Origin of the sequence: Burkholderia sp. Ax-1724, assembly GCF_011752995.1 — a bacterium.
Taxonomy (GTDB): domain Bacteria; phylum Pseudomonadota; class Gammaproteobacteria; order Burkholderiales; family Burkholderiaceae; genus Paraburkholderia.
The window spans coordinates 1-57671 of sequence record NZ_VWWL01000031.1 but is presented as its reverse complement, the minus strand read 5'-3'; the positions used below and the strand labels follow the sequence as shown (position 1 = coordinate 57671).

Here is a 57671-nt window from a genome sequence, read left to right as displayed (position 1 = left end):
CCTTGGACTGTCCGCTGAGCAGACTGGTCACGCATTAGGCATTGCCAGCCAGCAGTCCTGTGGAACGATGGAAGTCATCTTCGCAACTGGCAGTGATCTGCGTGGGATGTATGCTGGTTTTACCGCGAAGGGAGCTGTGATCGCAGCCCTTCTCGCACAAAAGGGCATAACCGGGATCAAGACGCTATTCGAAGGAAAAGCAGGGATTTTCAACGTCTACTTTGGCGGAAAGTATGACCGTGAAAAGATGCTCGATGGGTTGGGCGAGCGGTTCCTCGGGGGAACCACACTCTACAAGGCATGGCCTGCGGTTGGAAACTCGCACACGTATATCCACGCGACCATCGAATTGATGAAGGAAAAGGGAATTGCCGCGAAGGATATCGAAACGATCCGGACCTTTGTCGGTGATTTCACAAACACCATGTGTACGCCCCTGGAAGTGCGGCGTGCCCCGAACACGCTCGTGGACGCAAAGATGAGCCTGCCTTTCATTGTTGGTGTCGCAGCGAGTAAAGGAAGGATGAACATCGCCGATTTCAGTGAAGCAGCAATAAAGGATCCCGAAGTACTGGCGATGGCAGCGAAGGTCGTGCCGGTACAGGATCCCAACCAGAATTGGACGTTCAAGCTGCCCGATGGACGAATTGAGATTGTGACGCGAGATGGCCGGGTTTTCGAGCGACTTGGGGACAATATCCCCGGTAGTGCAGAAGCACCTCTTAGCTGGGAGCAGCTTACGGAAAAATTCGTGAGTTGCGCTTCAGTCGCCGCAGTCCCGCCTTCGAAGACTGGCATCGATAAGGCTCGAGAACTGGTGTGTACGCTGGAAAGTGCCAGTGACGCCACCGATGTGATTCGTGTGCTTGGTTGAAAAGGTTTTCGACTGTTCGGTGAAAGGGGAACCTTCGTGAAAGCGACTGCGTTCCATACGGGATGGCGTTATGACTGATCGCCGTCAAGAGAGCGGGATTGAGCTGTAGGCGAGCATGGATCACTTAAAAAATCAGTAATAAATTTTGGCGCAAATCGTAGGACGACGAAGTGATTGAAACTTCGGAAGCATTCAAAATGCGTCGCGGGGATTAGCCGCATGAATGCGGCCAGATTTAGACCATAAGGAGGGTCATATGCGAGTTTCAGAGGCCTCGACAACAGATTACGGCCGGATTGGTAGCAACATGCGGGAAGGTGTTCTCGAGCAAAAGTTTTTGCTGCAGGGAAAGCCCGGTTCTCCAAACAATTACCTCATTAACGTGGGGCGTACGGGCGCCGGTGGCTGGACTGCACCAAGTCACCGCCACAATTTTGACCAGGTCCGGTACGTGATCAAGGGCAATTTTCCCTATGGGAAGGGAAAGAGCTTGCCAGAAGGTTGGGTCGGGTACTTCCCTGAGAGCGTGTACTACGGGCCCCAAGACCGCCCAGAAGGTCTTGAAATGATGGTTTGCCAGTTCGGAGGGGCGGCGGGCTACGGCTTCGTAAGCGTGGAAGAGCGCGAAGCGGCTAACCAGGCATTGAGGAGCAAGGGCGAGTTCAAGGACGGCATTTTCACGTGGTACGACGAGTCGGGCAAGAAGCACAATCAGGATAGCTTTGAGGCCTGTTTTGAAGAAGTGAAGCGCCGAAAGCTTGAGTACGCGAAGCCACGCTATGAGGACCTCGTACTCATGAATCCGGCGAATTACCAGTGGGTTCCAGAAGAAACGAAGGGCGTATTTTTGAAATGGCTTGGTTCGTTCACGGAACGAAACACGCGGATTGGATTCGTAAAAATCGAAGCCGGTGCGACATTCGCGGCCGGTATGCAGTCGTCGACCGAACTTCTATTCCTGAGCAAGGGTAAGGTCGGGTTGGAGGGTAAGGAATATGGCCTCCACACGGCGTTCGAATTCGAGGCCAACGAGGGCCCCGTGGCGCTTAAGGCAGTCGAGGAGACGGAGCTGTTCCGCTTGGTGCTCCCAACGTTTTGACTCGGGCTAGTGGTGCGGCTAGACCGTGCCGCCTGCAGAGCTAGTCCTGTTCCCATACTCACTATATTGCGAAGTCAGATCAAGTTATGACTACCATCGTCGTGGTTCACACTGGACCTGTTACGGTCCAGCCGATTAAGGAGCAAATCAGCGAGCAAATCCCTGAGGCGCGTGTTATCAACATCATGGACGACAGCCTGCTCAATGACGTTCGTGCAGCCGGTCATCTGACGCAGGAGGTCGCTAGCCGAATCCACTCCTACATGGCCAATGCGCAAGCGATGCATGTGGACATCATCCTGAACGCCTGTTCGTCCGTGGGCGAAGCCGTTGATTCGGTGCGTAACTTCGTCAGCACACCCATCGTGAAGATTGATGAAGCGATGGCAGAAGAGGCGAGCTCCATCGGTCGTCGGATCGGGGTGGTCGCGACAGTGTCAACTACGCTTGAACCCACCGTTCGCCTGATCAAGAAGAAGGCGGCGGAACTTTCCCGGACTATTGACGTCACCGAGCGAATTGCTGAAGGTGCCTTTGAGGCTTTGCTCAGCGGTAACGCCGCGTTGCACGACGAGATCGTGAAGAACACTATTGTGGCCTTGGCGGAGCAAGTCGATGTGGTGGTGTTGGCGCAAGTTTCGATGGCGCGACTCGTGCCGCAGTTGGAAGGAGTTCGTGTTCCGGTGCTGTCCAGTCCTCGTAGCGGGGTTGCTGCTATGAAACGTGCTCTCGGCAACGTTCGTTAGAAGAAGGTATCGGAAGTTTTTAGTAGGCAGTCGATTGGCATCGGGTTGGACACGCGTCCATGCTCGTGAGGGTCTGAGGCTCCCGGAATGTATTAGATGTCCCGAGCGCAGTGTAAATGCGACAGAGCGACGGGCCATTGATGCAAGTTCAAGTACTGTTCAGTCCGCGCCGGTCGGCTGGTAGCCGAATTGTTTTGCGTTTGAAATTGAGGGGACAAAATGAAAGTAGCCGCGCGGGACTTGGTTCGGAACGTCGTCAAGGAAAAGCTCGCACGCGATGAGGTTGCGCTTTCCATGACCGTTCGCCTGGTAAGGACAGCGGAGATCGTGACGATCGCGAAAACAGCTGGCTTTGATACGTTCTATATTGACTTGGAACACAGCACGCTGTCGATTGAGTCCGCCGCTCAAATCTGCATGACGGCCATGAACGCTGGCATTGCTCCGTTCGTTCGATTGCCGAATCTATCTCCAGACGTCATCGCACGGATTCTGGATGGTGGTGCGCTCGGCGTGATTGCGCCGCATGTGGAGTCGGCTGAGCAGGCCAGGCAGGTCGTCCGCGCGGCAAAGTTCCCGCCGCTGGGTGAACGCTCACATGGCGGAGTGCTGCCGCATATGGGCTTTCGTTCGCTTCCAAGCTCTGAGGTCGGCGAAGCCGTGAATGACGCAACAATGGTCGTCATCATGATCGAGACCAAAGAGGCGCTTGCCGCAATCGATGAAATTGCCGCGATTGACGGTGTTGATTTGCTGTTCATCGGTACGAATGACCTTTGCGCGTCGCTGGGCATCCCAGGTCAGTTCGAGCACGAGATGATTCGCGATGCCTACTCGAAGGGCATGACTGCTTGCCGGAAGCACGGGAAGCACCTAGGGGTTGGTGGGCTCAATTCGCATCCGAAACTTGTTGCTCAATTCGTTGAAATGGGCGCGCGCTACGTCTCTGCAGGAACGGACATTTCGTTCCTGCTCAGCGCTGCGAGTGCTAAGGCAGCGGTGATGCGAGACCTCTGAGCAAGGTTCCCTTGCGAGCGTGGTGAGACTGGAACTGGCGATCGGCGGGCTTGCCACTAGTTCCAGCTGCGCTTTCAGCTGAGGCGATCACGAGTCGGCCAACGAGGACTGGCATTTCTGTCTGTTAGCTGACCGACTTGGAACGCCGCCACATACCTTAAGGATTTTCTGAATGAAAAAGATTGTAGTCTACAAGCCATTGCCCGAAGAAACGATTCAATACCTGCGTTCTCACGCAGAGGTGACGATTGTCGATCCGAAGCAACCTGGCGCGCTGATTGAAGCGCTTAAAGATGCTGACGGGGCAATTGGAACCGGCGTGAAAATGAATGCTGAAACGCTGGATGGCGCAGCCCGTCTTAAGGTGCTTTCCACTGTTTCGGTCGGCTTTGATGCTTTCGACGTCGACTATCTGAATCAGCGTGGAATTCTGCTAACGAATACACCGGACGTTCTCACCGAGTCCACTGCCGATACTGCGTTCTCGCTGGTCTTGCTTACGGGACGACGTATGGCCGAACTAGTGTCGTATGTGAAGGCCGGTAACTGGACGAAGAAAATCGCTGAAGATCGGTTCGGGGTAGATGTTCACCACAAGACACTGGGCATCATTGGACTGGGTCGTATCGGAACCTCGGTTGCCCGACGTGCCGCATTGGGTTTTGAGATGAACGTTTTGTACGTCGATCAAGCCACCAACGCGCTCGCCGAACGCGAGTATGGTGCGAAGAAGGTCGACTTGGACGAACTCCTGAAATCTTCGGATTTCGTTCTGGTGCAAGCGCCGTTGACTCCGGAAACACGCAATTTAATCAGCACGCCACAACTGAAAGCGATGAAACGGACCGCGTTTCTCATCAATGCTTCACGCGGTCCGATCGTCGATGAGCCAGCACTCATTGAGGCGTTGAAAGATGGCACCATCGCGGGCGCTGGTCTCGACGTATATTGGGAGGAGCCACTCTCGGCAGAGTCGCCGTTGCTGAAGCTGGACAACGTCGTGACGCTACCCCACATTGGATCCGCAACCCACGAGACTCGCCAGGCAATGAACAAGAATGCGGCAGAGAACCTCATCAGCGCGTTGGATGGTGGCTTGACCGCGAACATGGTGAACCCGGGAGTGTTAAAGCACTAACTCGTCTTGGCGTCTCGGCTAAATCCTGCGGCCTCCTGGCGTCGAGCGACGGCAGGAGGCCGCGCGCCGTACTACTTCGACAGATTTTTCACGATCTCAATCATCTTGTCGAGGACTGGGTCATTCTGCCGGTGAACCCATCCGAATATAAATCTTGTCGAATAATTGAGGTTCATCAGCGGAATGACCGTCACGTCGCTAGGATAGTGGAAATTCTTTCCCATGACCGCTAGTCCGATACCCATGCCAACGGAGATCAGGTTAAGCTGAGACGCAATCGTGCTGACCTCCTGCACAATATTCGGCTCAAATCCAGCGGCCTGACAGAAAGCATAAAGCTGCCCATAACTGAGACTGCTACTCGACTTCGGATCTACCACAAGCGGTTCGTCGGCAAGATCCTCGAGCGTGAGTGACTTTCGGCGCGCAAATCGGTGGTCGTTTGGAACCGCTACGCCAATACTGCCCGTTTGAATGCATATGGAATCCAGAACGATGCCTTCACGCTCCATGTTGATCTCGGTACGCCGCTTTCCAGGATGCGGATTTGGTCCCAGATGCATGAAGCCGGCGTCAATTTTTCCTTCCGCAAGAGCCTTCGGTTGTTGAGAGGTCGACACTTCCACCAAGGATAGATTGATTTCTGGATAGGTCGCGCGAAAGAGTTTCACTGCCGCCTTGAATAGCGAGTGCATCAAGGTAAGAGACCCATACCCTATTCTTAGCGTCCCTGTCATACCGTGTCCTACACGCTTTGTGATGGCTATAGCCTCATTCAGATCGTCCATCATCCGCACGAGCTGAGGCAATAGCGTGCGCCCAGCTGCGGTCAGCTTAACGGTATGTGCGAGCCGTTCGAACAGCGGCGTCCCTAGTTCCCCTTCGAGATCCGCGATTATTTGCGAAACGGCAGGTCGGGTAATGTGCAGGCGTACGGCTGCGCGCCCGAAATGCTCTTCCTCCGCCGCAGCTATGAAGTAACGAAGGTGTCGAAGCTCCATCTTTCTTGTGTCTCCTTTCCAATAGCTGCTAGAACCAAGTCTTAACCTGTGCGGTTTATCGCTTGTTGCAGCGCATTTTCGCTGAATCGTCGCGCCGGTTAGCGCCGCTTACCAATGCACCATAATAGCTGACTTGACCCTACGCTGGTGCGATTTCAAACTTCTATCATCGTCGCTGCCATCGCATGTGGCCTTCATCGTCTCGATGACCGCATGGCCGGGATTGATGGACCAGCCCAGGTTTGCCCGCTGGAGAAAGCTCGCGGCGAGGATTCCGGATTGTCGATGGAATTGCGGGTGCTTAGGCGGTCCTAACTCATGGAAGCGGGGGTAGATCGGTGAGCGTTTCGGGAAGATCGTTGCGAGCCCTTGTCGAGAGGTGGATCGGGGCGACCGACGGCGTACGAGTTACCCACTTTAACCACAGTCGCGATGACCAATTTAGATTCGTGCGTGTGGAAGGTGTTTCGAATCCTGAGGTAGCGTTTATTTTCTTTCGCCACCGCGATGGAAGTTGGTGTGTTTTCCCCCCAGAGGGCAAGCGACCGGCGATGAGTCTGCAGGGCTAGGCACGCGATATGACGATCCCGATGCTACGGGACGGCACAGTGTGCGCTCCGTGGTGAAATCGCTATTGCTTCTCCGGCCCCGCGTGCTACCAACATACCTGTTGGGATGGTCGATAACGAATACTTACCTACCCGGCGGGTAAGCAAGAACGCGCTGCGGAGGTAACCGTTTCAGCAGATTGTGGACCTTGTGGCAATGAAGGACGGACATTAAAGGCGACGTCTAACCAGATACGCCTCATAGAGCAGGCTTTCTTCCGGTCCAATATGTACGTAGGGAGGAACATTGGCCGATTGAATTAACAGGAGACTTATATGCGGTCGTACGAAAAGTGCTACATCAACGGAGAGTGGGTCTCTCCACTCATCAGTAAGGTATGGACGCTGGTCAACCCGGCTACCGAGGAGCCGTTGGCAACTGTCGCGCTGGCAGGGGCTGAGGACGTTGACGTGGCCGTCAAGGCTGCGCGGGATGCATTCCCGTCGTATAGCAATACATCGAGGGCTGAGCGGGTTGACTTGCTTGAAGCAATTATCGACTGCTTCATTCGCCGCGAACAAGATCTGGCAGAAGTAGTGACGCTCGAGCTCGGTACGCCGGTCTCGCAAAAGATTCATGCGCCCGCAGCGCTCGCGTCGTTCAAGCAGGCATTGGTTAGCCTCAAAGATTACGAGTTCGAATATCATCTCGGCCCCAACACGGTTCGTCGCGAGCCGATTGGCGTTTGCGGCCTGATCACCGCCTGGAACTGGCCACTTCAGCTGCTCGTCACGAAGCTCGCGTATGCACTCGCTGTCGGATGCACGGTGGTCCTGAAGCCGAGCGAGTTCACCCCACTCAGCGCAATCCACCTCACCGAGGTGCTCCACGAAGCGGGCGTACCGAGGGGCGTCTTCAATCTGGTGCTCGGTGATGGACCGGTCGTCGGTAACGCCATCAGCAAGCACATGGACATCGATATGGTGTCGTTTACGGGTTCGACTAGGGCCGGCGTCTTGATTGCAGAGGCGGCTGCTCCGTCGGTAAAGCGCGTCGCTCAGGAACTTGGCGGCAAGTCAGCGAACGTCATTCTTGACGATGCAGACCTGCGGGCAGCCGCGAAGTGGAACGTGACTCGTGCCTTATCGAACACTGGGCAATCGTGCCACGCGCCTTCCCGAATTTTGGTTCATGAAAGTCAGATGGATGAACTGCTGGACTTGCTTGAAAGTGAAGCGAAAGCGGTCAAGGTCGGCAATCCGCTGGACCCACAAGTGAGTATGGGGCCTGTTGTGAATAAATTGCAATTCGACCGGGTGCAGGAATACATCAAAATCGGCATCGAGGAAGGTGCAGCCGTCCGCTTAGGTGGCGTTGGTCGCCCGGAAGGACTTGAACGTGGCTACTTCGTGAAGCCGACGATTTTTGCGAATGTGAAGCCGGAGATGCGTATCTCACAAGAAGAGATATTCGGCCCCGTGCTCGCGGTGATTCCTTACTCCACGGAAGAAGAGGCCATTCAGATCGCAAACGGGACGCCATACGGTTTGGGTGGCTACGTCTTCACGACGAATCGTGAGAGAGGCGTGTCAGTGGGCCGTCAATTGCGTGCGGGCCGCGTCTTCCTCAACGGTGCGGTAAGCAATACTGAGGCGCCGATGGGTGGATATAAGCGTTCTGGGAATGGTCGCGAGATGGGTGTTTTCGGCCTCGAAGAGTACCTTGAAGTTAAAGCGATGATTGGCTTTGAGTGACGCGTAGTCAGCTCTGTATTTGCGTTAATAATCGGCTCACGACACGTGAACACTCTGCGCACCCGAACATCGGGCATGGCATTTGTCACAACGTGAGTCGGCTAGGGCGAAAGGGGCGAAACTTCCCGGATATTTTCTTTCGAGCGTCCAGTGCCACATGACCACACCGGCTTCTCTGATGCCTGCTCCGAGCGGTTGATTTTAGGGCTTGGTGTGATGTCGAGCGGAAAGGAATGCGGTAAGTCGAAGCGGGCTTTGCTATGACTTTACTGCTCTCAAAGGTACGATTTGAGCCAGTTAAGACCTTCAGACGTACCGTTTTTGGGCCGATATTCGCACCCAATCCATCCATTGTACTCAAGCGAGTCAATCAGTTCGAACAAGTGTGGATAGTTCAGTTCACCGAGATTTGGTTCGTGTCGTTCCGGCACACCTGCAATCTGAATATGGCCAATGCCTGCATTCGGACGCACCATGTCACGCTTGAGCTTCACCGAGATATCGCCTTCGACGATCTGGCAGTGGTAAATATCGAACTGCACCTGTAGATTCGGTGCGCCGATGTCGCGGCATATGGCTTGAGCATCGTCTTGGCGATTCAGGAAGAATCCGGGGATGTCGCGGGTATTAATGGGCTCTATCACAATTGTGATGCCGTGCGACAGTGCCTCTTGCGCCGCGTACTCGAGGTTCTTCAGGTATACCGCGCGGTGTCTGTCGCGCGGCTCGCCGGCGGCAATGAGACCGGCCATTACGTGAAGTTTCGTATTGCCTAGAACGGCCGCATATTGGAGCGCCTGCTGAATGCTTCGCTTGAACTCGTCCTCGCGACCTGGCAATGACGCGATGCCGCGTTCGCCCCTCTCCCAGTTGCCAGGTGGCGCGTTGAAGAGCGCTTGCGTCAGTCCATTCCCCGTCAGGCGTGCCTTGATCTCGGCAGCAGGGAACTCATACGGGAACAGAAATTCGACCGCCTTGAAGCCGTCTTTGGCTGCGGCCGCGAACCGGTCCAGGAATGTGTATTCGTTGTACATCATCGTCAGGTTGGCTGCGAATCTTGGCATATGCCTCGTCTCCTGATTGAAATCTTGGTCCGGTGCTTACCAACGCGCGCTAAACGTCGTCCGCAATTCTTCGATGGCCGATTCTGGTAGTGGTTCAGGACGCGGCATCGTCGAAAGATAAAGGTCTGCTGTCTCTTCCAGTTCCTCCAGCGCGTAGCTCGCCTGTGACACGGACTTTCCCCAAACCACTGGCCCGAGTCGCTCGAGCAAGACCGCACGCACTTTCGAGGCGATTTTAGCGACTTCCTCTGCAACGGCAGGGTCGCCGGGACGGCGGTAGCGGACTAGTGGCACGTGGCCGACCTTCATCACGTAGTAAGGGGTGATCGGCGGAAGAATATCGTCGTTCCTCCACACACCCGCGAGCGTCAGCGCGACAAGATGCGTCGAATGTGTATGCACTATCCCGCGTGCTTCCTTGTTGTTCTCGTAGATCCGGCGATGGAGAGCCAACGTCTTTGAAGGTCGTCCGCCTGAAACATGATTGCCTTGTAGGTCGACCTTGGCGATGTCGTGGGGATCGAGGCGTCCGAGACACGCATCGGTCGGCGTGATGAGCCAACCGTCCTCGAGGCGCGCGCTAATATTGCCCGCACTCCCCACCGTATATCGGCGCTCGTAGAGGCTTTGACCGATGGTGCAGATTTCATCACGGATGCTGCTCTCATTAGCTGAAATTGATGCCATTACAGTGCCTTCAGTGCCTTCGTGAAGAAATCGTTTGTTCCAAAATTGCCGGACTTGAGTGCGAGCGCGAGCGGTGCCTTATCATGTGCGCTGACGGATTGTGTCGCAGGTACACCAGGGTCGATCTGGGGCCCGATACGGAGCGTGCGAACGTTGAGGGCTTGCACCACAGCGCCGGATGTTTCACCTCCGGCAACGACGAACTTGCGCACGCCGATATCGCGCAACCGCCGCGCGATTGTCGCTAGCGCCTCCTCGACAAGGAGCCCAGCCTTTTCGACGCCCAGTTCCTTCTGTACGGCCTTGACATCCTCTGGCGATGAAGTAGCGTAAATCAGCACTGGCTCGCTCTTTACTAGATGGCTCTGCGCAAACGCCACGGCACTGTTAACCACGTCATCGCCACGCGAAATCGCTATCGGATCGATGCGGAAGCTCGGCTTTGAGGTGCGCCATGCTGCGACTTGTGCGTTGGTGGCCTTAGATGCACTGCCGGCCAGAACAACTGCCTCCCCTTCGATTTTTGGCAGATCGGCGGCGTCCCCGGAATAGACGAGCAAATCGGCTGAGTGGAAATTTTGAGGCAGGCCGAGCGCAATGCCCGAGCCTCCGGTGACCAGAGCGAGATCTCGGCACGCTTTGCCGAGGGTATAGAGGTCGGCGTCGCACACGGCGTCGGCGATGGCAAGCCGAACGCCATCTTCTTTCAACTCGTCGATGTATGCGCGGATCGATTCCACCCCTTTCGCGATTATGTCGTAGCGTATCAGTCCAACCTTCGACTTAGTCTGGCGTTGCAAAACGCGTACGAGATTGGGGTCGGTCATTGGCGTGAGCGGATGATTTTCCATCCCAGACTCACTCAACAATACTTCTCCGACGAACAGGTTGCCGCGATATATGGTTCGACCATTTTCCGGAAATGCGGGACAGGCGATTGTGAAGTTCTCGCCAAGTGCGTCCAGCAGGGCATCCGCGACAGGACCGATATTGCCCCTGTCAGTGGAATCAAACGTGGAGCAATACTTGAAGTAATACTGGCGACAGCCTTGCGTGCGGAGCCAGTCGAGAGCCTCAAGCGATTGATGAACCGCTTCCACGGCAGAAATCGTGCGAGACTTCAGCGCGACGACGATCGCGTCGGCTTCAATACGCGTTCCGGCGGCTGGAACCCCTATGGTCTGTACTGTGCGCATGCCGCCCCGCACGAGCATATTGGCGAGGTCGGTCGCGCCGGTGAAATCGTCGGCAATGCAGCCAAGCAGTGCGTTCGCCATTACTTCACTCCCCTGAGGTTTCGAATGCTTGGGTAAATATCGTGCTCACGCGGCCACCCTCGCCAACCTGAGCGGGGCTGAACGCAATCTTCGCTTATAGACGCTTGTCTCTTACACCGTTTGGACGAGTCGGCGCTTACCCAAGCGCCTTGAGCTTGAATCCCGTCGTTCACAAAAAGAGCTGTGTTCCCGTGAAGGCAGACTGCGCGAAAGCGCCTTCGGCATGTGATACAGAAATTGCCACAACTGCGTTCGTTCATCTCCAGCGTCACATGAACGGTAATAGTTCTAACTCATGTATCGCTGGTTTTATCAGGACTCGCCCTCAGTAGCACTCCGCCGCGCGTCGGTAGGGCAAGTGAGTTCACATGTCCATTGACAAACTCACGCTACGTTCGACGCGATTGCATGAGTCGTTAGTCCCACGCGCGGCCGTGCCTCACGAAAATCAGGCGATCGGAACCACCCGCTCAGCCTGCACCCGGGGCAGGAAGACCTGAATCGACTTCCCAAATCTCAGCTAGTCTGTCGATACTGCTCGACTCCCCGAGTCGATTCGAAGCGGCGTCCAGCGTTGAGCGAGCCATAGTAGCAATGAGCATCGGTGCGCCGTAACGCATTCCAAGAGCTGATGCTTTTCTCAGGTCGTTCGCCCACATACCAAGCGTCACATCGGCTGTTCGTTCATTAACTGCCAAGGCAGGAAGCACGCGCGCGGACGCGCTGTTGTAACCGGAACTCTTGTTTAGCACCGTCGCCATATCACCCATCGCAAGCCCGTTTCTTGCACCCATCGAGGCGCATTCATAGGTGATGAGACGATTGCAGGCAGCAATTGCGGAGACGACCAACCGCATGGCGTGACCAGTGCCGACATCGCCGGAGTGAATGATTTTCGGGCAGATGGTCGACAGAACCTCGCGTACTGATTCGAGAGCGGCTTCTGCACCTCCGAAGAAGATGGCCGATGCCTCCTCGATTGCTTCGGTATTCTCGGTGTGAAGGGGGGCGTCGACAAACGTGATTCCGAATTCGCTCAAATCTCTGGCGAACAATCGCGTTTCGTCCGGATCGCCTTGGCTCATGTCTACAACGATTTGATTTTTCGCGGAATTTGTACTTAGCCAATTCGTGCGTTGAAGCAGTGCATGCCGGGCCGTATCCGAATCAGTGCACAGCACGACGATATCCACGCCCTTGGTGAGACTGGACACATCCGCCACCTTCTCGGATCGTTCGCAATGAAGTAATCCATCACCTAACCTGAGAACGCGAACGGTGTATTTGCTCGCCAGTTGGCGAAGCACGAACCCGGCGATTTCCCCGCTTCCTGCCAGTCCAATCGTAGTCACTTTGCCTCTCCAGTCTCTGCGGCCACCGATACGTCGACAAACCTGGTGTCGGCCATCGATTCGATGACGCCGATCATCTGCTCAAGCTGAGCCTCCTTGCCCAGCGCATTCAGCCCTATCTGCAAGATGGAACGGGCTGCGCCTCCAATCGGCATCGGAACTTTCTGTTCGGCTGCGAGAGTGATTGCCTGATGGATGTCTTTTACCTGTAGCGCCAACCAGAATTTGGTCGATTGACGCCCCTCGGCGATGGCGGGCAGCATCCCTTGGGAGGTGTAGTTTTTCGCGGTCGTGGCGTTAATCGCCTCTGTCATGGCCTGAAGAGAAAGACCGAACTTGCGGCCCATCGCCACGACCTCTAGAGTTGCGAGCCGGCAACTGACATTCATCATGTTGTTGACGGTCTTCATCGTCTGGCCGTTGCCCACACGCTCCCCGCAGTGGAAGACGTTTGGGCTAATGGACTGCAAAACAGGCAAAACCTTTCGGAACGCGGCCTGCGGGCCAGAAGCAATGATTGAGATGGTGCCGGCGATGGCTGTGGCCATTGCACCCGAGACAGGGGCGTCGAACAACGAGACGCCAGTCTCCTCGAGTTGACGGGCAAATTCTCTCGTTTCGGCAGGGACCCCACTGGTCTGGTCGACGACAATTTTGCCGGTGGTAAGTCCCTCTGCAAGACCGTTCGGACCGAAGAGGACGGCTTTGACGTCCGAGCTTCTCGGCAAACAAAGTAACACCACGTCGCTGTTGCGAGCGAGTTCTGCAGGCGTTGCCACTGCAGTCGCACCGAGTTCGACAAAGGCATCTACAGCCTTTTGATTTAGGTCGAACACGCTAAGCGGAAACTTGCCGATCAGATGACGGGCAAGCGCGCCACCCATGGCGCCTAGCCCGATATACCCGATACGCATGTATCTCCTCCTGACTATTGCTTTACTGCCGATCTTGTCCTCGGCGGACAGCCGCTCAAAATGCGGCATTCCCGTATCGTGCCGCCTGCAGCGAGCGGGGTCGAGTGGTTTTTTCTCTGCCGTGAGGTAAGCGCGACTTACCGGCTTGGGGATGAAGGCAAAGTGACCGTCGTCACGCTCCCCGCATCCTCGTTGAGGCGTTGCTAGGTGGACTGAGGAAGCCTCGGCAAAATACGCCGCTAACCTAGACGCAAGCGCGGATACCCTCACGTAGTTATCTCAAGTTCACAGGAGCACGGCGCGCCGCCGTGCTCTTGGAGAAACTTGAGGGCGTCATGCTTTTCTACCGCTGAACAAACGGATTCGCCGGCGGATCTGCCGAGGTGGACAGGAATACGCTTTTTGTCTCGAGAAATTCATGAACTGCCTCGATCCCATTCTCGCGGCCGAGGCCTGACATCTTCATCCCACCAAATGGCATCATGAAGCTGTATGCTCGGTACGTATTGACCCAGACTGTTCCTGCTTTGAGCGCCTTCGTCATGCGCATCGCTCGGCCGATATTTTCCGTCCATACGCCGGCCACCAGGCCGTATATGACGCTGTTGCCCAACTGGACAGCGTGTTGCTCGTCTTCAAAGCTGATAATCGAGAGCACTGGCCCAAAGACTTCCTCTTGGGCAATGCGCATGTCGTTGGTTACGTCGGTAAAAATAGTCGGCTCAACGAACTGGCCACCGGTCAGTCCCGGGCCAACGGCCGGCTTTCCGCCGAGGATGCAACGAGCACCGTCTCCTCGAGCGATTTCGATATAGTCTAGTACCTTCGCATACTGTGGCGGCGTAGCGATCGGACCAACGTTGGTCGTTGGCTGCATCGGATCCCCGAGCTTCACGCCACGGGCAAGCTCGATTAGTCGCTCGGTGAAGCGTTCCTTAATCGACTGCTGGACGAGAAGTCTCGACCCAGCAATGCACATCTGACCAGCGGCACCGAAGATACCTGAGACGACGCCAATGGCTGCAGCGTCGAGATCCGCGTCTTCGAAAACGATGTTCGGTGACTTGCCACCCAACTCCATCGCGACGCGCTTCATTCCGCGCGCGGCAGTTTCATAAATCCGTGCGCCCGTAACGTCCGACCCGGTGAAGCTAATCTTGGCGACGTCCTCGTCCTCGACGAGTGCAGCGCCGGCCTCACTGCCGAAGCCAGTGACGACGTTCAACACACCGTCGGGCAGGCCGGCCTCCTTGGTGAGAGCCGCGAACTCGAGTGAACTCGCGGATGCAAACTCAGACGGTTTGACGACCACCGCACATCCGGCTGCCAGTGCAGGGGCGCACTTCAACGCCAGGAATTGAAGGGGCGAATTCCACGCAGTCAATGCTGCTACGACCCCCACGGGCTCATGGGTGGTGAATGCGAAGACGTCTGCCTTCTCGACCGGCATGACCGAACCTTCAATCTTGTCTGCGAGTCCGCCGTAGTAGTACCAGTACTCAGGGATGGTTCTCAACTGCCCCTGCATTTCCGAGAGAATCTTGCCGTTGTCGCGGGTTTCAATTTCCGACAGGTTCTTGGCGTTCTGCGCGACGAGGTCGCCAATGCGACGCATGATCTTGCCGCGCTCCGTGGCGGTCATCTTGCTCCATGGGCCAACGGTCATTGCCCGCTTTGCAGCTGCTACGGCGCGCGCAGAATCTTCAGCGGTGCCGCGTGGAATTCTCGCCCACGTCTCACCGGTATATGGGTTAGCCGTGTCAATCCACTCGCCGTTCGCAGGGTCTTTGAACTCCCCGTTGATCCAGAGCTGATACTCCTTCATCCGTTTACCTCCATTGGCCAGCTATTTCTTGGAACACACTGGCGCTCGTTTAATAGCGCCGTTCTCCCGGCATAACTACCACTATTCGTTCCGACCCGGACCTTCGACAGAATCGGGAACACACCACGTCAATGTGTCGGCGGCCAGCAGATCAGTGAGCCAGTTCGGGCAAACCCGCGGCCTTCTCAGCTAGTCCATACACCGATTTGATCTCAAGGTATTCCTCGAGTCCGAAAACGCCCATCGAACGGCCGATGCCTGACTGCTTATAGCCGCCCATCGGAGTCACCGAATTGGTTGCGGCTCCATTAACGCAGATTCTTCCAGCGCGCAAGCCATTGGCGAACTCGTAGCCTCGCTGAAGGTCACCCGCGAATACGTAGCCGCCCAGCCCGTAGATCGAGTCGTTGGCGATCTTCAGCGCCTCATCCTCAGTTCGATAAGGGATGACCGCGAGGACCGGGCCGAAAATTTCTTCTCTTGCGATGGTCATGTCGGCCGTAACGTCACTGAACACGGTCGGCTGAACGAAGAAACCCCGGTCCAAGCCGGTGGGAGGTTCAAGGCCACCGCAGACCAGCCTCGCTCCCTCGTCGATGGCGGACTGGATGTGGCGTCTGATGCTTTCGTACTGTGCACGATTGATCACCGGTCCCATCGTCGTTGCGGGGTCACGGGGATCGCCTATGCGAAACTTGCTGCATTCGTCTACCAGGTACGGCAGCACGCTCTCAACCTGGTCCTCGTGGACCAACATTCGGCTGGGCGCGTGGCAGCTCTGGCCAGTGTTGAAGAAACAGCGCGCGATATTCCAGCGCGCGGCAGCCTCCAGATCGGCATCTTTGAGTACGATGTTGGCAGACTTGCCACCGAGCTCCAACGAAACACGCTTAATTGTGCGGGCCGCTGCTTCGCCGACCTTGATGCCGGCGCCTGTCGACCCGGTAAAGGACACCAAGTCCACATCGGGGTGTCGCGACAGCGCTTCGCCCACCACGCTGCCGCGCCCAAGAATCAGGTTGAAGACTCCGGGGGGCAGTTCCGCCTTATCAATGACTTCTGCCAGCAGAATGCTGCTGAGTGGAGATGCATCCGAGCCTTTCATGACCGACGTACAGCCAGCCGCAAGCGCGTAGATGAACTTGATCACCGGCGTCTGGATCGGCCAGTTCCAGGGAGAGATTAGGGCGCAAACGCCGATGGGCTCGCGGCGAACGATGGTGTCATCGACGCGCGTTTCAAATCGGTACGACTGCAGCAGATCACGCGCAACCTTCATGTGTGCGATAGGGCCAGTGACCTGCGCGCGCGCCGAGCGCGGCACGCCCACTTCGCGGGCAAGAACATCGGAGAACTCGTCCATGTGCTGCTCGTAGGCGGCAATGATGCGGTCGATCATGGCAACCCGGGCGGCGATGCTGGTCTGTGAAAAGGTCTCAAACGCGCGGCGCGCGGCGGCCACGGCACGATCTACGTCCTCAGCCGTCCCGCCGTTGGCGGCGGTAGCGAACACGACTCCGGTGTTAGGGTCCACCATTTCGCGCTTGTCGGATCCGGATGGAGCCACCCAAGCGCCGTCAATGTAATGGTATGGATAGTTCGTCATGGTTCGCCTTAAGAAATCAATTTGAGGGTAGCGCGCAGGTGGTCGCCACGGGCGGCGCTGGCTAAAAGAATGTTCAATTTCTATGGTAAGTCCCACCGTCCCTCGCGATGGTCTGCACAGTCAGCAACGACAAGGGGACAAGAAAGTAGTGAGGCCGTCCAGATCGGTAGAGCGTGTTGGGCGCTTTCGGTTGGACCTGGTATCCGGCAGGATGAGCCAACGGAAGCCATAGCCAACGGATGTATCGGGTGACGAATGGCAGTTTGGCGCTCCATGCCTGACGTTGACGAACAAAGAAGCTTCGCAGCGCCGATACAAATTGCGAGAAATGTTCAACGCGCTGGGATGGATCGTGCGCGCTCGTGCAAACCGGCGTTTGTTGCCCAATGAATTCCACCTTGGGAACTGGTCTACCAGCAAACGCAACGCTCGATTCAAGCGGGTTGTTTCGAGGCCACGGTGGACGACCTGCGTTCGATCAACCCGGGCGGCCAGGAACGCCGTGGCCAACCGAGCACCGTCATTTTCGATGGGCACACGCTGCAGTCGATCGGCGAGAGTGGCTCTCGCGCGGGTTACGACAGTTATAAGGGCAAACACGACAGCAAAGTTCACATGGCAGTTGATGGCGTGGGACAGTTGTTTGCTGTGCATGTGACGCCGGCCGATGATCGGCAGCGCGCGTAAGTTGAGGAACTGCCGCGTTAGGTCTAGCTGGCCACGGGCCAAACGGCTAAGGTGGCATCTGTCGACCGGAGATAGACCGGCTAGCAGCGGGCGCAGGCAGCGCTTGATGAGAGAATCTCGCTTCAGGCAATCAGGTTGGCGAAGGCAACGAAATGTTTCGTACTGTTGCCACGTCGCTGGGTATTGGAGCGCAGCTTCGGCTGGCTGAGCCGCTTTAGGCTGCTTGCTCGAGACTACGAGCGCTTGTCTGAGACCCTTGCCGGACTGCACTTTATGGTCGACTCCATACTGATGCTGGTTCATTTCGCAAACTTTACGAATAGTGCCTAACACGCTCCAGGACCCAGCTAGATCGCGGCTTTGGGACTGTTCGGAAGACGCACGCGTGAGGCGTGCTTTATGAGGGGCGCTGCATTCTCATAATTCTGTACAGGCGCGAGCGATGCGTCGAGTCGGATTTACTTCTCGTAAAGAAAGCATTGCTTACCACGGTGCGATCCATGTGGATGATGCGGCCCTCTGAAAATGGGACGGAAATCGCAGAAGTCAGCGGCGGTTACGCTGCGGTAAGTTAAATCGTCTGGACACCCTCCAATCTCGCGATGCAAAGTAAGCGCTCCCTCGAGAAGATGCTCGCTGCATAGTTTCAGTGAGTTCATCGTTTCTCGATTGAGCCAATAACTACATAGCGGCGACACCCATCTGTGTCGGTGCAAATTAAAGGAGGCGCATGTCCAACATCAATTCTCGCCGTCTTATCGGCGGTGGCTTCGGCGCGCTTGTTGAATGGTACGACTTTCTCGTGTACGGGCTGTCTGCTCCTGCGATCGCTGCAAACTTCTTTCCAAGTTCAAATCGGACAGCGGCGATGCTCAGTACCTTCGCCGTATTCGGCGTCGCATTTCTTGCGAGACCGATTGGCGGTGCGCTTTTCGGATATTTGGGCGATCGCTATGGACGGATCAGGATATTGAGTTGGACGGTGCTCGCAATGGGCGCTTCCACTTTGCTGACAGGATTGTTGCCTACTACTCAGGCGATTGGGATAGCAGCACCGGCTCTGTTGGTTGTTCTGCGCCTCGTGCAAGGAAGCTGCGCCGGCGGTGAAACTAGCGGCTGCCTTAGTTACATACTTGAATGCGCGCCTCGGGATCGCCGCGCGGTTTGGACAGCTGTGATTGGAGCTTTTGGTTTTGTGCCCAGCGCCATCGCCGCCCTCATCATTTTCGGGCTGCAAGCTAAGATGGGGGGAGAGGATTACATCGCCTACGGATGGCGCATCCCCTTTTTAGTCGGTGGCTTGTTGGGGGGGATTGGCATATGGCTGCGTCGCAATTTGAGCGATCCTGAAGAGTACTCGCAGGCGCATGCGGGTAAACAGGAAAACCCTATTCTATCTGTGGCGAGCAAGAAGTCGCTTGTAAATGTTATTTTGCTTGTAGCACTCCAAGCAACTGGTGCTTACATGATGCAAGGGTACATGTACAGCTATTTGCTGCAAGTTGTAAAGATCAGCGTTGGTGCAGCGCTATTGACCAATGCCGCCACGCTGACTCTGTTAGCAGTTCTACTTCCCGTCTGCGGGCACTTCGCAGATAGATACGGGCGCAAGCCAGTTCTCTTCGCCGGTGCCATCTGGTTTTTAATCACCACTTACCCGGCGTTCTTAGTTGCCTCAACGGGTACCGTCGCCGGCGCATTTTTGGGCCAGACTCTGCTGGCAATCGGAGTCGCTGTTTATGCGGGCGCCAATTTCGCCGTGACGGTAGAGCTGTTTCCAACTTCGATGCGGCAAACGGGGCATGCGATTGCATACAACCTTAGCTTCGCCTTATTTGGAGGGTTTGCTCCCTTTGTTTCCACGTTGCTTGTGGCAGAAACCGGCTCTTCACTGTCTCCGACGCTTTTGCTAATGGCGGTATCGTTGCTTGCATTTATAACCCTGTTTTTTACTCCTGAAACCAAGGGCATCCGTTTGCGTGATTCAGTAGATTCAATTGAAAGCACGTCTGTTTCATCATTGGGAAAAGCAGCTAATAAATTCACGCGGTGAGCTTTGCATAAGGTCGACGTGGTGTGCGCGCGATCAATGTAAAACGATTGGGCGCTCTAGATTTTCAACTTAAAAAGCGCAAAAATACGTAAAAAATCATGAATATGAAAAGAGCTGGAATTGCTTTTCTGTTAACGGGACTGGGTGTGGGGACCGCACAGGCTCAAACGAGTGTCACGTTATACGGAGTTATAGATACTGCTGTTCGGTTCGCAACCAATGCAAATGCTGCTGGTAACCATGTGGTGGAGATGACGGACGGAGCGATCTATGGCAACCGATGGGGACTTCAAGGGAAGGAGGATCTCGGCGGCGGCAATAAAGCAATTTTTGTCCTCGAATCGGGATTTGCGCCGAGCAGTGGCGCGTCTGAGCAAGGTGGGCGCTTGTTCGGAAGACAGGCGTATGTTGGTTTGAGCGGGAACTACGGCACGTTGATGCTTGGCCGCCAGTACACGATCGCTCATGACGTGATGTACCACTTCGAAGCATTGGGCTTCACGGGGCAGGAAATACTCGGCTTCGAAAGCCCGCCTTATGATGGACTTCGGTTCGACAACACCCTGAAATACGTCAAGAGCTTCGATGGCGTAACCGTATCCGCCGCGCATTCGTTTGGCAACTCGCCTGCGGGCTTTACGGTCGGATCGGCGGATGGCTTGGGCCTGCTATACGCGACTGGCGGGTTGATGATAGGTGCCACTTATCAGGTGACCCATGATGTGACGTCCTCCTATTTCAACGTAGTACCAGCCGCAGAGGCAAGCAAGCAATCTGTCCTCGGGTTAGGCGCATCGTATCAACTGAGCCGAGCGAACCTCTACTTGGGCTATTTTCATAGCCGGATGGACGTGGCTGACTACACGAACGACACCGTCTTTGCTGGCGCGAACTACCAATTGAGTCCCAGCCTTAGTCTAATCGGCTCTGTTCACTATGATTGGCTTGAACATACGGATGTTTCTGGGCGGCGCGTGACTGCTTACGCTATGGTCGATTACTTCCTAAGCAAACGGACAGATGTGTACATCGAAGCCGATTACACGCATCTGACGGGGGCTTGGGTGGCTTTAAATTCGAACCCAGGATATTCGGGTAGTTCGTTCGGAAACGATAGTGTCACTGGAGCCATGGTAGGTATTCGACATCAATTTTAAGAAGCGTTGTTTGGCAAGTCAATTTCAGGAACTAAGCTCTGACTAACGCGCTGCGGTGTCGGCTGCATGCATCTGACGCGTCGATTGATGGTTCTGATGGGAGACGCCATCGGAGACTAAAGCAATCATAGCGATCGTGTCGGAATTTACACGAGGAGAATACGTTTGAAGATTACATCGATAGAAGTGGTGCCTTTCACCATCGCATATCACCATCCTATTGCCGCTGCTTCGGGAACACTGAATAGTGCGGAGCACGTTTTAGTACGAGTAAAAACAGACGAGGGAGTTTGCGGTGTCTCGGAGGCGGTCGTTCGCTCGTTTGTGTACGGGGAATCGCAAGCGTCAATTGTTGAGGCGATTCGTCTCTGGTTTGAACCTGCGCTCATCGGCGCTGATCCGTTTGCAGTCGAAGAAAATTACGCGAAAATCTCTTGGGTCCCTGCAAATAACACCGCTCGCGGGGCAATTGACATTGCCTTGCATGATCTAAGGGGAAAAATTGCGGGACAGCCTTCTTGGCGACTACTTGGCGGAAGCGGTGCTCCAATGCGGGTCACGCGCATACTTACCATGGGAGGGCCTGAAGAAGCCGGGGAGGAAGCCGCACAAGCGGCAAGTCAGCACGGCATTAGTTCCTTCAAGATAAAGGTCGGTGGCGAAGTGCGCGATGACGTGGCTCGCGTGGCAGCCGTTCGTAGAGCGGTTGGCGATGACGCAAGCATTTATCTTGATGCCAATCATGGTTGGAGCGCCGAAGTTGCGATTCGAGCACTGATGGCGATGGGAGATTATAACGTAGATCTGGTCGAAGAGCCGAGCCCTGCGGAGGACTGGATGGGTCGGCAGCGACTTGCTCAACATGTTCCAATTTCAATTATGGCCGATGAAAGCGCGCCGACCTTGAACACCGCTGCCCGCGAACTGACGTCGGGGTCAGCGAGAGCGCTAAGCATTAAGACGACGCGTACAGGTTTTACAGAGTCTGCCAAGCTGGTGGCACTTGCTAGTGCTTTAGGCGCGCGTACGCTTATCGGATCCCAGGCGGACAGCATGATCGGAGCGGCGGCGTCCGTAGCGTTTGGTTCTGCGTATCCTCAACTAGCTAAAGAGCCGGGAGAATTGGATTATTTTAATGTCATCACCGATCACATTCTCACTGATCCGTTGGTCGTTCGCAATGGTCATCTTGGGCCCTCGTCACGAGCCGGCATTGGTGTCGAAATCGACGAAGACAAGTTGAATCACTATCGGGTCGATAAGACTTAGTGCTGGAATCGGGCGGCTGACGATCGACGAAAAGACCATTCTGAAGACGGCAATCTTACTCTGTTGATCATCGGCTGCACGTCGGGTCGAACAGTCAACAGTGAAACGCACTGTTCAGGTTGTATGCCACCGGGTACTAATCTTGGATATATGAACCGCGCGGCGTAGGCCGGCGTGGCACTCGTCGCTCTGCTCGGAAGCTGAAGCTAGCATCTGCCGACGGATCCACATCAGTAACGTTGAGGCAACGCCGTTCAACCTCAGGCAACGCCTTTCAACTCGAGGGAATGTGGATCGATAAGTTCGTCGTGGTGATGAAGCGACTCTGTTCGTCTAATCCGTGGTTCGGGGGTGCAAAGTAGCGTACCTTTATGTCTTCACGCGTCGGACTGGACTCGTTTGCCGCCACCGATAACGATTGCGGAAAGGATCAGGAGAGCGGCGCCGCCAAGGAATGCCGCACCAACGGAGAAGCGGTCGAGTAGCGTGCCACCGAGCTCAGCACCGAGCATAATCGACAGCTGGATCGAGGCGACCATCAGTCCGCCGCCGCTTTCCGGCTTGTCCTTTACGGCCTTTGACAGCCACGTTGACCAGGCGACCGGTATTGCCGCGTTTATCGCGCCCCACGCAATCACTAATACTGCGACTGCCTCCAGGTTGTGGCCAACGGGAAGCAGTGCGAGCGTCACGCCAGCCAGCGCCACCGGCAGCCACATCATAAGCTCGTAGAGACGCTTATTCATGACTGCGCTGGCACCATACGTGCCTGCGAAGCCAGCTAAACCCATCCCAAGTAGGAGGAGAGACAGTGCCGATACGCCCACATGAGTGTAAGTTTCAAAAAACGGCCGGAAATATGTGAAGACAGCAAAAGCACCGCCAAATGTCAGCATTACAGCCAGCATCGCGAAGGCTACGTGTGACCGCCGGAGCAGAGACAAAACGTTGCCGCTAGGTTGCTGCGTTCGATCCGGCATCGATGGAACCGTGATCAACAACAGCACAAAATTTACGACAACGATCGGAACCAGCGCCCAGAAAACGCCTCGCCAGCCGATAATGCTTCCCAGATAGCTACCAATCGGCGCGGCAAACGCCGTCGCAACAGCATTGCCGGTGTACAGGCCCCCCAAGGCCTTGGGCACAGATTCTTCTGAAACGAGCTGCATGATGGTGGCGGTCGCTAGAGACCAAAAGCCGCCCACGGCTACCCCGAGAAGGGCTCTGGCAACCATCAGGGTCGCAAAGCTGCCAGCTTCGGCGATAAGGATAAGCGACACCAACATGAGTGCCGCGAGAGAGGCCAGAACGTAGCGGCGGTTAAAGCGACCGGTTACCGATGGAATTAGAAGGCTCGTTACCACGGCGAAGAGGCCGGAGATCGAGATAGCTTGACCGGCCATACCGACGGACGCACGCAGGTCTGAAGCGATGGGCGTTAGCAGACTCACGGGCATAAACTCAGAAGCGATCAGCATCGCAGCGCACATCGCCGTCGATGCTACCGCACCCCATACCTGGCGTCTTGAGGCAGCGGCCTGATTTATCAAGGTAGACATTGAACTTCCTTCTCTAGTTTGTCCCCCTTGCTCTCGCCTACCGAGGGCGCGCCGGACAACAGGAATGCACGACCGGCCAATCGGATTGGCAGTCGATGTAGCGCCGGGAATGGAAAACGAACGCATACGCAGTTGCCTACGCGCGCTTACACGGATTGCGAGAATCGGGTATCGAGGTCGAATTTGACCTCGAAAAGAGGGGTGATGTTTTCGTTACAACCGGCAGCAACCTACTGCTGAACCGAATGCGAGCAGTTTAGCTACTTCATCTGGTGAGATAAACCCGCGTTGGGTCATTGGACTCATGAGTCTTCGTAATCAATTGGTACAAGCCCTAGTCGACCCCGCTGGTCTCCCGTTTGCCGGGTCCGCACTCAGCGTCTTACGGGGTGCAACTTTGCTGGGGAGGTGCTGTCCAGTACGGCTCTTGCCCCTGTGGTGATGGTGCGCGCCTTCGAGGGTTCCCGGTCAACTGATGAGCCAGAGTAATAGGCCCTATCAGCATTCACCACCTAGTTCTGCGTCACCTTCGGAAGTTAGATTACGTCATGCAGGCGCACCAAATTGACGGGCAAGATATTCGGCGTCCCTCTTGCCGAGGAGATCAAGACAGCTGGTGCGGCAGGAGGGCGCCCCGGTCACTGTTTGCTCGGACGCGCTTCGTCTATTGCCCGCGTCACCGATGCTTCGTCGACGGCCGTCGTTCGACACACTGATGCGCCCAGCCGAGCCGAATTGTGAATGCGGGTCCACTTCCATTTCGAGTAACTATCATCACTCGGTATGTCGCTAGGAGCCCGCATGTCCGTTCGAGAATTCACGAGAGGGCTTTTGCTTGTAGCCATGCTATCTCTTATCTTCGCAAGAACAAGTGCTGCGGAAGGTGAGGCGCAGAGCATTTCGGCGCAGGCATCTTCCTGCAGTGCGGGCGCATCCGGCCCGATGAAGATCAAAGTCAAGGTCGCGGGAAAGGAACTTCCGGCGACGTTAGTCGATAACCCGACCGCGCGCGAGTTCGCGGCGCTTCTTCCGACTCGGGTGTCGATGGATGATTTTATTATCGCCAGGACGGGGAGAAGATTCCGTCTCCGGGCATCATCAAAGTCGGGCACGTTGACTCTGGAGCTGCAGCCTTCAACGTGCCGGGGTCAGTTGAAGTCTCGATCGAGTGTGTTCAATAGCCAAGTGTGTGAGGCGCGTACGGTCTGGCCCATGACGTGGAAAGGGCGCTTTTTACTCTGCCTATGAACGGTGCTTCAAGGCATCGATGACGAGTTTGAAGGCTCGCGAGATTTGGCGCCGGCTGGGGTAGTAAGCGTGATATCCGGGCCAAACTGGGCACCAATCCGTCAGAACGCTGCGGAGTTCGCCCTTTTGGATATGTTCAATCACAGCGTCTTCCGGGATGAATGCCAGGCCGAATCCATCCAGAGCCGCTCTAACCATTTGTGGCTGAGTATTGAACGTAAGCTGTCCTCCGACGCGCGCCTGCGTTTCGCGCTTTCCCTTCTTCAGTTCCCACGCGTATAGCGCTTTGGTGGTAGTCATGCGTAACGTTATACATTCATGATTCAGAAGGTCCTCGGGTGTCTTTGGAACCTCCCTGTTCTGAAAATATGAAGGAGCGCCGATGATGGCCATCGGAATGTCGGGGCTGATGCGAACCGCAATCATGTCCTTTGCCACTTGGTTTCCGAATCGTACGCCTATGTCGTAACGTTCTTCGACGATGTTGGAAAGGCCATAGTCGACAGTAACCTCAACCTTGATGTCGGGGTACGAAGGTAGGAGTCGCCGCAGCTTGGGCCAAATGACCGTGTCGACTGGGTGGTCAGTTGCGGTAATGCGCACTACACCTGCAGCTTTATCTCTGAAGTCTGCGAGAGCCGCCACGCTGGCATCAATTTCATCGATTCGCGGTGCCACTGCCTGGAACAACTCTTCGCCGGCATCAGTCGTCGAAACGCTTCGAGTTGTGCGTGTCAGTAGACGTACGCCCAACCTGGCTTCAAGGTCACGTACGGTATGACTCAGTGCCGATTGCGACACCCCAAGTTTGGCCGCAGCGCGCGTGAAGCTTTTCTCGCGCGCGACCGCGAGGAATACAAGGATGTCATTTAAGTTTTCCCGAGCCATCTCGCGTTATCCGGTGATGTTGATAGCAAACTTGTCACGTGTTGATGCAGCGTCACCTGACTTAATTGAGCTAAGCAAGCCAGATCATTCATGAACAATACTAATAAGCCCAAGTAGGCGGTGCTGCTTAATCGGATAGGTGAAAACCCTTATATTATGCCCTAACAGGAATCGCCGGCTACCGTGCGCGGCGGCCTTCTAGAAAGAGCACGGTTCAGGAGGAGCAAGTATCTGGCGCGGAGACATCCATTCTGACGGCGGTCTGTTTTCAACGAAGTCGTCAGGCGTGCCTTTACCAATCTTTCTGGAGTATCAGCAATGACTCGACGTCTTACCATCCTTCTTACGGTCATCGGCCTTTCTACGCCTCTTCTGGCTGAGGCACAGACTTTGGCGACGCAGGGCTTGACGCGTGAACAAGTTCGGCAAGAGATGGCCGAATATGCAGCTGCAGGTTGGAATCCTGCACGCCAGAATCCGCGTACTTGGGTCGATGACGCGCAGGCAGCCTCGGCAAAGGTTATGACCTCAAGAGCAAACGTAGCGTCGCGGCAGTTCGCGCAAAGCAAAGCGGACGCCGCCGCCCACTGCAACTGAGTCTCCTGGTCAAAGCGAATTGGATGCGTCGCTCATATTCCATGATCGCTTCTCTTCAGCGCTCGCGAGCATCGGAGCAGCGGGACGACCGTCTCGCTGCCTTGAGATCAGGAAAGGATGACAAAGCCTGGACGTTGGCGCTGGTCATGCGAATTGAGAGCGTAACGACAGACATGTCGATGTTTGCATCGCCGGATCTCCAAAGACCGCTTAACGCCATATCCTTCCGCTCGCGAGCGGTGATCGAGTACCGGCACATGTACATAAAAGTTGACGAAGACTATGGATAGCGTTGATGTCGAGGTTTTAAGAGCGGCCATTTCGCGCATCAAAGTCGTATGTCGGTCATCCTGGCAACAGTAATAAGGACTTGGGGATCTGCGCCTCGCCCGGTTGGTTCGCTGCTAGCATTACCTTCAGACGGCTTGATAAAGGGCTCCGTATCCGGTGGCTGCATTGAGGACGATCTGGCGCGACTGGCGAAGGAAGGGGCCCTCGACTTCCAACGCATCAAAACCGTCAAATACGGTATGTCTGCCGAGGAAGCGCACAGATTCGGGCTACCTTGTGGTGGCACACTTGAGCTCGTGCTTGAGCCATTGAATCAGGCCTCCAAGCTTAACGAGGTGTTGACTGCCATCTGTGCTGGGCAGACACTTATACGAACAGTAGACACATTGACGGGGATAACCCAATTGAGTCTTGTCGACAAGCCGGGTCGAACCTTTTTCGACGGCCGCTGCCTTCAGGCGGTATATGGGCCGCAGCTTCGCGTCGTTCTCATTGGGGCAGGACAATTGTCCGAGTATATTGCGCACATGGCGCTCCCACTCGGCTATAGCGTCATTGTCTGTGATCCACGTGACGAGTACTCGAAAACCTAGCGCGTGGCTGACGTTGTGGTTAGCAGCGAAATGCCAGATGATTTGCTGATTCGCTTGGAAGTTGACGGCAACACAGCGGTAGTGGCGCTCACCCACGACCCGAAGCTCGACGATATGGCGCTTCTGGAGGCATTGAAGTCTGACGCTTTCTACGTCGGAGCCATCGGATCACGCTTGAACAGTATGCGCCGCAACGCGCGTCTTAAGCTCTTTGATCTCAGCGATTCTGAGATTGAGCGCCTTCACGCACCTGTTGGACTCCACATCGGTGCTCAAACGCCACTGGAGATTGCTGTTGCTATTTTGGCCGAGATGACAGCGGTACGTCGGAACGTGCCAATCGTGCAGACACACGCCGCACGGCCCGATCGCGACACGGCGCTTTCATGCAAGGTCGAGTTATGGGATCGGATTCTTCCTTAGGCACTCGATGGCGTCTTAGTCGAGCAATAATCGGCTGTTTTCTCCGCGTGCCGAAGTCGCCTAGGAAAATCGCATCGGTATGGGGAGAAGCGCTCGTGATCACCATTGGACGAGAGCGCTTCTGCTGTTCTGGCGACAGGCCGCCAAGGCTAGCTTGGCGCCGTCGCAACGCCGTCGTTGATGTGAAGTTACGCAGGCATCTCCAAAGACGCCATGTCAATCACAAAGCGATAGCGGACGTCTGCGCGCTCCATCCGCTCCCATGCCTCATTGATTTGGTCCATGCGAATCATCTCGCAGTCAGGTAGCACGTTTTTGCGCGCGCAAAAGTCGAGCAATTCTTGTGTTTCGCGGATGCCTCCGATTGGCGATCCGGCAATGCGTCTACGACCGACAATCAGTGGCACTGTGGTAGGCTCGTCGAGCGGTCCTACCTGACCAACCAGCACCAAAGTGCCGTCTACATCGAGCAGCGGCAAGTACGGATTCAAGTCGTGACGAACCGGTACGGTATCGATAATAAGATCAAAACTCGATGCGGCTTTTTCCGTTGCAGCGCTATCAGTCGATAGCAGGAACGCGTCCGCGCCAAGTGCTTTTGCATTGCTAGCCTTGTCAATCGTTCGACTCACTACGGTCACGACCGCGCCCAGCGCGGACGCAAGCTTGACGGCCATGTGTCCAAGACCGCCCAAACCAATGACTCCGACGCGGCTTCCCGGCCCTATGTTCCAGGTGCGCAAAGGTGAATAAGTCGTGATACCAGCACAGAGCAGCGGAGCGACTTTGGACACATCAAGTCCATCGGGAACGCGAAGGACAAAGTCCTCGCGAACGACGATATGCTTCGAATAGCCACCTTTCGTGGGTTCGTTGGTAACCCGGTCGAATCCGCAATACGTTTGCGTGTTCCCCTCGCGACAAAGCTGCTCGAGCCCCTTGCGGCATTGGTCACACACCATGCAGCTATCAACCATACAGCCGACAGCGACATAGTCCCCGACCTTATGACGCTTAGCTTGTGGGGCAACGTCGATGACGCGTCCCACGATTTCATGCCCGGGTACTAGCGGATAGTTGGACCAGCCCCAGTCGTTCCGTGCTTGGTGCAAATCTGAATGGCACACACCGCTGTATAGGATTTCGATTGCTACATCGTTGAAGCGAAGTTCGCGGCGTTCGAAGTCGTATGGTTCAAGAAGAGATTTGGCCGTTTGAACGGCATAACCTCGAGTCTTCATTGCGATACCTCATCGAAATATAAAATACGAACGCTGATCCCTGTGCGGTAAAGTCGCTCACCCGTGGTCGAGATACGTCGTTCCGTGGATGCACAACATCGACACGAAACGTCGATGTTTGTGTAGTCGACATGGCCAGCAAGCTAACCCGAATAACGGGAGGGCCGGGCGATGACTTGCGAGCCGACGGGCAACAATCAAACAGTGAGCCTAATGCCAGTGGGTTCCGGTATACGTGAAGAAATCCACGATTACTAAGTCAGGCACCGCATGTTTGGTTGAAAGGCGAGAGCGCTGACGGCGCCCTCGTGTCTACGCAGCGCGTATCTACCGATTATCAGAGGCCAGCGGTTTGTCCACCGTCGACCACCACTGCATGACCGATTGCGAATCCGGCAACGTCAGAACAGAGCCAGAGAACCGTGTTGGCAATTTCTTCGGGCCGGCCCAAGCGACCGATCGGTTCCTGGGCGATCATCCGCTTGCGGTTTTCCTCGGTGCCTTGGGTAAATCGGCCAATCATCGGTGTATCGATGATGCCAGGGCACACTGCATTGACGCGCACGCCGTCCTTTGCGTATTCGAGAGCGGCAGACTTCGTGAGGCCAATGACGCCGTGTTTAGCGGCACAGTAGGCGGCTTGACCTCGAATGCCGACGACACCCGCCCCGGACGAGGTGTTTACGATTGCACCACCGCCGTTTTTGAGCATGATCGGAATCTGGTACTTCATGCAATAAAAGACTCCCCCAAGGTTGACGCGCAGATTTCGCTCAAACGAATCATCGTTGATGTCAGCAGTGTATGCGAGCGGTTGCTCGACGCCTGCATTGTTGAATGCAAAATCCAGCCGGCCGAACTTATCAATGGCAGCTGCGAGGGCAGCCTGAACGTCTTCTGGCTTTGAAACGTCACATCGCACGGCAAGCGCACGGCCGCCTTGCTCTTCGATCATCCTTACTGTCGCTTTGGCACCATCTTCCGAAAGGTCCACGACAACTACGTCTGCACCCTCTTGAGAAAAAGCTAACGCAGTAGCTTGCCCGATGCCGTTTGCAGCACCGGTAACAAAGGCAACCTTCCCCTCATAATTCCACTTGCGATGGGTCGTCATTGATTCCTATCTCCTTTAAGCTGCTCGCCTTGAAAGCAAGCAAGGTTTACCCAGAACTAATATATATTCCGAGTGTCGTTGTAGTGGCTGGCGGGACTGCGCAATAGTGCGACCGTTGACGAACTCTGAATGTCGAAGGTCCGGCCGGGCATCTGGATGAGGCGATGGGCGAATCGTGATTTATAGATCTGTACTAGCAACGCCGGGCACTAAACAGATAGCTCTGCCTTATAGATGGCGCTGCGAGGCTGCCGAGCTCGCAACTGTTCACCTGTACCGAGGTACACGCAGCAATAAAGTGTGCTTCCGCTATCGCCACCGATTGCGCACGAAACTGCGTTGCCTTCAAACGTGATGCGATCGGTGATTTTGCCGCCTTCGAGAACACGGATGAACTCGCCGGTGTTATAGCAACCGACCCAGATGCCTCCTCGATCGTCAGCGCAGATTCCATCGGGCTGACGGTGGACCAAATCCGCGAATAGGCGTCGGTTAGATAGCTCGCCGTTCTGATCGCGGTCATAAGCGGTGAGCTTTCCACACCACGTTTCAGCTACGACAAGCGTGCGTCCATCATCTATGATCACCGCCCCGTTGGGAAACTCGAGTTCGGTGGCGGCCACACGAACCGAGCCGTCGGGATGAACGACGTGCATCTCGGTGAGTTCTATTGGTGCACCGCCGTGGAGGTCGTATCCGAAGTTACCGACGTAGACTCGGCCAACGTCATCAATAACCAAGTCGTTGAGGTCGCCCGATGCCATGTCCGTCAGGTCGGCATAGACTGAGAGGGTGCCTTCATGCACCCGCATCAACTTCTTCTCAGCACAGGACACAACGATAGGAGTGTCGTCCGGTAGAAATCCTATTCCCGCTGGGCGCCCCGGAACGTCGCAGACCACACTACGCGTACCGTCTTCGAGGACGTTATAGAGCTTGTTGTCAAAAACGTCTGATACCCAAAGGCGATTGTCTCGCCACCGTGGCGCTTCGAGGAAGACGAAGCCATCAGCCACAAGCGTCGCCTGATGCTCTTTCATGACATTCTCTTTTGTTGGAAATTAAGCCGCGATGCGTCTCCTTCTAAATTAGGTTATTGCTTCGTGCGCCGTTAGGTCCAGTTCGATTTCATGGCCTCGACGGTAAGCTTGCCTGACAGGCCGGTTTGCAGAGGAGCGGCGACGGGCTTCGGGAGTCGGATCGACGCTAAGTAAACGGCTCACGAGAATGACGATTGCGCTGTAGGAATTCAGAGAGTGCGAACGGATAAGACGGATCGTTCGTGATCCGCCTTGCCGGTGGACGACGTCTGAAGCCTTTGCTATTTTCCTTTCTTCAGAACATGGATCTTGTTGCTCTCGACCCAACCCTCGACCTTCGTGATATATGCAGAGACGTGGGGGGCGCTACAATGGGCGTTGAACGTCTCTTCGTTCTCCCACCGCTCGATGAAAACGAAGCAACGGGACTCGCTTACATCGCGATACATCTCATACTGAAGCATGCCCTTCTCTTGATGAGTGGGTGCAAGCAGCCCTTCAAGTGCCTCCGCTAACTTTTCCTCATATCCTGGCTTTGCCACTGAAATAGCAATTGCAGATACTTCGGCCATGCTGTCCTCCGATAAAGATGAAAAAGGAAACGCGAGGATATATTGGCAAACTTAATAAAGGAAGCGTTCACGACAGCGTTCGACGTCGACGCGGCGGTGTCGCGCTCCGAAGGTGGTCTGCCATGGTCAGGTTTTACCCTTAACGCAGAAGTACTTGGAATCATGTGCCGAATCGCAATTGGCGGGGCAAGTGCGCTACGGCGGGCATCTGCAGCCGATCGAAAGGGGAGCGGACAGGGAGGTTTAGCGTTGCTTACCTTGGTAGCCAGAAAAACGAACTAGACCTAACCATAGGGGGGGAAATAACCTTCAAACAAACGGAGATACCCTTCTGACACGCTGCTCATCGGCATGGAAACTTACGACTACATCATCATTGGAGCCGGCTCGGCTGGCTGTCCTATCGCTCGCGGTCTCAGCGACAACCCCGATAACAAGGTCCTACTCCTCGAAGCCGGGCCGCCCGCTGACCGATTTTGGATCAACACGCCTGCCGGCATGGCAAAGCTGTACTTCCACAAGGAATTGAACTGGAACTACTTCACGGACCCGATGCCCGCACTTCGCAACAGGAAGATGTATTGGCCTCGCGGTAAGACATTGGGTGGTTCGAGCTCGATCAACGGAATGATTTTCATCCGTGGACATAAGAACGACTTCGACAGCTGGAGAGACCTTGGCAATCCGGGCTGGGGTTACGACGACGTTCTTCCATACTTCAAGGAGATGGAACACAACGAGCGCGGTGCAGACGAATATCGCGGCGCGACTGGACCGCTATGGGTCAGCGACCCCGTAAAGAAGATGGCGAGTTCCTATGACTTCATTGAATCGGCGGCGCGTCTGGGCATCCGTCGTACCGAAGATTTCAATGGTGCGGTACATGATGGCGTTGGCTTTATGCAGCATACCATTCGCGATGGGAAGCGCTATTCCGCTTACACCGCGTTCGTTGAGCCCGTACGTAATCGAAAAAACCTAACCGTTCTCACTGGCTGTGCGGTTCAGCGAGTCGTATTGGAAGGCAATGTTGCTACCGGGGTCGAAGTTCTCTGCAACGGAGAAAGAAGGACGTTTGCCGCAGCGAGGGAAGTTATTCTGTCAGCGGGTTCGCTTAATTCACCCCAAGTGCTCATGCTGTCCGGCGTTGGACCTGGTGAGGAGTTGCAGCGGCATGGGATTGTTACCCACGTGGAGTCTCCGGGCGTCGGGCTCAACCTTCAGGACCACTTTTACGTGCACGGAAGCTATAAATCGACACCCGACAGCTCCTACAACACAGAGCTCGCTGGCTTGAGAAAGTACCTTGAAGGTGCTCGTTACCTGCTGACACACAAAGGCTATCTGGCACTTGGTTCTTCACAGGTGGGGGCATTCGTGAAGAGTCGTACTGAAGAGCCCTACGCTGATTTGCAGATCAGTTTCAGGCCGATGACGTTTACCTACCACCCAGGTGGCGAGTGCGAAGTTGACAATCAGCCTGGTATGGGTGTTTCTGTCTATCTCCTGCGCCCGCGCGCTGCTGGGGCAGTGACGTTGCGTTCAGCTAATCCCGCAGACTCAGCTGTATTCAAGCCCAACTTTCTGACGAACGAGGACGACAATCGGGCCATGATCTTCGGCGTCAAGAAGATCCGCGAAATTATGGCGGCGCAACCGATGGCGTCGCGCGTCATTGAAGAACAGATTCCCGGTCCCGCCGTTAAGACTGACGATCAGATTCTCTATTGGATGGAAATGACGGGTAACTCCGCACACCATCAGGGCGGTACCTGCAAGATGGGGCGTGACCGTCTCGCGGTCGTTGACGAACGGTTGCGCGTTCGCGGAGTTGAGCGTCTTCGCGTGGCTGACGCATCGATCATGCCGCATCTCACTTCGGGGAATACCAATGCCCCTTCAATCATGATCGGCGTAAAGGCGGCAGACATGATCTTACAGGACGCTGTCCCACGGCGACTTATCAAAGACACAGTTGCCGCTTGACCGGCGCGTTCGGGAAATGCGTGGCTGTCACGAACATTGCAGCCGCTATGGCCGACGAACATGGCCGGATGTTGCAACAGCGTTTGTAAAGCGCATTGGATGCGCTTCAAATCTAGCGAAGAGGATTTCTTAATGTCGACCGCAAGCCCGCAAACTGCCGATAATGAAGTGCAACATGAATACCCGCGTATCGGCTTGTATATCGACGGCGAGTGGATCTATGACCGACAAATTGCGACTGAGGTCAGGAACCCGAGTACCGAAGAAGTGCTGGGCCCCGTTCCGAAGGCGACTTCAGACGATCTTACGCGTGCTTTGGCAGCCGCTTCACGCGGGTTTTTGGCGTGGCGCGATACTCCTCCGCAGCAGCGGGTGAAGGTCATACAGAAAGCCACGGCGCTGATGAGGGAGCGACTCCATTCGATCGCTACCGCGATCACTTTGGAGAATGGCAAGTTGTATTCTGATGCCTATGCCGAAGCGGACCGGTCGCTCAACTTCTTCGAGTGGAACGCGGCCCAGTCACTTCGTGACTACGGAGTGATCGTTCCCGGCGAAGCGCAGATGCAGAAGTTCATTCTGCGTCAACCAATTGGTCCAGTCGCGGCCTTTACTCCGTGGAACGTACCGATCAGTTCCGCTGCGCGCAAGGTGAGTGCAGCCTTGTCGGCCGGTTGCTCGGTCATCTTGAAAGCAGCGGAAGAGACCCCCGGAACCGCCTGTCTCGTTGTCAAGGCCTTCGAAGACGCAGGGCTGCCGGCCGGAGTTCTGAATCTCGTCTTCGGAAACCCGGCGGAGATCTCGTCGAAACTTATCGCCTCGCCTGTAATCAGGCTGGTGACATTCACCGGCTCTGTTCAAGTCGGCAAACATCTGACCCAACTGGCGGCGGCCGCCATGAAACCCGTCCTGATGGAGTTGGGTGGTCATGCACCAGTGCTTGTCTGCGAAGGTGTTGACGGCGCAGCAGTTGGTCGGCTTGCAGCAAGAGGAAAGACAAACGCTAGCGGACAAATCTGTGCATCGCCATCGCGGTTTATCGTTCATCACACCGTGTATCAAGAGTTCGTATCGGCATTCGCCGAGACGATGAGTGGTGTTCAAGTCGGAGATGGTTTCCGTAAAGACGTGCAGATGGGTCCCGTTGCTAGCGCTCGCCGACTGGCGGCAATGCAATCACTCGTGGACGACGCCAGGAAGCGAGGTGCGCGAATCGCGGCTGGGGGCAATCGTATCGGAAACATCGGTTACTTTTTCGAGCCAACCGTGCTCGCAGATGTTCCGGTCGACGCGGACGCTATGACGACAGAACCGTTTGGTCCTTTGTGCGCCTGCGTATCCGTAAATGACCTCGACGAAGCCATCACGTTGGCAAACAGCCTCTCCGTCGGTTTGGCAGCATATGCATTCACCAACTCGTTGCAGGACGCAGAACGTATCAGTCGAGAGCTAGAGTGTGGGGTGTTGTCGATCAATCATTTTGGCACACCAGACGCAGATACACCTTTTGGAGGGGTAAAGGACAGCGGTGTCGGTCGTGAAGGAGGTCCGTCGACACTAGACGCTTACACGGTCACCAAGACAGTTTTGCAGAAGACCTCGCAAGTCTGAGGAGAGGCAGGATGTAGGCTCGAGTTTGCTCAATAACGGGCAAGCTGCTTGACAAAATTAATCCATATTGGAGACAGACGATGAGCAAGTTTGGGAGGCGCGTTCTCGGCCTTGCGGTGGCAGCACTATTTTTTTCCTCAGTGGGCGTGGCGGGAGCGAAAGAAATCACAGTCGGTTACGTCGCCGCGGGTCTGCAGTATCCGTTCAATGTTGCCGTTGCGAAGGGGTTTGAGGACGCGGCCAAAGCTGCTGGTGTGAAAGCGATTGTTCTTGACCCAAAGACCAGCGTCGAAAGACAGGCCAACGCAATCGATGACCTTGTTTCCCAGAAGGTAGATGGCATCGCGTTTCTCCCCCTGGATGGCGTTGTCGCACAGGGCTGGGCGGACCGTGTCGCGGCCCGCGGAATTCCACTGGTAGCGGTTGCCACCGAATTAGGCGATCCTCAGAAGCGTCCTATTAAGGACGTGTATCCGAAGCTTTCGGCCCTCGTCGCAAGCGACGAGGTTCATACCGGTTTTAACGCGGGCCAGATCGCTGCGAAATTGCTTCCAAAGGATCGCGTAGCCAACATCGCCATCGTAGAGGGCGCCCCGGGCTATCCCCAAGTATGGCAGCGTTCGAAGGGCTTCAAGGAAGGGCTGGATAAAGCGGGTGTCAAGTATCGCATCGTAGCGTCGCAACCTACTGATTGGACGGCTGAGAACGGGGAAGCCGTTTGCCAAAACATTCTGACCGCTCATCCGGATGTTGACCTTTTCTATAACCAGGCAGATGACATGGTTGTCGGTTGCGCGCGCGCCGTACATGCTGCCGGTTCGAAAGCCAAACTCGTCGGGTGGGGCGGTTCACGACTTGGGATTAACGCAATCAAGACCGGAGAAGTAGACGGAACAGTTTGTGTAGCTCCTGAAGAAATGGGGCAACAAGCGTTCAAGGCGCTCTACGCAGCTGTAACGAACCCGGCTATTCAAAAGGCTAAGTTCATCGAAATTCCGACGCCGGGTGTGACGAAAGAAAATGTTTCGAGTTGTATTCCCCAATGGTAATAAGGTCCGAGCATCGTGAATATAGCCTGCGCTAATGTATTCCGATAGAGACGTCAGGGCTTACGAATATTAAGTCGCAAAAATCATTCGGAACGGATTCGATCGGTTATTCAGACAAAGAGAAATGAAGTGGAGACGGCAATGAAAAAGTGTTTGAAGACCTTGGCCTGCGTAGGCTTGGCTGGTGCTGCGGCGTTTCTTACAAACGCTGTTTTTGCCAAGGACATCACTCTGGGATATGTGTCTGCAGGGATGCAATACCCTTTCAACGTGGCAGCAGCGAGGGGGTTTGAGGCGGCAGCAAAGGCGGCAGGCGTCAAAACTATCGTGCTTGACGCGAAGACTAGCGTGGAGAAGCAAGGAAACGCCGTCGATGATTTGATCGCTCAGAAAATCGATGGAATCGCCGTGCTGCCAATCGACGCGGTGGTCGCGCAATCATGGGTCGATCGCGCTACTTCTCACAATATTCCGTTCGTCGCGGTCGCAACGCAGATTGGTGATCCTCAAAAGCACGCGATCGGTGATGTCTATCCGAAGCTGACCGCACTCGTAGCCAGTGACGAGGTTCACGTCGGATATGACGCGGCCCAGATTGCGGCAAAGCTGCTCCCGAAGGATCGGACGGCAAAAATCGCAATTGTCGAGGGGGCCCCGGGATATCCCACGGTATGGCAGACGACGAAGGGGTTCAAAGAAGGTTTAGATAAAGCCGGCATCAAGTATCAAATAGTCGCCTCGCAGCCTACCGACTGGACGCCGGAGCAGGGCGAGTCCGTTTGCCAAAACATTCTGACGGCTCATCCGGACGTTGACCTCTTCTTTAATCAGGCCGACGACATGGTTATCGGCTGTGCCCGAGCTGTCCGTGCTGCTGGATCCCACGCAAAGCTGGTCAGCCGAGGCGGATCCAAGCTTGGTATCAACGCGGTCAAAGTCGGCGATGTCGACGGTACGGTCTGTATTCAACCTGAGAAAATGGGTGAGCTTGCATTCAAGGCGCTGTATGCGGCGGTGAAAAATCAAAACGGACAGAAAGCGAAGTTCGTTGACGTTGACACGCCAGAGGTGACGAAAGCCACGCTTTCCAGTTGCGTGCCCGAGTGGTAGGCAGGAGTGAAGGCAAACGAGACGGAAGGAGGCAACGAAATGGTAAATGAACTCCCGCTCTTGCGGCTACAGGGTGTGACGAAGACGTTTCCAAACGGTCTTGTAGCGCTACGCGGAGTAAACCTTGAGGTTTCGCGTGGCACCGTTCACGGGCTCCTAGGTGCTAATGGCGCCGGGAAGTCGACCCTGATCAAGATCCTTTCTGGCTCGTTGCCAGCCTCGGGTGGACAGATCGTTTGGAAGGGCGCGGCCGTTGAGTATTCGACTCCGAAAACGGCAAATGACATGGGAATCGCAACGATTCACCAGCACATTCCCTTGGTCCCGACGCTATCGGTACTCGAGAACGTATTCCTGAGCGAGGAAGGCCGGTGGCGCCGTAATTCAGCGATTCGGATGCGCTATTCGGACTTGTGTCAAAGAATTGGATATTGGCTAGATCCAGACGGCCTGGTCAGCGATCTCTCCATTGGTCAACGTCAAATGGTTGCGATTCTGCAGGCCCTTGGAACGGGAGCGGATTTGATCGTCATGGACGAGCCGACCGCCTCACTCGCGGCGAACGAGCGGGAGGTGGTGTACAAAATCGTGCGGCAACTTTCGCGGGTGGAAGGTAAGGCGATCCTCTTCGTTTCTCACTTTCTGGACGAGGTCGTGGCGCTCACCGATAGAGTGACCATTCTGCGCGACGGGCAAGCCGTGGTTGACGCGGCGACGAGCGAACTCGACGAATCGCGTATCGCAGAAGCCATCGTTGGTAGGCAGATCGTTGCGCTAGAAAAAGCACCACCGCAAATGATTGACGCCGGAGCACCCGTGTTGCTAGAGGTCAAAGATTTGGCGTCGATCGGTAAGCTGGAGCCGATCTCGTTGAACGTGCGCGCGGGGGAGGTCATCGGCATCGCAGGTCTCCTTGGCTCAGGTCGTAGCGAGCTACTTCATGCGATTTTTGGCGCTGATCCAGATGCCACCGGCGATGTCCTTGTCGATGGCGAAAAAATTCGGAAGTCGACTGCTTCGGCAGTGCGAGCGGGTCTTGGGTTAGTCCCTGAAGACCGCATGGCACAAGGTCTCGTACCCGGCTTCGAAATTTGGCGTAATACGACACTGCCGGCACTCGATGGCGTTGCACGTGGTCGCTGGCTGCCTGACAAAGCGCGTGAACTGGAACGCGGAGCCGAGGCTATCCGGCGGCTATCCATTAAGGCAAGTTCGCCCGATATTCTCGTGACCGAACTCAGCGGTGGCAATGCACAGAAGGTGACAATCGCTAAATGGTTGTTCAGTGACGTGAAGGTGTTCCTCCTGGACGAGCCTACCGCTGGCATTGACATTGGAGCGAAAACGGACATCTTGTTGCTTGTTAGGGAGCTTGCCGCCGCTGGCAAGGCTGTCATCATTGTTTCGTCTGAATTCGAGGAAATCCTTGCGGTGAGCAGTCGAATACTCGTTATGCGTGACGGACGTTGCATCGCCGAGCGCATTGGCCACGAGACCTCCGAGCATGAACTGGTCCTGCTGGCCGGCGGCCACGGTGCGAATTCCGATGACGCACAGCTAAGAAACGTGCAATCCTTGTAGAGCGAGTAATCATGAATCTCACAACCTCAACACATTCCAGCCCCTCTCGCGGTAGCGATACGTCATTGGGTGGGCCAACGGGCGGTAGCTCACCTGAAGTTCAGAGACAAATGACCGATTGGCGGCGCCTGTTCAGCCTGCGCGAGATGGGCGTTTATTACGCTCTCGTCTTGTTGGTATCAGCGATCTCGTTCGTGACAGTTTACACGGGCCGACCAAGCTACCTCAGTTTGAGCAACATTTCGAATGTCCTATATCAGGCGTCGTTGGTCGCGATTATGGCCGTGGCAATGACGGTGATACTGATTACAGGGAACTTTGATCTTTCTGTTGCATCGGTGGCAGCCCTTTCGGCAGCAGTACTTGTGAGTCTGGCAGATACACTCGGGTTTTGGCCAGCAGCGGGAGTTGCGATGCTGGTTTCGATTCTGGCAGGCTTGCTGAACGGTGCAATCGTCCAGTATCTCGGCATCAATGCATTCATCGTTACATTGGGGACACTCACCGCAATCCGTGGTGTTGTCCAGATCTACACCGATGGACAGTCGTTGTCGGTGCAGACACCCGAGGCATTGCAAGCAATGCGAATGTTTGAATCGGGTCGATTTCCGATCGCAATTCCGCTGATTATCATTGCCGCTGGTTTGTTGTTGGCAGGTCTACGGTCTCTGGTGCGAGCACGTCGTCAGGCGCGTAACGTGTCCGTGACGTCGCTTGGCATGATCATTGGCGCGGTATGTTGTTTGGCTCTTGTGTGGGCGGGTGGAATGTCAATTTCGATGCCGAAACCTGTTGTGTATATGTTCGTATTCACGATCGTAGTCTGGTTTGTCCTGAACCTGACGACTATCGGTCGGCGCGTTTACGCGGTTGGTGGTAATCCAGAGGCTGCCCGTTTGTCCGGGATCAACGTCCAGCGTTACAAGATGGCGGGTTTCATCCTCTGTAGTGCGGCGGCTGGCTTCGGCGGCGTTCTTTTCGGGAGCCGGCTCGGCGCAGTGAATCCGACTGCAATGCAAGGCGCAGAGCTCACCGTCATTGCGTCGGCCATTCTTGGCGGGACATCATTGTTTGGCGGCGCCGGCTCGGTTATTAAGACGCTGGCAGGTGCACTGCTGCTATTCACGCTGACGAACGGATTCAACATTCTGAACCTTGGCGCGAACTATCAAGGCGTCATCGAGGGAACTGTGGTTGTCTCGGCAGCTGCTATCTATACGGTGGGTGGTGCTCGCCGACGCAAGCGATAAAACCCGGTCTTGGGATGTAAGGGATCTACCTTCTATATGCCATATGGCAGGCGTGTCGAAATAAATTCTCTTCAAGCAGGTCTTTGGACAAAGGGCTGGAGTGCGGCGGTCTGCGGAAGCTGGGTTTACTCCGGCCCGTCTAAGAACGTTGGGCGCAGTCTCGAATCGCAGACTGTTTCAGGAGCCGTTCGTGAATAATACCGATCAAAATCACATCGACTTTCTCACGGTAGTCGACAGGGAGATTCTGTCGGAGGGGCTGTGTGCGTTGTTACGCGAACGATCGGTAGCTTATGAGATCGCGACGAAAGTAGCACTCGCGCAAGGCTTAGCGAAGCCGAACGTTAGGGACTTCGGGCTTCCGGACATTCTTCGTCTCAGTCGGATCATATAGATCGGTGCCACTGACTAAACGTGTCCAGTTCTGTCCGCCAATAGTGTTCAACATAACTCGAAGGCGGGCACTGGTTTGAGTAACGGTGAACTGTCTGTTGCGCGTCTAGTGCGCAGTTTGTTTGGAGGAAACGTGGCAAAGCAAAGTGCGATCCGGACGCTCTCCGCCGGCTCGATCGGCAACTTCGGAGAAATCTACGATTTTGCGGTATTCGGATTTTCGGTTCCGATTCTTTCGGTCCATTTCTTTCCAGGGAGTGACCGTACTGCGGCATTGCTAAGCACCTTTGCCGTCTACGCAGTCGCCTTTTTTGCTCGCCCGCTAGGGGGATTGTTATTTGGTGTTATGGCAGACAGGGTCGGGCGCGTAAAGGTTATGGCGACGACAGTCTGGTTGATGGCGCTTGGCACCGCCGTGATAGGTCTTCTGCCTACCTATGCTCAAGTTGGTATCGCGGCTCCTGTACTTCTGGTCGTGTGCCGAATCGCTCAAGGTCTTGCGTTGGGCGGTGAGACGACCGGAACCACCAGCTTCATTCTCGAGTCGGCACCTGACGACCGCAGAGGAGGATGGATAGGCCTCACCTTGGTCTTCTCGCATCTACCCAATGCTCTTGTAGCCGGGTTGATGATTGCTCTTCAACTGGGAGCGAGGGGGAGTTCGTATGCAGACTGGGTTTGGCGTGTTCCTTTCCTTGCGGGCGGACTCATCGGGATTGTTGGATTTTGGCTCCGACGTGATCTGGACGAACCCGAGGAGTTTAAGCAAGCCACGCGAAGGACGGATTCGAAGAGCCCGCTTGGCGCAGCCCTCCGAGCAGGCGGTCTTCGAGGGATGCTCAACGTCGCCATGATTCAACCAATCCAGACTGTCGGTTCATACCTGCTTCTGGGTTTCATGTACACGTTTCTTGTCCGTGTGGCAAAGCTGGAACCAACGACCGCGCTTTTTACAAACGGTGCGGCCACCGTTGTGTTGTCGTTCATGATTCCGATTGGCGGGGTGTTAAGTGACCGTTTTGGCCGGAAGCGCATCCTTACGCTAGGTGCCTTATGGTTGGCCTTTGCGGTATATCCTGGGGTATATCTCGCTGCCAACGGAACTATTAGCGGTGCACTTTGGGGCCAGTTGCTGCTTACGGTCGGTGTTGGCTTGTATGGTGGCGCCTGTTTTGTCGCCGCGCCAGAATTCTTTCCTACCTCATTTCGCGCTACAGGGCATGCAATCTCATATCAGTTGAGTGTTGCCGTCTTCGGGGGGACAACGCCTTTCATTGCGACCCTTCTTGTTCGCGGATTTGGGTCTCCTCTCGCGCCTGCGTACTACGTTGCTTTCGTTGCCATCGTTTGTCTCATCTTGACGCAGTTTGTCCCGGAGACCAAAGGCGTGCGGCTGCGTACATCCGCAGGCGTGACCGCACCTGACAGTGCATTCCGCGTTGCGGAAGAGAGCAGGTAAGATTTTCAAGGGGTTCCGCTGTCCGTTCTGGCGAGGAACGCCCGCGCGGCGTTTCCCGCATCGGTTGGATCGGATTTTCCGCGTGAATGACGCGTAGCCCGATCAGGATGATTGCTCTCCGGCACTTCGATCTTATGATCTCGCAGCACGCGGGCCAAGCATGTGCCATAGGTGCCGGTCCCCTCGACGCCGGCGCGGTGCGGATGACCAAGAGAATTCTCCCGTGTCTGCAACTTGAGATATCTCGCTGTGTCGTCGGTCACCGACAGGGTTCCAAGGAGCTTCCCTGTTTCGCTGATTACTGGTAAGCGCGGCATCAGCGACGTCTTGACTGAAGATCGAATTCTTCAGACTGCGGTGCGGGACTGAGCGGCAACGACCTACGCTGCAAGTTCGTCGGTGTGGTTAATTGCAAGTGGTCGGTGTTCACCGTTCGTGACTGATGCCCTCCGGTAAAATCTCCGCCTAACCACAACGGAAACGGAGTTAGTCGATGTCTGAGAATACGGTGCTGCGCGATCTGTTCGACCGCTGGGAGCAAGTATGGCACGAAGGGCGATTTGACCTCGTCGCGGACTGCGTAGGATCGCACTACATCCGGCATGACGAAGCCGGTGACCGGACGGTGTCGCGGGACGCTTACGCAGCAGAAATTGCAAAGGTTCAACAGGAGCGACCTGGCATCCGGGTCGTTGTCTATGATCATTCGTTTGAGGGCGATCGTGCATGGTTCCGCTTCGCCTTCAAGTGGACAGATCCAGCTACCGGAGAGGCTCGCACTCGAGCAGGCATGCAGTCCTACCGGACGGAAGGAGGCAAGCTCGTTGAAACGTGGCTTTCGATGCAACCCCTTGGTTCGACGTGGGCGGATACGCCGCAAGAGCATTGGACGAGCCGCTCAGCGATCAAGTAACGCGCCCCGTTTGCGAGCGAGGAATCGAGCGCGGGATTCTCTAAGCAGCGTGACGTACATTCAAGGTAAGCGTGGCACTAGCGAGTCTTGGCAGAAGATCTGGATCTTCAGACTGTAGTGCGGAGCTGACCCGCGACGACCCACGGTGCGAGTTCGTCGATGCGGTTAATCGCATGGTCGGCGATGCGTGCGAGCACGAAGCGTATCTCGCCTACGTACTTGAGCGCATTGCCGAGCATCCGGCGACCGCATCGACGAACTGCTGCCCTGGAACGTCGCACCGCACTTGCCTGCAGCCGCGAACGCCAGGCCCATTCGATAGCCGCTCCTCCAACGCCCGTCAACTCCCGGAAGTACGGCCTCGTTCGAACGCTTACCGCAGAACGGATCTCGTTCAAGCACGGTCTGCACCTTGGCGGCGAGACTGTTGAATCCGGCCCGCATGTCGGTGACTCCTGCGGCCAGCCACACGCGGGATCCGGACGGCAGGCCAATGGCGGACGGCAGCATCAGCAGGCTCATCGGGCAAGACCTCGCACAATCTTGATCAGGGTTGCGATGGGTGTGTCAGTGCTCAAACGTAGCCGGACCTCGCCACATTCGACCTCGTACGTGCTGCCGCTGTCCGACGATGGGCACGCCGGCGCTTCCGGTAAAGGCTCAGCTACGGCCACTGGTAGCCAGTTGAGTGCAGGCGCCTCTGGCAACGGAACGTCAGGCATGCCGAAATCGCCGGCAAGATAATGACGACGCCATTTGAATAGCGACGTAACATTCACTCCATGGCGGCGAGCAACAACTTTCAGCCCCGCCGTTCCCGAACAATAATCCTTCACGACCGAGAGCTTCGTCTCTTCCGAATACTTGCCCACAAGACTCCCCCGCACAAGTGTCCAACTTTGCGGGGTCAGTTCACATTTGGTGGACACCAAAGTAGCCAAACTCAACGACGAAATCTACACGGTGATGAGGACCCGCTTACGATTACTGCACCGATGCGTATTGAGATGCGTATCGATACCCGGAGTGACTTCATGTTGTTCCATGTGTGTTTCCGTCGTGGCGAGCGCATCACCCAACCCGACTCGCTGGACAGGACACTCACGGCGCAGGACAACGCTCCTATCAGGTCACAAACGCTAGGCCCGGCAACGCTCGGGGGGCGCTGGAGCCCGAGCGGCAGGTCAATGCCAAGGCAGCTCGGCCAACCCCAGCACGGGTCAGATCGGTCCGAAGTTCAGGGCGTATTTTGGACTGAGTGTCTCAGCAATTGTCTCGACGGCTCATCGAGCTACGCATGCCGTAGCCCTTGAGCAGGTCCTGGAAGTCACGACTGCAATACTTGGCTACCTCGGTTGCTATAAAGGATCAGGCCTGCTTCCGGCAGGCGGTTAAACCACGCCATACGCAGCGCGTCGGATATCAGCTCCGTGCGCATATGCGACTGCATCGACCAGCCCACCACCTGACGTCTGAGCAGGTCGAGGACGACCATCGGGTACAGCCAGCCGTATTCGCCTTTGGATTCAGAGTGAACGATCTTGATATGGACCAGCAGGGCATCGTGCTGATGCGTCGGCGTGGATGATCCGTATCGACATCCTGGGCCTTGCGCGCGTGGTAGCCACTGGGACTGACGCACAGCGCCCGACAGAGCAGCGAAACCGCCATTGTCGGCCGTAACTTTCGATTCGAGCGTACTTCATCATGCGCCGTATGTCGCGAGGCATGCGGCGAAGCGTTGACAGGGGTACGTGCGGGCCAGCCATTGAGCCGCGATAGTTGTTATGTCTCGAGTGCCGACGCCATTGATCATGTGGAAGGCAATACGACCGAACGCGGTATTGCGAGCTTCCATCGGCTTGGCGTGGTCTGAGACTCTGGAACGCACGCTCCTTGTCGGGAGCCGGGAGATATCCAATCCGTCCTGTCGCAGCATGAGCAGGTCCGCACCTATCAGTTTCTGAGCTGCCGCCCCAGCTTCTCACCGATCATCATGCATGCCGCATTGATGTTTCCGCTGATCAGGTCAGGCATCACCGACGCATCGGCGATCCAGAGGTTCTCCAGTCCTCTTACCTTGAGGTCGGGCGTCACTACTGCCTTTTCATCGACTCCCATGCGGCAGGTGCCCGACGCGTGATACGCTAGCCCGGCACGGGCCTTGACGTATTCCGCCAACGCTGCTTCGGAGGTAACGTGTGGGCCTGGTTCTACCTCCTCCATCACCATATCGGCCAACGGTGACTTGGAGACGATACGACGCAGAAGTCTTATCGCTTTCACCAACGTTTCCACATCGCCGGCATCCGCCAGAAGGTTGGGTTCGATTAACGGCGCCGCCTTAGGGTCTGCGCTGGCGAGACGGATGGTGCCCCGGCTCAAGGGATAGCTCTTATCGAGCACCATTGAGAACGACGGATATGGCAGCACCTTCAGGCTCTTGTAGAACTTGAGCTCGTCGTCATTGACCGCGCCTGCGACCGAGAAAAGCATATGTACATCCGGCATGGGTTCCGCGGATGAAGTCCTCAGGAATCCCATGGCCTCTGTAATCGTGGCAAGCGGTCCTTGCCCCGTCAACAAGAACTTGGCTCCAAAGCCTGCCATTCGCAACCAGTTGCTTGTGGGGCTGTAGCTAGGCCGCTTCACGCGCCAACTTGGCCTAATGAGGGGATGTTCCATCAAGTTGCGTCCAACGCCAGGTTGGTGCAGCACAACATCGATGCCAAGCGCTTGCAGTTCCTCCCCATCGCCGATGCCCGATAGCATCAGAAGCTGTGGCGTATTGATCGCTCCGCCGCACAAGATGACGCGGCCGGCCCGGACCTCGTGCATGACGCCATCGCGTTCGTAGGTGACGCCCGTAACCTTACCTTCCTTTACCAGCAATTTGTGTACGAGCGCATCCGTGATCAGTTCCAGGTTCTTGCGCTGCAAGGCCGGTTTGAGCCATGCATCGACTGAACTCACTCGCATTCCTCGGCGCTGGTTGAATTGTCCGTAGCCAACCCCTTCTTGCTGCGCACCGTTGAAATCGTGTGTGCGCGGAATGCCGGCCGCTTGTGCAGCTTCGAGAAACGCTTCCGTGAGCGGATGGCAGTGCCGCACCTCCCGGATGGGCAGTGGACCAGAATCGCCGCGAATTGAGTAGTCAGGCGGCGAATGGTAGCCGGGCTCGCAACGCTCCATGTCCCGGAACAGGGGCATGACGTCATTGGCCGACCAGCCGACGTTGCCCATGGCAGCCCAACGGTCGTAGTCGGCACGGGCGCCGCGCACGTAGTTCATGCCATTGATACTGCCGCTGCCGCCCACAACGCGTCCGCGCCGCCAATGGTCGGTTCGCATATTGCGGGTGGAGTCGGACTGGGACCAATAGCCCCACTCGAAGCGCGAGAAGTCAAGGTAATAGCTGAGGCCAAACGGTTTCATGAGCCACACATCCGGGGGGCCGGCCTCAATGACGAGAACGCGCCGCGAGGTGTTCTCGCTGAGGCGAGCAGCCACGACGCAGCCCGCGCTTCCCGCTCCGACGACGATGTCGTCCCACAAGTTTGAATCTCGATCCATATAATTCACTTTGTCTCTAATCCGTGCGTGCAACTATATTCAGGGGGCGGGGCGGCGTGCGTCCGACACTGCTGTTCTCCTACCAGCGGTAGGGAAAAGCCCGCTTAGTGGGCCATCGCCGATGCGGTTGCAACTGATGGTGGAGAAATGGTTCGGCGAACTGGTCTGGGCATGGGCTGCACTCCTGGGCCCGTTTACGCGAAGCGCAAAAACAGGATATGTCTATGTTGGTCTCAGCCGGAATGCCCTGGTAAGTGAGTCGATTTTGAATGTGGTAACAGTCTCGCCGGACATCACTTAATCAACAAGCAATGAATTATGGACTGTCATTAAGTTAAACTTCACAATCAAAAGAGGACAGGTCAGACCATGGCATATGCCCACTTTACGCCGAGACAACTCGATGCATTTCTCACCGTCTCCGATGCACTGAATTTCGGCAAGGTAAGTTGTCCCGGACGGCGCTCAGTTCGATACCTTGGGCAATCGCGTGCGTGGTGTGCGTGTACTGCATCCAGTGCGGTGTCGCCTGACGTAGCCTCTCAGCCGGCACGGGATAATCGCTCACGATAATTTAAGCAGCATACTGGAAAACCTGCGCATGACTTCCAGCAGACGCAGGGGCAGTGCGCAAGACAGCAGGCACCAGTCTCAGCAGCGCTTGCGCAAGTGGCACCATCCGCTTGGTCCTGCGCTCCAGGACCTTGGAATATACTGTCCAGTGGCGCGTACGGCCAATGGCCGAGACCGCGCGGCTCACCTATCCTTCGGGCAAAATCATGCACCCGCACAGCAGTTCAAGGAAGCTGGTTTGCGAACGAAGTAGTACGCTGATAAGCAGAACGTTGATCCATTCGTTCAGGTAAAACCCAGTGCATTTCGACAGGGGCATGGCTATAGCAAAAGAACCAAAAACGATTCTTATTAGCCGCCGCGCTGCTTACGTTAAAACCTCGTGCAAGGCAAGCAGCACGGGACCTCATGATTGCTCGTTCATATCACGTTTTTTGAATTCGAAACCATTCTTCAGCACCGTCCATCGAAGCGCTGAATATCTACGGCCGAGTTTACTTGAGGCGATATATTCTTATTGCATTGTCGCGGAATATCTTGCGCTTGTCGTCAGCGTCCAAGATATCTGTAGCCCGGTCAACAATATCGACCCACTCCCGATAGCTTGCGGCAAGCTCAAGCACGGGCCAGTCTCCTCCAAATAAGACGCGATCCACACCGAAGCAGTCGATAACGTGCTCGATATACGGAATAACTTGGTCTTGCGTCCAAGTGGCATGATTTGCTTGAGTCAATACACCTGAAAGTTTGCAGACTACGTTTTTCAATGCAGACAATTCACGAATGTGGTGACACCAGTGTTCGATGCGTTTCGCTTTAATATCCGGCTTACCGATATGGTCCAGCACGAATGAGACACTAGGGCACCGCCGTATCATCTCGATAGTATTCTCGAACTGGTCGTGGTCGATGCAGACGTCGAAGGTGAGGTCGTACTTCGGTAACAGGTTGAGAGCATCGAGGAAGTTGCGTTGCAATACAAAGTCCGGATCGGGCTGGTTTTGGATCAGACGTCTCACGCCACATACGGGCCTGAGAGCCGCGATGCGCGCTATTTCGACCTCGATCGCGGGACCACGCTCAAGGGGAAGGCAGGCAACGCAACCCATGATGCGCGCGTCGTTCGACGCCGTGTACGCTACCCATTCCGCCTCGGCCATATAGTGAGGCATATCCACATCGGCTTCGACGAAGACGAACCCCTCCACCTGATACGGCTTGGCATAGCTCGTCAGGTCGTCCGCAGTCCAGTCCCGATTCAGCTTTGTTGTACCCGTGGCCCATGAAGAGCCTGCAGACCATGAGTAGCTGAAACGCGTCCGATCAAGCAGATGGATATGCGAATCAATGATAGGAAAGTCAAGCATTTGAGTCTTGTGCAAATCTGTCTGCCTGGAACAGATTGCTGTGCCGCGTGAAGCTTCCGAAAAAATCGTGTCTCATGATGTTGGCTGCAATCGATGATTGCACCTATGCATAACTGTGTTGTATCTGACAAGGGTATTGCTGCCTCCTCCGGTACGTCCAGTCACTTTTTGCATGTTCGACGGTAAGTTTTCTTGAATATAGCCGTGCAAGGCTTGTCTCTACTTGTTTTCGCCGAACGCTGAAACGGGCAATATCGCTGCGGCCGATATCCTGCGCGACTTTCCCCTCGGCCGACGTGTGAGGTTTTATTTTTTCGTCGTCCAGAGGCCATCGGTTATGCAGCCATATGCTTTCTCCAGTCTCACAAACTTCTCCGACTATCCCGCGGACTCCCCCTTGCCTTCACCGAGGTGGCGTCTTGTGTAGTGCGCGTTTCGACGCGGAAGCACCCCTTCCGCGCTTGCCTAGATCGTCTCTGTCTCCAAGCCATTTGATCAAATGCTCCCGAAAACCTTCGGCAGCCGGGGACACCGTGCGGGTTGCCGAATGGTAAAGGCAAACTTGGCGGATCACTTCCGGCTGCACGATCGGGCGCATGATCAGGCCGAGCGGTCGCCCCAACAGGCCGACATAGGCCGGCGCGAGGGTTAGCGCGAGCCCTGCAGCAGCCATGCCGAAGGCTGTGCTGATGTTATCGACGATGTCCACGGGAATAATGCGGTTCTCCTCGGTGACGCTGCCGTGCGTGAGCGATACCGTGCGTTCGTAGTCGCGCCCCGCGACGACGAGCGACTGTTGCCTCAACTGCGCCCAGGAAATTTCACGGCGCTTCGCCAAAGGATGACTCGCCGGACACCACAGCACCCACGGGCTCTTGAAAAGATCGACGCGCACGATATCATTTCCGACGGGCTGATCGGAGCCGACAGCGAGATCGACGTCGGCATTGTTGACCATGTCGACGAGGTTGTCGACGGCGGCATCATGGATCCGGACAATCACTTTGGGGCGCCCCTCGGTATAGGCTTTGATCGCATCGGGAAGCACCGTGCTGGCAAGAATCATGGGAGCAGCGACCCGAACAATCCCGGCCGCCTGGTTGCGAATGTCAGCAGCAGCGGCTTGTGCCAGTTCGATGTGCTTAAGCACGCTTCTCGCAGAGGGAAGAAATTCGCGGCCAGCGGGCGAGAGGGAAACGCTGCGCGTCGTGCGGTCGAACAAACGAAACCCGATCGCTGATTCGAGTTCTCCGATAAGCTGACTGACGGCCGACGCGGACAGGCTTAGACGTTCCCCGGCTTTGCCGAAATTCAGAGCATCAGAGACGGTGAGAAATGCATTGAGTTGTCTCGGCGTAAAGTGGGCATATGCCATGGCCTGACCTGTCCTCTTTTGATTGTGAAGTTTAACTTAATGATAGTCCATAATTCATTGCTTGTTGATTAAGTGATGTCCGGCGAGACTGATACCACATTCAAAACTATTCCCTCTGCCGGAGACGCCTTATGACGGGAGCAGTGATTTCGGTCGGCAGTGGTGACTACATGCATTCCGTCCGCATGGGGGTTTAGTTCGACTGAGCCAGAAGAAAAGGCATAATGCGCGCGCTGGTATTGGGGTGTAACGACATGCGCGCGTCTTGATCTGGATCGACTCACTTACATTAGCGACGGGCGAAATGAAGACGTATCAGCATTGGATTAACGGAGCGTGGGTGGGTCCCGCGCGCGCTGAATGGCTCGACTCGGTGGATCCGTATCACGGGAAGGTGTGGGCCCGGATTCCGCGGGGCAGCAGCGAAGATGCCGACCGCGCCGTGGCGGCGGCGTACGATGCGATGTACCACGGACCGTGGAGCCGCATGACCGCGACGGAGCGCGGGAAAATTCTTCGCCGGATCGGCGACCTGCTCGCGGATGCCAAAAACGCGCAGCGTCTGGCCGAAATCGAATCCCGGGACAATGGCAAGATTCTCGCGGAGATGCAAGGGCAACTGAAGTACCTTCCTGAATACTGGTACTACTTTGCTGGCATGACCGACAAGATTGAGGGCAGTGTGGTGCCTGTCGACAAGCCCGATATGCTCGCGATCACCTGCCGTGAGCCTGTCGGGGTAGTGGCAGCACTTACTGCCTGGAATTCCCCGTTGATGTTTTTCACCATCAAGTGTGCGCCGGCGCTCGCTGCGGGTTGTTCCGTCGTACTGAAGCCGTCCGAGTACGCGTCGACGAGTTCTCTTGAGTTCGCAGCGTTGACAAAGGAAGCGGGGCTGCCAGACGGGGTGATCAACGTTGTGACAGGGCTTGGGCAGGAACTCGGTACGCCGCTGGTCGAGCATCCGGACGTGGCCAAGATCACGTTCACTGGCTCCGACGTGACCGGTGCCAAGGTATATGAAACCGCGGCGCGCACGATGAAGCGGGTGTCGATGGAACTAGGCGGTAAATCACCTAACATCGTGTTCGGCGACGCGGATCTCGAAAGCGCCTGCATCGGAGCGGTCGCCGGCATCTTCGGGGCATCTGGACAGATGTGTACGGCAGGGTCGAGGCTGTTGGTGCAGAACTCTATCCGACACGCATTCACGGAACGTTTGCTCGGTATTGCACGCAAACTGAGGCTTGGCGATCCGATGCGCACGGACACGGAAATCGGCCCAATTGCTACCCGACCGCAATTCGAGAAGGTTCTGCATTACATCGATCTCGCCAAATCCGAGGGTGCTCAATGTGTTCTCGGGGGGCAGGCTGCGAAGGGAGCGGGATTGGGCGCGGGACAATTTGTGGAACCCACGATTTTTACTGATGTGTCGAGCAGCATGCGCATTGCCCAGGAAGAAGTATTTGGCCCCGTACTATCGATTATCGGCTTTGACACCGAGGACGATGCGATAAAAATTGGCAACGACGTGATCTACGGGCTGGCGGCCGGGGTGTGGACGCGAGACGTGGGGCGCGCGATTCGGATGTCGAAGGCGCTGAGGGCCGGGATGGTCTGGGTCAACACGTACCGAGCCTACAGCTTCACGATGCCAATTGGCGGAATGAAACAATCGGGTCTTGGGCGCGAGAACGGAATGGAGGCGATCAACGATTACCTCGAAACGAAGAGCGTCATGATTTCAACTGCGTCGAGTGCGCCAGAAAATCCTTTTGTTCAACGATGACCCGACATTTGGTCGTGGACCCAGCGTCGAACCTTTCGAGCTGCGTGCGTCAATGGTAATAACCAGGGAACGCGATAGCACAGTGCAACGAAGACATAAGTTCGAACAGGCATCGGCCTTGATGCTATAAATATTTGAGACAAAACATGAAGATTCTCAATGATGCGCCGGTAAGAAAGGCGTTTTGGCGGCTGATGCCGCTGATTGTCGTCTGCTACTTCGTTGCTTATCTCGATCGTGCGAATGTCGGCTTCGCCGCAGTTCATATGAGTCAGGACATAGGACTGACGGCTTCCGCATTCGGATTCGGAGCAGGGCTATTCTTCCTGACATACTTCTTGCTCGAAGTGCCCTCCAACTTGTTGCTCGCACGATATGGGGCACGTCGCTGGATTGCGCGCATCATGTTCACGTGGGGAGCAATGTCTGGGGCAATGGCCTTCGTCACGAACGAACCCAGCTTCTACACGGTACGTCTACTTCTGGGCGCGGCGGAAGCCGGTTTTTTCCCTGGAATCACTTACTTCGTCACGCTCTGGTTCCCGGCCGCGTACCGCGCTCGCATCATGGCATTCTTCCTTTGTGCCGCGCCAATTTCGCTATCGCTCGGAGGCCCTGTCTCAGGTGCGCTTCTAGGTCTGGATGGTCTTCTGGGCATACCCGGCTGGCGATGGATGTTTATCATGGAGGCGTTACCTGCAATAGTCCTCTCATTCGTTGTGCTCAGATATTTGACAGACCGTCCGTCGGATGCGGCGTGGCTTACACCGGAGGAACGGGCAGATCTGACTGAGCGTCTTGCCATCGACTCTCAGCGCAGCTTGGCGACCGCGCACCACCATAGTCTTTTTCAGGCTCTGTTCAACCTCCGCGTATTGCTTTTCGGCGTCGCCAACTTCGCGATCGTCATGGCCTCCTATGGCGTTAGCTTCTTTCTCCCGAGAATCGTCAAGGAGTTCGGTCTGAGCGACCTGCAGACTGGCTTCCTTTCTGCCGTACCCTATGCGCTTGCGGCGATTAGTCTGGTGTGGTGGGGGAAACGTTCGGATGCCCGGTTGGAGCGACGCTTTCACACACTGATTCCCATCGTGTTCGCGAGCATGGGACTGGCTGCGGCCGCGTTGTCGACCGGTCCGGTCATGCAAATGATGGCATTTTGCTGTGCGGCGATCGGTTGCTGGGCCGCAATGCCGGTGTTCTGGCCATTGTGTTTCGGAAATATTCCTAGCAAGAATGCTGCGGGTGCAATTGCCGTGATCAATGCCATTGCCAACTTGGGTGGATTTGCCGGGCCGTCCGTTATGGGCTTTTTCCGAGATCACACAGGTGGTTTCATGACGGGCCTGCTCGTTCTGGCCGGAGTGAATCTTGTCGCCGCTGCGATCGTGGTTCTTGTCGGCAGAGGGCACGCGCACGAGGGTGGCATCGCCGAATCGAGGCCTGTCGCTACATGATGGCGGTGTTGCGCAACGAAGCGTACTTCCGACTTGCTCTCCTCAGCAAAGCCAACCGTTTTTTACAGCGTTAAACAGTTCCTATATCAAAATTCATTATGCTATCCAGCCCTGACCTTTGCCGCGTGTTTGCGAATCACGTTTGGCATACCCGCTTCGAAGATCTTTCGAAAGAAGCTGTCGATGCGGCAAAAAGGTCCATTCTTGACATTGTGGGTGTAACCCTCGCCGGTAGCGGTATGGAGCCGGCAGTGCGAGGGGTCGCCGATGTTGTACTGGATGCGGGTGGTCGTGAGGAGTCTTCTGTGCTGGGGTTTGGAGGAAAAGTTCCAGTGCAGTCGGCGGCTTTTGCCAACGGCGTGATGGCGCACTGTCTTGATTTTGATGATCAAACCCCTTGGGGAGCACACCCGGATAGCTCCGCGGTTCCGGCGGCACTCGCACTTGCAGAACGTAAAGGGGCAATATCCGGCCGTGATCTGATTACTAGTGTAGCGATTGGTCAGGATCTTTTCGTTCGGTTGCGCTGCAATGTCGGGTGGCGTCAGGACTGGAACCTTTCGTCGGTTGTCGGCGCGTTCTCTGCAACCGCTGCGGCTGCTTATATTCAGGGGCTGTCTCCAGAGCAGATTGCGCACGCACTCGGGATTGCCAGTATGCAATCAGCCGGAACGATGGAGGTCATTTTTGGCATCGGAAGCGACTTGCGCGGAATGTATGCCGGGTTTACAGCTCAAGGCGCGGTATTGGCGGTGCTCTTGGCGGAGAAGGGTATAACCGGTGTCGCGAATCTCTTCGAGGCGAAGGCAGGCATCTTCAATGTCTACTTCGGGGGGAAATACGATCGAGACAAGATGATCGAGGGATTGGGGAGAGACTACTTGGGCGCGTCAATGCTTTACAAGACGTGGCCGGCTGTCGGGAATGTGCATACATACATCCACGCGACGATCGAATTGATGAAGGAACATGGTCTGAAAGCGAGCGACATCGAGCAGATCAAGGTGTTCGTTGGGGATTTCCACCAGCGCATGTGCTATCCGTTGGATCTTCGACGCGCGCCGGCGACTCTCGTCGATGCGAAATTTAGTCTTCCATTCTGTGTGGCCTTGGCGGCCACGCATGGCCAGATTCGAATCTCCGATTTCAGCGCTGCAGTCCTACGTGACCCGCAGGTGCTTGCGATCGCCCAGAAGGTTGTCCCTGTGGAAGACAGTAGTCTTGACTGGAAGGTGAAGATCCCCGATGGGCGCATGGAGATTTTAATGCACGATGGCCGGAGCTTCGCTCGATTTGGTGACAACGTGCCGGGTAGTCCTGAAGCGCCAATGTCGTGGGAGCAGATCGCTACAAAGTTCCGGGACTGTGCGTCCGTCGCGGCCAATCCTCTGTCTAGAGAGAGAACTGAAAGAGCAATCGAACTGGTGCGCGATCTTGAGTCTCTTGACGACGCGAGTGTCTTCCTACGTACGCTTTCTTAGCATCCCTGTTCGTGGACGAATGGGAGTTTCGTGCGGAGCTTGTGACCTGCCCCCTTGAGTTGGCCAAGATGGATGTTCGTCGCGTATCGATGAACCTGAGCGCCGGGTACCCGGCGCGAGGCCCGCGTAGGCCACCGTGCGCAGCCAAAGCGAACGCTTTATGGCGATCTCAGCCAGGAGTCTGGCGGCAGTCCTGACGCTGAGTCCCGGCATGCTGGTCCGGACCGACCAAAGAGGGCAAGCAAGCACCTGCCGTTTAACTTCGGCCGCGATCTCGTTGCGTTGCTTACACAAGGCCGCAAGCTGCTGGGCTAAACGGGACATGACGATGGTGATGGCTTGCGTGTCGGGCACGATCACGCCTGTTCACTCAGCGCTTGAACGTTTCGGCCGCCAATCCCTTGCCCATGCGCGGCGCGAGTCTGGTCACGCGGTTGACGAGTGTTCTCTCGCTGGTAGCGGCAAGCGCAGTGGGCGATGGGTAGCGCTCAAGCAGGTCGAGCACGGCGGGATTGATCGAGGCGCGGCCCGAGAACACGCTCGAGCGTGGGATGGATCTGGGTAAGCATGCCGCGAATGCAGTTGCTGGTCTGGGTGATCTGGGCAGCGAGATCGTCGTCGAAGCCGTCGTGGGAAAATGACAATTCCACCTAAAGTCTCTACGAAACAACCTCAGCGCATTTTTCCACCCAAAGCACGACTTATTTGTCGAAAAGTGCCGACGCGGCAATTTCAGAATACATCAAGTGGATTTGCGGGAATTCCATAGCGACTTTACGTTGACCCTCTGCGAGGGGCCAAAAATTTTCCGGAATTCGCCGGATTGTCCGGGATGCGAACGGACGATGAAATGGAAATATCCACAGTTTTGACGCTTGCATCACCACAAGATCGCGCCTAGAGTGCAGTCAACAATCTGTTCCGGTCGACGCGCAAACGCACGGCCGAGTACGCGTTAGCGGTCCCGATGTACCGAAGTATGTGAGTTGGCGTGGTGGCTGCAATGAGGCAAGCCTGCGAATCTTATGATCGCAGGCTTTTTTGCTTTCTGGATCGGATCCCCTTGAACCCGCGGCGTGCCTCCCTAGCTCCGCGGGTTTCTTTTTCCGCGCACATCCGTTTCGGTACCTCGGTGTCTGATGGATCGGATCGACGGAAGGTGGATCATGAAGATGGATCGTGTCGTTCTCTGGTGCCGTGAGCCTCGCATGACGCGCAATATCGCGAGGCACTGGTTGATTGCACTGGCACTGCTCGCAGGCACCTCGGTTTTCGCACCGGGTATCGCCCATGCGGACGACTGGGGCTGCCAGGTCATTCTCTGCCTGTCCAACCCCGGTGGTCCCGAACAGTATGGTGAATGCGTGCCGCCGATCGAGAAACTGTGGCGAGCGCTGCGTCACGGAGAGCCGTTTCCGGCCTGTGATTTCGGCACGAGTGGCGCACAGGGCACGTCCGCGTCCAACACGTTCGCGAGCGCTGGCTACTGTCGCGAGGACCTGCTGGTCTGGGGTGCTGCAGAACAGAGCGAACTGTCGTGCCGGGCAACCGGTGCAATCAACGTCGAGATCGACGGCCAACTCTATACGCGGGTCTGGTGGGACGTCGGCGGACTGGGACCGACGGTCATCGAATTCTATGGCGCCGGCAGTCCGCAGGTCCCATATGACCCGACGCAGTCTGCGGCGCTTTTCCTTCAGCGCATGGAAGAGTCGCGGGATCGCTCCGGCGGGGGGAACTGATGATGTCCCTCGACTTTATGTCGCTTGCTCAGCAATGCGCGCCCCAGATCGCCCCGGACACGATGGCAGCGATCGTGCGGACCGAGTCCGGATTCAATCCCTATGCGATTGGCGTAGTGCATGGCCGGCTGCTGCGACAACCATCAAGTGCTGCCGAAGCGATGGCAACGATGCGCACGCTGGAGACGGGTGGCTGGAATTTCAGCGTCGGGCTCGCACAGGTCAATCGCGCGAACTGGTCGACCTATGGCCTGACCATGGAGAACGTACTCGAGCCGTGCCGCAACCTGGCAGCGGGCGCCGCAATTCTCCAGGGTTGCGTCGTGATGGCCAGGAACAGGCAACTCCATGCGAAGGCCGGGTCTCAGGTTGATGTGCAGACTGCGCTGCGCGCGGGCTTGTCCTGTTATGCAAGCGGCGACTTTTTGACTGGCTACCGGACGGGTTACGTACAGCGCGTTGTGGACATCGCGTTGGGTCAATCGTCACCGGTGCCGACCGTGCCGGCGATCACACCTATCCCGGTCGTACGGATCGACTCTCCGACGCCCACTCATTCACCTCGCTCCGCATCTGTCATTCGACAGCGATTGCGACAGGACCGCCATGGGCCGACTGTCGTACCACCAGTCATGGACCAGCAGCGCGAACAGGATAGTAGTGCAGTGGTGTTCTAACCCACCGCTTTGATCAGGACAGGTTGAAATTAGTCGAAATGGAGTCAGTCATGTATTTAGGAAATCGAAATAAAGCGTGGATCTTCCGTGTATCGGCTGCACGATTGTTGTCTGACCGGAAAGCAGCGCGGGCAGCGGCTATTGGCGGAGCGATCCTGATGTTCACGGCTCCGGTGTGGGCGCAACTGTCCCAGGTAAATACGCTGCTGGACATGATCCAGACGACGCTGCTCGGCGTTGGTGGCGTGATCTGCTCGATTTCCATCATCTGGGCGGGTTTCCGGATGATGTTTCAGCATGCCCGCTTCGGCGATATCGCGAACGTGTTCATCGGCGGGCTCTTCGTCGGCTGCGCGACCGTCATCGCCGGCATGCTGATTCCGACGAGCTGATCCGGGAGCGCCGAACCATGCACCCGCTCAAAGATCCCGTTTTCAAAGGCTGCACACGTCCCGCGATGCTCTGGGGCGTGCCGCTCGTGCCGTTCCTGATGATCGGCGGCGGCATACTGATTCCGGCTTGTTGATTTGCACGGAATCCTGACCCACCCTCGGCAGTAATTTGCATCGAATCTTGACCCACGTAGAACACTGACCTGCTCGGCAACGGGCGGGGGAACGGAGTGATCGACGTGGCTATATTGAGCA

General features: G+C 56.0%; 45 protein-coding genes and 6 pseudogenes (1 of these 51 running past the window's edge). 30 read left to right on the top strand and 21 right to left on the bottom strand.

The window, feature by feature from the left end; all coding sequences use genetic code 11:
- The 5 genes from F3J19_RS29025 to F3J19_RS29005 all read left to right on the top strand — a co-directional run.
- Positions 1-874, top strand: the 3' portion of a protein-coding gene (locus F3J19_RS29025; RefSeq protein WP_167049346.1) for an MmgE/PrpD family protein. Its footprint begins 509 nt before the window's first position; the window shows 874 of its 1383 coding nt (coding positions 510-1383); the start codon falls outside the window, past its left edge; its stop codon occupies positions 872-874.
- Positions 875-1130: 256 nt separating this feature from the next.
- Entirely contained in the window at positions 1131-1973 is an 843-nt protein-coding gene (locus F3J19_RS29020; protein ID WP_167049344.1) for a hypothetical protein, read from the top strand.
- Between the two features lie 86 nt (positions 1974-2059).
- Positions 2060-2719 (top strand): aspartate/glutamate racemase family protein, encoded by a 660-nt coding sequence (locus tag F3J19_RS29015; RefSeq protein WP_167049343.1) that lies wholly within the window; start codon positions 2060-2062, stop codon positions 2717-2719.
- Positions 2720-2938: 219 nt separating this feature from the next.
- The gene (locus F3J19_RS29010) at positions 2939-3736 is read left to right on the top strand and encodes an aldolase/citrate lyase family protein (RefSeq protein WP_167049341.1); all 798 of its coding nucleotides are present in this window, start codon (positions 2939-2941) and stop codon (positions 3734-3736) included.
- 172 nt (positions 3737-3908) lie between these two features.
- Positions 3909-4874 (top strand): D-glycerate dehydrogenase, encoded by a 966-nt coding sequence (locus F3J19_RS29005; protein WP_167049339.1) that lies wholly within the window; start codon positions 3909-3911, stop codon positions 4872-4874.
- Positions 4875-4945: 71 nt separating this feature from the next.
- Here the strand turns inward: F3J19_RS29005 and F3J19_RS29000 are convergent, their stop codons facing one another.
- The gene (locus tag F3J19_RS29000; RefSeq protein ID WP_167049337.1) at positions 4946-5875 is read right to left on the bottom strand and encodes a LysR substrate-binding domain-containing protein; all 930 of its coding nucleotides are present in this window, start codon (positions 5873-5875) and stop codon (positions 4946-4948) included.
- Positions 5876-6759: 884 nt separating this feature from the next.
- On the opposite strand from F3J19_RS29000, the gene F3J19_RS28995 reads away from it, so the two are divergent.
- On the top strand, positions 6760-8178 hold the full coding sequence (locus F3J19_RS28995) for an aldehyde dehydrogenase family protein (protein WP_167049335.1): 1419 nt from the start codon (positions 6760-6762) through the stop codon (positions 8176-8178).
- Positions 8179-8453: 275 nt separating this feature from the next.
- Here F3J19_RS28995 and otnI read toward each other — a convergent pair whose 3' ends face one another.
- The 7 genes from otnI to F3J19_RS28960 form a co-directional block, all read right to left on the bottom strand.
- A complete protein-coding gene (otnI, locus tag F3J19_RS28990; RefSeq protein ID WP_167049333.1) occupies positions 8454-9242 on the bottom strand; it encodes a 2-oxo-tetronate isomerase in 789 nt (262 codons plus the stop codon).
- A gap of 36 nt (positions 9243-9278) precedes the next feature.
- Positions 9279-9929, bottom strand: a complete 651-nt coding sequence (locus F3J19_RS28985; protein WP_205193337.1) for an aldolase — start codon at positions 9927-9929, stop codon at positions 9279-9281.
- Positions 9929-11206 carry a 3-oxo-tetronate kinase gene (gene otnK / locus F3J19_RS28980; RefSeq protein ID WP_167049331.1) on the bottom strand — a complete coding sequence of 426 codons (1278 nt, stop codon included), beginning with the start codon at positions 11204-11206 and terminating at the stop codon, positions 9929-9931. The genes F3J19_RS28985 and otnK overlap by 1 nt, the downstream gene beginning before the upstream one ends.
- A gap of 470 nt (positions 11207-11676) precedes the next feature.
- Positions 11677-12558, bottom strand: coding sequence for an NAD-binding protein (locus F3J19_RS28975; RefSeq protein WP_167049329.1), 882 nt, complete (start codon positions 12556-12558; stop codon positions 11677-11679).
- Positions 12555-13541 (bottom strand): NAD(P)-dependent oxidoreductase, encoded by a 987-nt coding sequence (locus F3J19_RS28970; RefSeq protein ID WP_240159328.1) that lies wholly within the window; start codon positions 13539-13541, stop codon positions 12555-12557. Before F3J19_RS28970 ends, F3J19_RS28975 begins: the two co-directional genes overlap by 4 nt.
- 274 nt (positions 13542-13815) lie before the next feature.
- Complete coding sequence (locus F3J19_RS28965; protein ID WP_167049327.1) at positions 13816-15297, bottom strand: aldehyde dehydrogenase; 1482 nt, start codon at positions 15295-15297, stop codon at positions 13816-13818.
- 151 nt (positions 15298-15448) lie between these two features.
- Positions 15449-16903: an aldehyde dehydrogenase family protein gene (locus tag F3J19_RS28960; protein ID WP_167049325.1), complete on the bottom strand. Its 1455-nt coding sequence runs from the start codon at positions 16901-16903 to the stop codon at positions 15449-15451.
- Between the two features lie 277 nt (positions 16904-17180).
- Between F3J19_RS28960 and F3J19_RS28955 the strand changes: the two are divergent.
- The 4 genes and pseudogenes from F3J19_RS28955 (at position 17181) to F3J19_RS28940 (ending at position 22069) form a co-directional block, all read left to right on the top strand.
- Positions 17181-17920: pseudogene (locus tag F3J19_RS28955) on the top strand (transposase).
- A 400-nt stretch (positions 17921-18320) separates the two neighbouring features.
- The gene (locus F3J19_RS28950) at positions 18321-19643 is read left to right on the top strand and encodes an MFS transporter (protein ID WP_167049323.1); all 1323 of its coding nucleotides are present in this window, start codon (positions 18321-18323) and stop codon (positions 19641-19643) included.
- Positions 19644-19741: 98 nt separating this feature from the next.
- Positions 19742-20800, top strand: a complete 1059-nt coding sequence (locus tag F3J19_RS28945) for a porin (RefSeq protein WP_240159326.1) — start codon at positions 19742-19744, stop codon at positions 20798-20800.
- Between the two features lie 165 nt (positions 20801-20965).
- Complete coding sequence (locus tag F3J19_RS28940; protein WP_167049321.1) at positions 20966-22069, top strand: mandelate racemase/muconate lactonizing enzyme family protein; 1104 nt, start codon at positions 20966-20968, stop codon at positions 22067-22069.
- Positions 22070-22446: 377 nt separating this feature from the next.
- Here F3J19_RS28940 and F3J19_RS28935 read toward each other — a convergent pair whose 3' ends face one another.
- Positions 22447-23631: an MFS transporter gene (locus tag F3J19_RS28935; RefSeq protein ID WP_167049319.1), complete on the bottom strand. Its 1185-nt coding sequence runs from the start codon at positions 23629-23631 to the stop codon at positions 22447-22449.
- Positions 23632-24432: 801 nt separating this feature from the next.
- On the opposite strand from F3J19_RS28935, the gene F3J19_RS28930 reads away from it, so the two are divergent.
- A complete protein-coding gene (locus tag F3J19_RS28930; protein ID WP_240159324.1) occupies positions 24433-24879 on the top strand; it encodes a cyclophilin-like fold protein in 447 nt (148 codons plus the stop codon).
- On the opposite strand, the gene F3J19_RS28925 is transcribed toward F3J19_RS28930, so the two are convergent.
- Entirely contained in the window at positions 24874-25767 is an 894-nt protein-coding gene (locus tag F3J19_RS28925; RefSeq protein ID WP_167049317.1) for a LysR family transcriptional regulator, read from the bottom strand. The genes F3J19_RS28930 and F3J19_RS28925 overlap by 6 nt on opposite strands.
- A 318-nt stretch (positions 25768-26085) precedes the next feature.
- Between F3J19_RS28925 and F3J19_RS28920 the strand changes: the two genes are divergently transcribed.
- The 3 genes from F3J19_RS28920 (at position 26086) to F3J19_RS32870 (ending at position 27671) form a co-directional block, all read left to right on the top strand.
- Entirely contained in the window at positions 26086-26364 is a 279-nt protein-coding gene (locus F3J19_RS28920) for a DUF4148 domain-containing protein (protein WP_167049315.1), read from the top strand.
- A gap of 338 nt (positions 26365-26702) precedes the next feature.
- The gene (locus F3J19_RS32875) at positions 26703-27248 is read left to right on the top strand and encodes an XdhC family protein (protein ID WP_240159322.1); all 546 of its coding nucleotides are present in this window, start codon (positions 26703-26705) and stop codon (positions 27246-27248) included.
- A 3-nt stretch (positions 27249-27251) separates the two neighbouring features.
- Positions 27252-27671, top strand: a complete 420-nt coding sequence (locus tag F3J19_RS32870) for an XdhC family protein (RefSeq protein ID WP_345891075.1) — start codon at positions 27252-27254, stop codon at positions 27669-27671.
- Positions 27672-27859: 188 nt separating this feature from the next.
- Here F3J19_RS32870 and F3J19_RS28910 read toward each other — a convergent pair whose 3' ends face one another.
- From F3J19_RS28910 to F3J19_RS28895, 4 genes are all read right to left on the bottom strand, one after another.
- Positions 27860-28912, bottom strand: a complete 1053-nt coding sequence (locus F3J19_RS28910; protein WP_167049313.1) for an NAD(P)-dependent alcohol dehydrogenase — start codon at positions 28910-28912, stop codon at positions 27860-27862.
- Positions 28913-29249: 337 nt separating this feature from the next.
- The gene (locus F3J19_RS28905) at positions 29250-30026 is read right to left on the bottom strand and encodes an SDR family oxidoreductase (protein ID WP_167049311.1); all 777 of its coding nucleotides are present in this window, start codon (positions 30024-30026) and stop codon (positions 29250-29252) included.
- Between the two features lie 209 nt (positions 30027-30235).
- Positions 30236-31066: an SMP-30/gluconolactonase/LRE family protein gene (locus F3J19_RS28900; RefSeq protein ID WP_167049309.1), complete on the bottom strand. Its 831-nt coding sequence runs from the start codon at positions 31064-31066 to the stop codon at positions 30236-30238.
- Positions 31067-31347: 281 nt separating this feature from the next.
- Positions 31348-31638 (bottom strand): putative quinol monooxygenase, encoded by a 291-nt coding sequence (locus F3J19_RS28895; RefSeq protein ID WP_167049307.1) that lies wholly within the window; start codon positions 31636-31638, stop codon positions 31348-31350.
- A 351-nt stretch (positions 31639-31989) separates the two neighbouring features.
- On the opposite strand from F3J19_RS28895, the gene F3J19_RS28890 reads away from it, so the two are divergent.
- The 7 genes from F3J19_RS28890 (at position 31990) to F3J19_RS28860 (ending at position 42077) form a co-directional block, all read left to right on the top strand.
- Complete coding sequence (locus F3J19_RS28890; protein WP_167049305.1) at positions 31990-33624, top strand: GMC family oxidoreductase N-terminal domain-containing protein; 1635 nt, start codon at positions 31990-31992, stop codon at positions 33622-33624.
- A 99-nt stretch (positions 33625-33723) separates the two neighbouring features.
- Positions 33724-35235: an NAD-dependent succinate-semialdehyde dehydrogenase gene (locus F3J19_RS28885; protein ID WP_240159320.1), complete on the top strand. Its 1512-nt coding sequence runs from the start codon at positions 33724-33726 to the stop codon at positions 35233-35235.
- Between the two features lie 80 nt (positions 35236-35315).
- A complete protein-coding gene (locus F3J19_RS28880; protein ID WP_167049303.1) occupies positions 35316-36284 on the top strand; it encodes a sugar ABC transporter substrate-binding protein in 969 nt (322 codons plus the stop codon).
- A gap of 141 nt (positions 36285-36425) precedes the next feature.
- On the top strand, positions 36426-37394 hold the full coding sequence (locus tag F3J19_RS28875; RefSeq protein WP_167049301.1) for a sugar ABC transporter substrate-binding protein: 969 nt from the start codon (positions 36426-36428) through the stop codon (positions 37392-37394).
- A gap of 39 nt (positions 37395-37433) precedes the next feature.
- On the top strand, positions 37434-38975 hold the full coding sequence (locus tag F3J19_RS28870) for a sugar ABC transporter ATP-binding protein (RefSeq protein WP_167049299.1): 1542 nt from the start codon (positions 37434-37436) through the stop codon (positions 38973-38975).
- A gap of 11 nt (positions 38976-38986) precedes the next feature.
- A complete protein-coding gene (locus F3J19_RS28865) occupies positions 38987-40225 on the top strand; it encodes an ABC transporter permease (protein WP_240159318.1) in 1239 nt (412 codons plus the stop codon).
- 526 nt (positions 40226-40751) lie between these two features.
- The gene (locus F3J19_RS28860; RefSeq protein ID WP_345891074.1) at positions 40752-42077 is read left to right on the top strand and encodes an MFS transporter; all 1326 of its coding nucleotides are present in this window, start codon (positions 40752-40754) and stop codon (positions 42075-42077) included.
- Between the two features lie 5 nt (positions 42078-42082).
- Here the strand turns inward: F3J19_RS28860 and F3J19_RS28855 are convergent, their stop codons facing one another.
- Positions 42083-42394, bottom strand: a complete 312-nt coding sequence (locus tag F3J19_RS28855; protein WP_240159315.1) for an IS110 family transposase — start codon at positions 42392-42394, stop codon at positions 42083-42085.
- Positions 42395-42570: 176 nt separating this feature from the next.
- On the opposite strand from F3J19_RS28855, the gene F3J19_RS28850 reads away from it, so the two are divergent.
- Positions 42571-42990, top strand: coding sequence for a nuclear transport factor 2 family protein (locus F3J19_RS28850; protein WP_167049297.1), 420 nt, complete (start codon positions 42571-42573; stop codon positions 42988-42990).
- A gap of 191 nt (positions 42991-43181) precedes the next feature.
- Positions 43182-43312, top strand: a pseudogene (locus F3J19_RS28840) (transposase domain-containing protein); the annotation flags it as partial.
- A gap of 944 nt (positions 43313-44256) precedes the next feature.
- Here the strand turns inward: F3J19_RS28840 and F3J19_RS28825 are convergent.
- The 5 genes and pseudogenes from F3J19_RS28825 to F3J19_RS28810 all read right to left on the bottom strand — a co-directional run.
- A pseudogene (locus F3J19_RS28825) lies at positions 44257-44696 on the bottom strand (DDE-type integrase/transposase/recombinase); the annotation flags it as partial.
- Between the two features lie 250 nt (positions 44697-44946).
- Entirely contained in the window at positions 44947-46545 is a 1599-nt protein-coding gene (locus F3J19_RS28820) for a GMC family oxidoreductase N-terminal domain-containing protein (RefSeq protein WP_167049293.1), read from the bottom strand.
- A 463-nt stretch (positions 46546-47008) separates the two neighbouring features.
- Positions 47009-47146 (bottom strand): annotated as a pseudogene (locus F3J19_RS32860) (site-specific integrase); the annotation flags it as partial.
- Between the two features lie 484 nt (positions 47147-47630).
- Positions 47631-48503 (bottom strand): amidohydrolase family protein, encoded by an 873-nt coding sequence (locus tag F3J19_RS28815; protein WP_167049291.1) that lies wholly within the window; start codon positions 48501-48503, stop codon positions 47631-47633.
- A 403-nt stretch (positions 48504-48906) separates the two neighbouring features.
- Positions 48907-49878: a LysR family transcriptional regulator gene (locus F3J19_RS28810; protein WP_167049289.1), complete on the bottom strand. Its 972-nt coding sequence runs from the start codon at positions 49876-49878 to the stop codon at positions 48907-48909.
- 304 nt (positions 49879-50182) lie between these two features.
- Between F3J19_RS28810 and F3J19_RS28805 the strand changes: the two genes are divergently transcribed.
- From F3J19_RS28805 to F3J19_RS28795, 3 genes are all read left to right on the top strand, one after another.
- A complete protein-coding gene (locus F3J19_RS28805; RefSeq protein WP_167049371.1) occupies positions 50183-51670 on the top strand; it encodes an aldehyde dehydrogenase in 1488 nt (495 codons plus the stop codon).
- A 146-nt stretch (positions 51671-51816) separates the two neighbouring features.
- Complete coding sequence (locus tag F3J19_RS28800) at positions 51817-53124, top strand: MFS transporter (RefSeq protein WP_167049287.1); 1308 nt, start codon at positions 51817-51819, stop codon at positions 53122-53124.
- A 125-nt stretch (positions 53125-53249) separates the two neighbouring features.
- Positions 53250-54605 carry an MmgE/PrpD family protein gene (locus F3J19_RS28795; protein ID WP_345891073.1) on the top strand — a complete coding sequence of 452 codons (1356 nt, stop codon included), beginning with the start codon at positions 53250-53252 and terminating at the stop codon, positions 54603-54605.
- A gap of 66 nt (positions 54606-54671) precedes the next feature.
- On the opposite strand, the pseudogene F3J19_RS28790 reads toward F3J19_RS28795, so the two are convergent.
- Positions 54672-55231 (bottom strand): annotated as a pseudogene (locus F3J19_RS28790) (transposase); the annotation flags it as partial.
- A 582-nt stretch (positions 55232-55813) separates the two neighbouring features.
- Between F3J19_RS28790 and F3J19_RS28785 the strand changes: the two are divergent.
- The 4 genes and pseudogenes from F3J19_RS28785 to F3J19_RS28770 all read left to right on the top strand — a co-directional run.
- Positions 55814-56347: a hypothetical protein gene (locus F3J19_RS28785; RefSeq protein WP_240159313.1), complete on the top strand. Its 534-nt coding sequence runs from the start codon at positions 55814-55816 to the stop codon at positions 56345-56347.
- A 2-nt stretch (positions 56348-56349) separates the two neighbouring features.
- The gene (locus tag F3J19_RS28780; RefSeq protein ID WP_167049369.1) at positions 56350-57024 is read left to right on the top strand and encodes a lytic transglycosylase domain-containing protein; all 675 of its coding nucleotides are present in this window, start codon (positions 56350-56352) and stop codon (positions 57022-57024) included.
- 50 nt (positions 57025-57074) lie between these two features.
- A complete protein-coding gene (locus tag F3J19_RS28775) occupies positions 57075-57416 on the top strand; it encodes a TrbC/VirB2 family protein (RefSeq protein WP_167049281.1) in 342 nt (113 codons plus the stop codon).
- Positions 57417-57433: 17 nt separating this feature from the next.
- Positions 57434-57544: pseudogene (locus F3J19_RS28770) on the top strand (VirB3 family type IV secretion system protein); the annotation flags it as partial.
- Between the last annotated feature and the right edge of the window lie 127 nt (positions 57545-57671).

What these genes read in the sequence shown, in the direction of transcription:
- F3J19_RS28950 (WP_167049323.1), top strand. Translation starts at nt 18,321, where the DNA reads ATGTCCAACATCAATTCTCGCCGTCTTATCGGCGGTGGCTTCGGCGCG.
- F3J19_RS28775 (WP_167049281.1), top strand. Translation starts at nt 57,075, where the DNA reads ATGTATTTAGGAAATCGAAATAAAGCGTGGATCTTCCGTGTATCGGCT.
- otnK (WP_167049331.1), bottom strand. Translation starts at nt 11,206, where the DNA reads ATGGCGAACGCACTGCTTGGCTGCATTGCCGACGATTTCACCGGCGCG.
- F3J19_RS28905 (WP_167049311.1), bottom strand. Translation starts at nt 30,026, where the DNA reads ATGACGACCCATCGCAAGTGGAATTATGAGGGGAAGGTTGCCTTTGTT.
- F3J19_RS29000 (WP_167049337.1), bottom strand. Translation starts at nt 5,875, where the DNA reads ATGGAGCTTCGACACCTTCGTTACTTCATAGCTGCGGCGGAGGAAGAG.
- F3J19_RS29010 (WP_167049341.1), top strand. Translation starts at nt 2,939, where the DNA reads ATGAAAGTAGCCGCGCGGGACTTGGTTCGGAACGTCGTCAAGGAAAAG.
- F3J19_RS28985 (WP_205193337.1), bottom strand. Translation starts at nt 9,929, where the DNA reads ATGGCATCAATTTCAGCTAATGAGAGCAGCATCCGTGATGAAATCTGC.
- F3J19_RS28800 (WP_167049287.1), top strand. Translation starts at nt 51,817, where the DNA reads ATGAAGATTCTCAATGATGCGCCGGTAAGAAAGGCGTTTTGGCGGCTG.
- otnI (WP_167049333.1), bottom strand. Translation starts at nt 9,242, where the DNA reads ATGCCAAGATTCGCAGCCAACCTGACGATGATGTACAACGAATACACA.
- F3J19_RS28925 (WP_167049317.1), bottom strand. Translation starts at nt 25,767, where the DNA reads ATGGCTCGGGAAAACTTAAATGACATCCTTGTATTCCTCGCGGTCGCG.
- F3J19_RS28855 (WP_240159315.1), bottom strand. Translation starts at nt 42,394, where the DNA reads ATGCCGCGCTTACCAGTAATCAGCGAAACAGGGAAGCTCCTTGGAACC.
- F3J19_RS32875 (WP_240159322.1), top strand. Translation starts at nt 26,703, where the DNA reads ATGTCGGTCATCCTGGCAACAGTAATAAGGACTTGGGGATCTGCGCCT.
- F3J19_RS28945 (WP_240159326.1), top strand. Translation starts at nt 19,742, where the DNA reads ATGAATATGAAAAGAGCTGGAATTGCTTTTCTGTTAACGGGACTGGGT.
- F3J19_RS28815 (WP_167049291.1), bottom strand. Translation starts at nt 48,503, where the DNA reads ATGCTTGACTTTCCTATCATTGATTCGCATATCCATCTGCTTGATCGG.
- F3J19_RS28970 (WP_240159328.1), bottom strand. Translation starts at nt 13,541, where the DNA reads ATGCCGCATTTTGAGCGGCTGTCCGCCGAGGACAAGATCGGCAGTAAA.
- F3J19_RS28885 (WP_240159320.1), top strand. Translation starts at nt 33,724, where the DNA reads ATGCGCTTCAAATCTAGCGAAGAGGATTTCTTAATGTCGACCGCAAGC.
- F3J19_RS28810 (WP_167049289.1), bottom strand. Translation starts at nt 49,878, where the DNA reads ATGGCATATGCCCACTTTACGCCGAGACAACTCAATGCATTTCTCACC.
- F3J19_RS29015 (WP_167049343.1), top strand. Translation starts at nt 2,060, where the DNA reads ATGACTACCATCGTCGTGGTTCACACTGGACCTGTTACGGTCCAGCCG.
- F3J19_RS28880 (WP_167049303.1), top strand. Translation starts at nt 35,316, where the DNA reads ATGAGCAAGTTTGGGAGGCGCGTTCTCGGCCTTGCGGTGGCAGCACTA.
- F3J19_RS28785 (WP_240159313.1), top strand. Translation starts at nt 55,814, where the DNA reads ATGACGCGCAATATCGCGAGGCACTGGTTGATTGCACTGGCACTGCTC.
- F3J19_RS28865 (WP_240159318.1), top strand. Translation starts at nt 38,987, where the DNA reads ATGAATCTCACAACCTCAACACATTCCAGCCCCTCTCGCGGTAGCGAT.
- F3J19_RS28960 (WP_167049325.1), bottom strand. Translation starts at nt 16,903, where the DNA reads ATGACGAACTATCCATACCATTACATTGACGGCGCTTGGGTGGCTCCA.
- F3J19_RS28890 (WP_167049305.1), top strand. Translation starts at nt 31,990, where the DNA reads ATGGAAACTTACGACTACATCATCATTGGAGCCGGCTCGGCTGGCTGT.
- F3J19_RS28850 (WP_167049297.1), top strand. Translation starts at nt 42,571, where the DNA reads ATGTCTGAGAATACGGTGCTGCGCGATCTGTTCGACCGCTGGGAGCAA.
- F3J19_RS29020 (WP_167049344.1), top strand. Translation starts at nt 1,131, where the DNA reads ATGCGAGTTTCAGAGGCCTCGACAACAGATTACGGCCGGATTGGTAGC.
- F3J19_RS28995 (WP_167049335.1), top strand. Translation starts at nt 6,760, where the DNA reads ATGCGGTCGTACGAAAAGTGCTACATCAACGGAGAGTGGGTCTCTCCA.
- F3J19_RS28780 (WP_167049369.1), top strand. Translation starts at nt 56,350, where the DNA reads ATGTCCCTCGACTTTATGTCGCTTGCTCAGCAATGCGCGCCCCAGATC.
- F3J19_RS28895 (WP_167049307.1), bottom strand. Translation starts at nt 31,638, where the DNA reads ATGGCCGAAGTATCTGCAATTGCTATTTCAGTGGCAAAGCCAGGATAT.
- F3J19_RS28965 (WP_167049327.1), bottom strand. Translation starts at nt 15,297, where the DNA reads ATGAAGGAGTATCAGCTCTGGATCAACGGGGAGTTCAAAGACCCTGCG.
- F3J19_RS28935 (WP_167049319.1), bottom strand. Translation starts at nt 23,631, where the DNA reads ATGTCTACCTTGATAAATCAGGCCGCTGCCTCAAGACGCCAGGTATGG.
- F3J19_RS28910 (WP_167049313.1), bottom strand. Translation starts at nt 28,912, where the DNA reads ATGAAGACTCGAGGTTATGCCGTTCAAACGGCCAAATCTCTTCTTGAA.
- F3J19_RS28920 (WP_167049315.1), top strand. Translation starts at nt 26,086, where the DNA reads ATGACTCGACGTCTTACCATCCTTCTTACGGTCATCGGCCTTTCTACG.
- F3J19_RS28870 (WP_167049299.1), top strand. Translation starts at nt 37,434, where the DNA reads ATGGTAAATGAACTCCCGCTCTTGCGGCTACAGGGTGTGACGAAGACG.
- F3J19_RS28900 (WP_167049309.1), bottom strand. Translation starts at nt 31,066, where the DNA reads ATGAAAGAGCATCAGGCGACGCTTGTGGCTGATGGCTTCGTCTTCCTC.
- F3J19_RS29005 (WP_167049339.1), top strand. Translation starts at nt 3,909, where the DNA reads ATGAAAAAGATTGTAGTCTACAAGCCATTGCCCGAAGAAACGATTCAA.
- F3J19_RS28875 (WP_167049301.1), top strand. Translation starts at nt 36,426, where the DNA reads ATGAAAAAGTGTTTGAAGACCTTGGCCTGCGTAGGCTTGGCTGGTGCT.
- F3J19_RS28930 (WP_240159324.1), top strand. Translation starts at nt 24,433, where the DNA reads ATGTCCGTTCGAGAATTCACGAGAGGGCTTTTGCTTGTAGCCATGCTA.
- F3J19_RS28805 (WP_167049371.1), top strand. Translation starts at nt 50,183, where the DNA reads ATGAAGACGTATCAGCATTGGATTAACGGAGCGTGGGTGGGTCCCGCG.